The 57,671-nt window shown below is 69.4% G+C and carries 48 protein-coding genes and 1 pseudogene (1 of these 49 cut by a window edge); 16 read left to right on the forward strand and 33 right to left on the reverse strand.

What is annotated here, in order from left to right; all coding sequences use genetic code 11:
* From AC0T5L_RS12255 to mnmA, 5 genes are all read right to left on the reverse strand, one after another.
* Positions 1–1,318, reverse strand: partial view of a putative bifunctional diguanylate cyclase/phosphodiesterase gene (locus tag AC0T5L_RS12255; RefSeq protein ID WP_476165553.1) — the 5' portion only. Its footprint begins 731 nt before the window's first position; 1,318 of the gene's 2,049 nt are visible here — the first part of the coding sequence; it begins with the start codon at positions 1,316–1,318; its stop codon lies off the left edge, out of view.
* Between the two features lie 466 nt (positions 1,319–1,784).
* Positions 1,785–4,079 (reverse strand): NAD-dependent DNA ligase LigA, encoded by a 2,295-nt coding sequence (gene ligA / locus AC0T5L_RS12260; protein ID WP_476165554.1) that lies wholly within the window; start codon positions 4,077–4,079, stop codon positions 1,785–1,787.
* A 77-nt stretch (positions 4,080–4,156) separates the two neighbouring features.
* Positions 4,157–5,200, reverse strand: a complete 1,044-nt coding sequence (locus tag AC0T5L_RS12265; RefSeq protein WP_476165555.1) for a methionine synthase — start codon at positions 5,198–5,200, stop codon at positions 4,157–4,159.
* A 208-nt stretch (positions 5,201–5,408) separates the two neighbouring features.
* A complete protein-coding gene (locus AC0T5L_RS12270) occupies positions 5,409–5,909 on the reverse strand; it encodes a DedA family protein (RefSeq protein WP_476165556.1) in 501 nt (166 codons plus the stop codon).
* Positions 5,910–6,020: 111 nt separating this feature from the next.
* Entirely contained in the window at positions 6,021–7,109 is a 1,089-nt protein-coding gene (mnmA, locus tag AC0T5L_RS12275) for a tRNA 2-thiouridine(34) synthase MnmA (protein ID WP_476165557.1), read from the reverse strand.
* 108 nt (positions 7,110–7,217) lie between these two features.
* On the opposite strand from mnmA, the gene AC0T5L_RS12280 reads away from it, so the two are divergent.
* Positions 7,218–8,384 carry a DUF695 domain-containing protein gene (locus tag AC0T5L_RS12280; protein WP_476165558.1) on the forward strand — a complete coding sequence of 389 codons (1,167 nt, stop codon included), beginning with the start codon at positions 7,218–7,220 and terminating at the stop codon, positions 8,382–8,384.
* Positions 8,385–8,647: 263 nt separating this feature from the next.
* On the forward strand, positions 8,648–9,592 hold the full coding sequence (locus tag AC0T5L_RS12285) for a hypothetical protein (RefSeq protein ID WP_476165559.1): 945 nt from the start codon (positions 8,648–8,650) through the stop codon (positions 9,590–9,592).
* 149 nt (positions 9,593–9,741) lie between these two features.
* On the opposite strand, the gene AC0T5L_RS12290 is transcribed toward AC0T5L_RS12285, so the two are convergent.
* The 7 genes from AC0T5L_RS12290 to AC0T5L_RS12320 all read right to left on the reverse strand — a co-directional run bounded on the left by AC0T5L_RS12290 (position 9,742) and on the right by AC0T5L_RS12320 (position 16,915).
* The gene (locus AC0T5L_RS12290) at positions 9,742–11,052 is read right to left on the reverse strand and encodes an outer membrane protein assembly factor BamB family protein (RefSeq protein ID WP_476165560.1); all 1,311 of its coding nucleotides are present in this window, start codon (positions 11,050–11,052) and stop codon (positions 9,742–9,744) included.
* A 29-nt stretch (positions 11,053–11,081) separates the two neighbouring features.
* Complete coding sequence (locus AC0T5L_RS12295) at positions 11,082–11,423, reverse strand: hypothetical protein (RefSeq protein ID WP_476165561.1); 342 nt, start codon at positions 11,421–11,423, stop codon at positions 11,082–11,084.
* 245 nt (positions 11,424–11,668) lie between these two features.
* A complete protein-coding gene (locus tag AC0T5L_RS12300; protein WP_476165562.1) occupies positions 11,669–14,329 on the reverse strand; it encodes a TPR repeat domain-containing protein in 2,661 nt (886 codons plus the stop codon).
* Positions 14,330–14,392: 63 nt separating this feature from the next.
* Positions 14,393–14,713 (reverse strand): hypothetical protein, encoded by a 321-nt coding sequence (locus AC0T5L_RS12305; protein ID WP_476165563.1) that lies wholly within the window; start codon positions 14,711–14,713, stop codon positions 14,393–14,395.
* 377 nt (positions 14,714–15,090) lie between these two features.
* Positions 15,091–15,321, reverse strand: coding sequence for a hypothetical protein (locus AC0T5L_RS12310; protein WP_476165564.1), 231 nt, complete (start codon positions 15,319–15,321; stop codon positions 15,091–15,093).
* A gap of 432 nt (positions 15,322–15,753) precedes the next feature.
* Entirely contained in the window at positions 15,754–16,245 is a 492-nt protein-coding gene (locus tag AC0T5L_RS12315) for a hypothetical protein (RefSeq protein WP_476165565.1), read from the reverse strand.
* Positions 16,246–16,363: 118 nt separating this feature from the next.
* Positions 16,364–16,915: an ATP-binding protein gene (locus tag AC0T5L_RS12320; protein ID WP_476165566.1), complete on the reverse strand. Its 552-nt coding sequence runs from the start codon at positions 16,913–16,915 to the stop codon at positions 16,364–16,366.
* Positions 16,916–17,140: 225 nt separating this feature from the next.
* Here AC0T5L_RS12320 and AC0T5L_RS12325 point away from each other — a divergent pair, with 225 nt between their 5' ends.
* Entirely contained in the window at positions 17,141–18,001 is an 861-nt protein-coding gene (locus AC0T5L_RS12325; RefSeq protein ID WP_476165567.1) for a helix-turn-helix domain-containing protein, read from the forward strand.
* Positions 17,998–18,246, forward strand: coding sequence for a DUF397 domain-containing protein (locus tag AC0T5L_RS12330; RefSeq protein ID WP_476165568.1), 249 nt, complete (start codon positions 17,998–18,000; stop codon positions 18,244–18,246). Before AC0T5L_RS12325 ends, AC0T5L_RS12330 begins: the two co-directional genes overlap by 4 nt.
* Positions 18,247–18,370: 124 nt before the next feature.
* Here the strand turns inward: AC0T5L_RS12330 and AC0T5L_RS12335 are convergent.
* A pseudogene (locus AC0T5L_RS12335) lies at positions 18,371–18,760 on the reverse strand (ion transporter); the annotation flags it as partial.
* A 693-nt stretch (positions 18,761–19,453) separates the two neighbouring features.
* Here AC0T5L_RS12335 and AC0T5L_RS12340 point away from each other — a divergent pair.
* Positions 19,454–20,581 (forward strand): hypothetical protein, encoded by a 1,128-nt coding sequence (locus AC0T5L_RS12340; protein ID WP_476165569.1) that lies wholly within the window; start codon positions 19,454–19,456, stop codon positions 20,579–20,581.
* Positions 20,582–21,132: 551 nt separating this feature from the next.
* Positions 21,133–21,684 (forward strand): thymidine kinase, encoded by a 552-nt coding sequence (locus AC0T5L_RS12345; RefSeq protein ID WP_476165570.1) that lies wholly within the window; start codon positions 21,133–21,135, stop codon positions 21,682–21,684.
* A 24-nt stretch (positions 21,685–21,708) separates the two neighbouring features.
* Here the strand turns inward: AC0T5L_RS12345 and AC0T5L_RS12350 are convergent, their stop codons facing one another.
* Genes AC0T5L_RS12350 through AC0T5L_RS12365 form a run of 4 tightly spaced genes read right to left on the reverse strand, consistent with a single transcriptional unit; the run spans position 21,709 to position 26,695 of the window.
* Positions 21,709–22,470 carry a hypothetical protein gene (locus tag AC0T5L_RS12350; protein ID WP_476165571.1) on the reverse strand — a complete coding sequence of 254 codons (762 nt, stop codon included), beginning with the start codon at positions 22,468–22,470 and terminating at the stop codon, positions 21,709–21,711.
* A complete protein-coding gene (locus AC0T5L_RS12355) occupies positions 22,463–23,641 on the reverse strand; it encodes a C40 family peptidase (RefSeq protein ID WP_476165572.1) in 1,179 nt (392 codons plus the stop codon). Before AC0T5L_RS12355 ends, AC0T5L_RS12350 begins: the two co-directional genes overlap by 8 nt.
* Positions 23,642–23,646: 5 nt before the next feature.
* Positions 23,647–24,324: a hypothetical protein gene (locus tag AC0T5L_RS12360; protein WP_476165573.1), complete on the reverse strand. Its 678-nt coding sequence runs from the start codon at positions 24,322–24,324 to the stop codon at positions 23,647–23,649.
* A 19-nt stretch (positions 24,325–24,343) separates the two neighbouring features.
* Positions 24,344–26,695, reverse strand: a complete 2,352-nt coding sequence (locus AC0T5L_RS12365; RefSeq protein ID WP_476165574.1) for a TrbL/VirB6 family protein — start codon at positions 26,693–26,695, stop codon at positions 24,344–24,346.
* A 582-nt stretch (positions 26,696–27,277) separates the two neighbouring features.
* Between AC0T5L_RS12365 and AC0T5L_RS12370 the strand changes: the two genes are divergently transcribed.
* From AC0T5L_RS12370 to AC0T5L_RS12380, 3 genes are all read left to right on the forward strand, one after another.
* The gene (locus AC0T5L_RS12370) at positions 27,278–28,159 is read left to right on the forward strand and encodes a hypothetical protein (RefSeq protein WP_476165575.1); all 882 of its coding nucleotides are present in this window, start codon (positions 27,278–27,280) and stop codon (positions 28,157–28,159) included.
* Positions 28,156–28,338: a hypothetical protein gene (locus AC0T5L_RS12375; RefSeq protein WP_476165576.1), complete on the forward strand. Its 183-nt coding sequence runs from the start codon at positions 28,156–28,158 to the stop codon at positions 28,336–28,338. Before AC0T5L_RS12370 ends, AC0T5L_RS12375 begins: the two co-directional genes overlap by 4 nt.
* Before the next feature lie 167 nt (positions 28,339–28,505).
* Positions 28,506–28,811 carry a hypothetical protein gene (locus tag AC0T5L_RS12380; RefSeq protein ID WP_476165577.1) on the forward strand — a complete coding sequence of 102 codons (306 nt, stop codon included), beginning with the start codon at positions 28,506–28,508 and terminating at the stop codon, positions 28,809–28,811.
* Between the two features lie 15 nt (positions 28,812–28,826).
* Here the strand turns inward: AC0T5L_RS12380 and AC0T5L_RS12385 are convergent, their stop codons facing one another.
* From AC0T5L_RS12385 to AC0T5L_RS12405, 5 genes are all read right to left on the reverse strand, one after another.
* Positions 28,827–30,125, reverse strand: a complete 1,299-nt coding sequence (locus tag AC0T5L_RS12385) for a DUF6891 domain-containing protein (protein ID WP_476165578.1) — start codon at positions 30,123–30,125, stop codon at positions 28,827–28,829.
* An 87-nt stretch (positions 30,126–30,212) separates the two neighbouring features.
* On the reverse strand, positions 30,213–30,575 hold the full coding sequence (locus tag AC0T5L_RS12390) for a hypothetical protein (RefSeq protein ID WP_476165579.1): 363 nt from the start codon (positions 30,573–30,575) through the stop codon (positions 30,213–30,215).
* Entirely contained in the window at positions 30,572–31,654 is a 1,083-nt protein-coding gene (locus AC0T5L_RS12395; protein WP_476165580.1) for a hypothetical protein, read from the reverse strand. Before AC0T5L_RS12395 ends, AC0T5L_RS12390 begins: the two co-directional genes overlap by 4 nt.
* Positions 31,655–31,829: 175 nt before the next feature.
* Complete coding sequence (locus tag AC0T5L_RS12400; RefSeq protein WP_476165581.1) at positions 31,830–34,304, reverse strand: ATP-binding protein; 2,475 nt, start codon at positions 34,302–34,304, stop codon at positions 31,830–31,832.
* A gap of 257 nt (positions 34,305–34,561) precedes the next feature.
* Positions 34,562–35,209, reverse strand: a complete 648-nt coding sequence (locus AC0T5L_RS12405; protein WP_476165582.1) for a GmrSD restriction endonuclease domain-containing protein — start codon at positions 35,207–35,209, stop codon at positions 34,562–34,564.
* A 511-nt stretch (positions 35,210–35,720) separates the two neighbouring features.
* Between AC0T5L_RS12405 and thpD the strand changes: the two genes are divergently transcribed.
* Positions 35,721–36,629 carry an ectoine hydroxylase gene (thpD, locus tag AC0T5L_RS12410; protein WP_476165583.1) on the forward strand — a complete coding sequence of 303 codons (909 nt, stop codon included), beginning with the start codon at positions 35,721–35,723 and terminating at the stop codon, positions 36,627–36,629.
* A 96-nt stretch (positions 36,630–36,725) separates the two neighbouring features.
* Here thpD and AC0T5L_RS12415 read toward each other — a convergent pair whose 3' ends face one another.
* The 4 genes from AC0T5L_RS12415 to ychF all read right to left on the reverse strand — a co-directional run bounded on the left by AC0T5L_RS12415 (position 36,726) and on the right by ychF (position 43,558).
* Complete coding sequence (locus tag AC0T5L_RS12415) at positions 36,726–40,631, reverse strand: TcpE family conjugal transfer membrane protein (protein ID WP_476165584.1); 3,906 nt, start codon at positions 40,629–40,631, stop codon at positions 36,726–36,728.
* 18 nt (positions 40,632–40,649) lie between these two features.
* A complete protein-coding gene (locus AC0T5L_RS12420; protein WP_476165585.1) occupies positions 40,650–40,967 on the reverse strand; it encodes a hypothetical protein in 318 nt (105 codons plus the stop codon).
* Between the two features lie 72 nt (positions 40,968–41,039).
* Positions 41,040–41,990, reverse strand: coding sequence for a conjugal transfer protein (locus AC0T5L_RS12425; protein WP_476165586.1), 951 nt, complete (start codon positions 41,988–41,990; stop codon positions 41,040–41,042).
* Positions 41,991–42,472: 482 nt separating this feature from the next.
* On the reverse strand, positions 42,473–43,558 hold the full coding sequence (gene ychF / locus AC0T5L_RS12430; RefSeq protein ID WP_476165587.1) for a redox-regulated ATPase YchF: 1,086 nt from the start codon (positions 43,556–43,558) through the stop codon (positions 42,473–42,475).
* A gap of 374 nt (positions 43,559–43,932) precedes the next feature.
* Here ychF and AC0T5L_RS12435 point away from each other — a divergent pair, with 374 nt between their 5' ends.
* On the forward strand, positions 43,933–44,922 hold the full coding sequence (locus tag AC0T5L_RS12435) for an FkbM family methyltransferase (protein ID WP_476165588.1): 990 nt from the start codon (positions 43,933–43,935) through the stop codon (positions 44,920–44,922).
* Positions 44,923–45,028: 106 nt separating this feature from the next.
* Here the strand turns inward: AC0T5L_RS12435 and AC0T5L_RS12440 are convergent, their stop codons facing one another.
* Positions 45,029–45,727, reverse strand: a complete 699-nt coding sequence (locus AC0T5L_RS12440) for an alpha/beta fold hydrolase (RefSeq protein ID WP_476165589.1) — start codon at positions 45,725–45,727, stop codon at positions 45,029–45,031.
* A 254-nt stretch (positions 45,728–45,981) separates the two neighbouring features.
* A complete protein-coding gene (locus tag AC0T5L_RS12445) occupies positions 45,982–48,471 on the reverse strand; it encodes a glycoside hydrolase family 3 protein (protein WP_476165590.1) in 2,490 nt (829 codons plus the stop codon).
* A 139-nt stretch (positions 48,472–48,610) separates the two neighbouring features.
* Here AC0T5L_RS12445 and AC0T5L_RS12450 point away from each other — a divergent pair, with 139 nt between their 5' ends.
* The 3 genes from AC0T5L_RS12450 to AC0T5L_RS12460 all read left to right on the forward strand — a co-directional run bounded on the left by AC0T5L_RS12450 (position 48,611) and on the right by AC0T5L_RS12460 (position 51,351).
* Positions 48,611–49,234, forward strand: coding sequence for a TetR/AcrR family transcriptional regulator (locus tag AC0T5L_RS12450; protein ID WP_476165591.1), 624 nt, complete (start codon positions 48,611–48,613; stop codon positions 49,232–49,234).
* Positions 49,235–49,248: 14 nt separating this feature from the next.
* Positions 49,249–50,580: a DNA recombination protein RmuC gene (locus AC0T5L_RS12455; RefSeq protein ID WP_476165592.1), complete on the forward strand. Its 1,332-nt coding sequence runs from the start codon at positions 49,249–49,251 to the stop codon at positions 50,578–50,580.
* Between the two features lie 231 nt (positions 50,581–50,811).
* Positions 50,812–51,351, forward strand: a complete 540-nt coding sequence (locus AC0T5L_RS12460) for a DUF6542 domain-containing protein (RefSeq protein WP_476165593.1) — start codon at positions 50,812–50,814, stop codon at positions 51,349–51,351.
* Between the two features lie 18 nt (positions 51,352–51,369).
* Here the strand turns inward: AC0T5L_RS12460 and AC0T5L_RS12465 are convergent, their stop codons facing one another.
* From AC0T5L_RS12465 to AC0T5L_RS12475, 3 genes are all read right to left on the reverse strand, one after another.
* A complete protein-coding gene (locus AC0T5L_RS12465) occupies positions 51,370–51,636 on the reverse strand; it encodes an exodeoxyribonuclease VII small subunit (RefSeq protein WP_476165594.1) in 267 nt (88 codons plus the stop codon).
* Between the two features lie 2 nt (positions 51,637–51,638).
* Positions 51,639–52,871 (reverse strand): exodeoxyribonuclease VII large subunit, encoded by a 1,233-nt coding sequence (xseA, locus tag AC0T5L_RS12470; RefSeq protein WP_476165595.1) that lies wholly within the window; start codon positions 52,869–52,871, stop codon positions 51,639–51,641.
* A gap of 182 nt (positions 52,872–53,053) precedes the next feature.
* Positions 53,054–53,815, reverse strand: coding sequence for a DUF8129 domain-containing protein (locus AC0T5L_RS12475; protein WP_476165596.1), 762 nt, complete (start codon positions 53,813–53,815; stop codon positions 53,054–53,056).
* 296 nt (positions 53,816–54,111) lie between these two features.
* Between AC0T5L_RS12475 and AC0T5L_RS12480 the strand changes: the two genes are divergently transcribed.
* Complete coding sequence (locus tag AC0T5L_RS12480; protein WP_476165597.1) at positions 54,112–55,083, forward strand: 4-hydroxy-3-methylbut-2-enyl diphosphate reductase; 972 nt, start codon at positions 54,112–54,114, stop codon at positions 55,081–55,083.
* Positions 55,084–55,197: 114 nt separating this feature from the next.
* Here AC0T5L_RS12480 and AC0T5L_RS12485 read toward each other — a convergent pair whose 3' ends face one another.
* Complete coding sequence (locus AC0T5L_RS12485) at positions 55,198–55,716, reverse strand: DUF4245 domain-containing protein (RefSeq protein ID WP_476165598.1); 519 nt, start codon at positions 55,714–55,716, stop codon at positions 55,198–55,200.
* 85 nt (positions 55,717–55,801) lie between these two features.
* Positions 55,802–56,416 (reverse strand): TetR/AcrR family transcriptional regulator, encoded by a 615-nt coding sequence (locus AC0T5L_RS12490; RefSeq protein WP_476165599.1) that lies wholly within the window; start codon positions 56,414–56,416, stop codon positions 55,802–55,804.
* A 164-nt stretch (positions 56,417–56,580) separates the two neighbouring features.
* Here AC0T5L_RS12490 and glpX point away from each other — a divergent pair, with 164 nt between their 5' ends.
* Positions 56,581–57,618: a class II fructose-bisphosphatase gene (glpX, locus tag AC0T5L_RS12495; RefSeq protein WP_476165600.1), complete on the forward strand. Its 1,038-nt coding sequence runs from the start codon at positions 56,581–56,583 to the stop codon at positions 57,616–57,618.
* Positions 57,619–57,671: the final 53 nt, after the last annotated feature.

Here is a 57,671-nt window from a genome sequence, read left to right on the forward strand (position 1 = left end):
GGTAGTGCATCTCCAGTGCGCCCTCGGACAGGCCACGGCGCAGTTCGCTGTACAGGCTCAGCCTGGCGGTGGAGTTGCGGTCCTTGCCGGGGTCGTAGGACTCCACGCCCGTGCGGTCGGCCTTGGCGACGTACATGGCCACGTCGGCGCGCTGCATGAGGAGCGAGAAGTCGGAGGCGTCGTGGGGAAAGAGCGCTATGCCGATGCTGGCCTGTAGGTCGAAGTCCATGCCGTCCAGGCGGACGGGTTCGATGAGGGCGCCCCTGAGCCGGTAGGCGACCTCGCTGGCGGCGGCGGTGTCGCGGATCTGGGGCAGCAGGACGGCGAACTCGTCGCCGCCGAGCCTGGCCACGAGGTCGCCGGGGCGGACGCTGTGCGTGAGCCTGCGGGCGACGGTTTGGAGGAGGCGGTCGCCGATGGGGTGGCCGAGGGTGTCGTTGACCTCCTTGAACCGGTCCAGGTCGAGCAGGAGCAGGCCGACGACACCGCCGCGCTGCTCGGCGTGGGCGATCTCCTGGCGGGCGCGGACGGTGAGGAGCTTGCGGTTGGCCAGCGCGGTGAGCTCGTCGTGGTTGGCCTGGTGGTCGCGCTTGACCGAGAGCATGGCGCTTGTGTAGAGCGCGCCGAGGGGGGCGGCGAACAGCGGGACGTAGAGCACCGAGTGGTTCACGGCCACGACCACGAGCGGGGCGAGGCCGAGCAGGACCCCGCTGATGTAGGCCTGCTGGCCCAGGCCCTTGGACATGACCTGCCTGAAGGGGACGCGTTCGTGCATGGCCACGGCGCAGAGGACCAGCACACGGTTGGTCACGAAGTAGGCGGTCCCGGCCAGGGCGACGGCGAGGAGCTCCCCCGCGGCGGGGAACCGTGCGCCTTGGACCACGACGGGCACCAGGAGGCGCAGGACGGCGTCGGCGACGCCGAGGGAGAGGGTGTACTGGGCGGCGTTGAACGCGGTGCGGTGGGGTGCGTGGCCGCGCGCGAACCCGGCGACGACGGTGGCCACGACCTGGACTAGGGCGGCCACGGGCAGCCCGTGCAGGATGACGAGCGCGAAGGAGAAGGGCAGTGAGGTGGGCACCCCGCTGCCGGAGGGCTGCCCGGGGACGGAGATGGGCCGCAGCTCGCCGAGGACGATCATGCAGAGCAGGACCCAGGTGAGCGGCTGGAGGGCGAGCGTGCTCAACCTGTCCACGGACAGGTTGAGGCCGGAGAGGGCGAGCAGGCCCGCCCCGGCGGCCGTGGCGCCCAGCATGTACAGCCAGAGCGGAGTTCCGACCCGGGGACCGATGTCCCTTGTGCTGATGGGATCCTTCATGCCTGGTCCTCGTGAGGGGGCCGCGGAGCGGGACGGCGCTGGCAGCGCCGACGCTCCTGATTACTCAGGGCTTCCAGGATCCAGCCACCCCTCATGACCGAATCCTGGTTTTGGATGCGCCCAAATCCCAGGCTTACTCCGTCCACCTTACGCGGTTTCGTTACCAACTGTCGCGCATCAGGAACTATCAGTTAACCAAGGTGAAGGCAGTGCGTGGTGAGGAACCATGGAAAAGGTACGCGGACCCGACACGGCTGCGAGCCCGGAACGGCCGGGGTTCCACGGCCGGGCAGGGGTATCGGCCCCTTCCCGACCGGGAACCTCCACGCCGGTAAACGCTGCGCACCGACCGAAAGATTCATCCGGGTTCCGGACCTGGAACACCCCGGACAGGCTCCCGGTGGGACCGCTGTGGGCTCGCGGTGCCTTCCGCCTCCCTCCGGCGGCGGGTGGCGGTCACCGGATCTCAGGCACCGGTACCGTCGGCCTCCCCGTCCTTGTCACCCTTCGGGCTCCCAGGGGTTCCGGTCCCGTTCTCCTCGGATTCGGCCCCCTCCTCCTCGGGCTCGGGGTTGATCCGCATGGCGGCCGCCGCGTCCGGACCGGCCTCCAGCAGCACCCGGAAGCCCTCCTCGTCCAGGACCGGCACTCCCAGCTTGACCGCCTTGTCGTACTTGGAGCCGGGGCTGTCGCCGACCACCACGAAACCGGTCTTCTTGGACACCGACGACGTGGCCCGGCCGCCGCGCTCGGCGATCGCCTCCTTGGCGCCGTCGCGTGTGAAGTGCTCCAGGGAACCGGTCACCACGGCGGTGACCCCCTCCAGGTGGCGCGGCCGGGAGCCGTCGTCCTCGTCCTCCATGCGCACCCCGGCGTCGGCCCACTTGCGCACGATCTCGGTGTGCCAGTCCACGGCGAACCACTCCTGGATCGAGGCCGCGATCGCCGGACCGACACCGTCCACCGCCGCCAGATCCTCCTCGCTGGCCGCGCGGATGGCGTCCATGGAGCGGAAGTGGCGGGCCAGGTCCTCGGCCGCGCGCGGGCCCACGTGCCTGATGGACAGCGCCACCAGCACCCGCCACAGCGGCTTGGACTTGGCCTCCTCCAGCTGCTCGAACAGCTTCTCGACCGTCTTCTTGGGTTCGCCCTGCTTGTTGGCGAAGAAGGACACCACCTTGGGCTCGCCCGTCTTGGGGTCGGTCTTGGGCTCGGTGGTGTCGGGATCGAGCACGTGGGTGCGGATGGGCAGCAGCTTGTCGACGGTGAGGTCGAACAGGTCGCCCTCGTCGCGCAGCGGCGGTTCGGCGGGCTCCAGCGGCTGGGTGAGGGCGGTGGCGGCCACGTAGCCCAGCGCCTCGATGTCCAGGGCCTTGCGGCTGGCCACGAAGGACAGGCGCTCGCGCAGCTGGCCGGGGCAGGACCGGGTGTTGGGGCAGCGCAGGTCGACGTCGCCCTCCTTCTGCTGGCCGAGCCTGGTACCGCACTCGGGGCAGAACTCGGGCATGGTGAAGGCGCGCTCGGTGCCGTCGCGGCGGTCGACCACCGGGGCGACGATCTCGGGGATGACGTCACCCGCCTTGCGCAGCACGACGGTGTCGCCGATGAGCACGCCCTTGCGCTCGACCTCACGGGCGTTGTGCAGGGTGGCGAACTCGACCTCGGACCCGGCCACGACCACCGGCTCCATGACGCCGTAGGGGGTGACGCGCCCGGTGCGGCCCACACCCACCTTGATGTCGAGCAGGCGGGTGGTGACCTCCTCGGGCGGGTACTTGTAGGCGATCGCCCAGCGCGGGATGCGGCTGGTGGAGCCCAGGCGGCGCTGGAGGGCGAAGTCGTCGACCTTGATGACGATGCCGTCGATCTCGTAGGCGGGCTCGTGGCGGTTGGCCGAGTAGTGGGAGACGTACTCGCGGACCTCGTCCATGGTCCCGACGACCCGGTAGAGGTCGCTGACCGGCAGGCCCCACTCCCCCAGCAGGCGGTAGGCCTGCGACTGGCTGGTGAAGGCCACGTCATCGCCGCCGTCCCGCGCCGGTGAGTACGCGCCGACCCCGTGCACGATCATCGACAGCGGCCGGGTGGCGGTGACGCGGGGGTCCTTCTGCCGCAGCGACCCGGCGGCGGCGTTGCGCGGGTTGGCGAAGGGGGTGTGCTCCCCCGATGCGGTGATGCGCTCGTTGAGCCTGCCGAAGTCCTCCACCGGCAGGAAGACCTCGCCCCGTACCTCCAGCAGCTCCGGGGCGGGGCGCACGCTCTCGTCCAGCCGCTCGGGGATGGTGTCGATGGTGCGCACGTTGAGTGTGATGTCCTCGCCGACCCGGCCGTCGCCGCGGGTGGCCGCGCGCACGAGGCGCCCCTTCTCGTACACCAGGTCCACGGCCAGGCCGTCGATCTTGAGCTCGCACAGGTAGCCGTTGACGGGCACCTCCGCGCTGGCGCGGTCGGCCCAGGCGTTGAGCTCGTCGACGTCGAAGGCGTTACCCAGACTCTCCATCCGCACCAGGTGCTCGACCGCGGCGAAGTCGACGCTGATGGGCGCGCCGACCTTCTGGGTGGGCGAGTCCTGGGTGACCAGGGCGGGGTAGGACTCCTCGATACCGCGCAGCTCGCCCATGAGGGTGTCGTACTCGGCGTCGGAGACGACAGGCCTGCCCAGGTAGTACCGGTAACTGTGGTCGTCCAGTTCCTGGCACAGCTCCGTGTGCCGGGCGCGTACCCCGTCGGGGATGTCGGTGGTGGTGTCGGGAGCGCTCACTCGCTACCTTTCTGCTCTCGTGCTCGCCTGCTGCGGTCGCGGACTCCCGGCGCCTGTACGCGGGGCTCGTCCCGCAGTTACACGCGGGGCTCGTCCCGCAGCACCCGGGCACCGGCGCGGGCGACGGTCAGTGCCTCCCGCGCGTGCTTGGGCGAGGCGCCTGCGAGCCCGCACGTGGGCGTGGTGACCACCGCGCGGGAGAGCAGGTCAGGGGAGAATCCCAGCCGGTTCCACAACTCGCGAACAGGATTGACAGTAGCGGCGGGGTCGGACATTCGGGCGGGCTGGCCGAGGTCGCCCCCGTCGGTGGACGGGACCACTCCCAGCAGGAGTCCGGTGCCCGCCTCCACGGAGGTGCCGACCGTCTCGTCGTGGTCGCGGGTCAGGAGGCCGGCGTCGAGGCTGAGCACCTGTGCGCCGCTGCGCCGCAGGAGGTCGATGGGCGCGCCGGGGGCGCAGCAGTGCGCGGCGGGGACGGCCCCGGCGTCGGCGATCGCGGCGAAGAGGGCGCGCAGGACGGCCTCGACGCGGACCCGGTCGACCGCGGGCAGGCGGCCGTAGCCGCTGGCTGTGGGCAGGGATCCGAGCAGGACCGCTGGCAGGGAGGGCTCGTCGACCTGGACGAGGATCCGTGCACCGGGAACCCGCTTGCGGACCTCGGCGATGTGGGCGAGGACGCCCTCCAGGTGGGACTCGGCCAGGTCGCGGCAGGCGCCGGGGTCGGACGCCAGGCGCTGGCCGCTCCGCAGCTCGATCGACGCCGCCAGGGTCCACGGCCCGGCGACCTGCGCCTTGAGGGTGCCGGCGAAGTCGTGGGCGTGCTCGGTGAGGGCGTCGAGGTCGTAGGACAGGAGGCTGGCCGCGCGGCCGAGGTCGCGTCCGGGGCTGTCGACGACCCGCCATCCGCTGGGTTGGACCTCGATGGGGAACTCCACCAGGAGGCCTCCGGTGCGGCCGACCATGTCGGCGCCGACACCGCGTTCGGGGAGTTCGGGCAGGTGTGGCAGGTCGGGGAGCTCGCCGAGGATGGTGCGTACGGCCTCGTCGGGGTCCTCGCCGGGCCAGGACCCGATCCCGGTCGAGGAGGCTTCGGGCCAGGGGTAGAGGTGCTGTTGACTCACATTGCCCAAGGTTAGGGCAACGCGACCCGGAGGGGCGCTAGGGCGACACGGGCCGGAGGGGCGCTGTCGGTGGACCGCGCCGGCGTGGAGCAGGAGGTTCCACACCCGTTGATCTTGTACTTATAGCGAGGTTGGACCGCCGAGCCGCGCTATAAGTACAAGATCAACGCCGGACAGGGCCGGTCCGGCACACCTTTACGGTCACGCTCTACGTCGGCTCCTTGGAGTGGGGCGCCGCTGCGGGCTCCGCGGAGCGGACGCGCAGGACCAGTAGGGCCACGACCCCCGCGGCGAGCACGAGCGCGCCGAGCGCCGTCCACGGCGAGTGCAGGAACATGGACCACCAGGTGCCCACCAGACCGCCGATGACCACGCCCCACATGCCCGCCCAGATCAGTGAGCCGACGAACATCGCGGCGAGGTAGCGCGGGAAGCGCATGCGCATGGCCCCGGCGGCCAGGTTGACGGCTGTCTGTACGCCGACGGTGCAAAAGCTCAGGGTGACCACGGGGGCGCCGTAGCGGTCGATGCGCCGCCGGGCGGCGTCCAGCCGGGGGTCGAGCCTGGCGCCCACGCGGCTGCGCTCCACCCCGGCGCCCAGTCCGCGGCCGATCCAGTACGTGGCCTGGGCACGGCACAGGATCACGCCGAGAAGCGTGAAGTAGACGATCCAGAACGGCTGGCCGTCGAGAAAACCGAACTCCGGCATGGGCAGGCTCCCTTACCTCGCCCCGCAACTATGCTATGCCTTACCTAACTTCGGCAAGAGGTCGTGAGCTCCGGGGCGGGGTGGCCCTCCCCACTTCCGCGCCGTACGCCCTCAGACGGAGGCCGCCGCCCTGGACGTCGCGGAGATCGTGGCCGACCCCAGCACCGCGTCCCCCTCGTAGACCACCACGGCCTGGCCCGCGGCCACACCCGTGGCGGCCTCGGCCAGCCGGACCGTCAGCTCGGGGCCGTCCTCGCCCTCGTGCTGCCACACGGTGGCCGGGTAGACCTCCCCGTGTGCGCGCAGCTGCACTCGGCACTCGGTGGGCTCGGTCAGGGGCTCGGACCCGCTCCAGACCGGGCGCACCCCGGTGATGGAGTCCACCCGCAGTGAGGCGCGCGGCCCCACCGTGACGGTGTTGTCGACCGGCTCGATGGACAGCACGTATCGGGGATGGGGCGCCCCGCCCAGGCCCAGGCCCTTGCGCTGGCCCACGGTGAAGGTGTGCGAGCCGTTGTGCGAACCCACCACGTTGCCGTCCTCGTCCTGGATCGGCCCGGGCTTCTCGCCGATGCGCCGGTTGAGGAAGCCCGCGGTGTCGCCGTCGGCGATGAAGCAGATGTCGTGGCTGTCGGGCTTGTCCGCCACCGACAGGCCGCGCCGCTCAGCCTCCGCGCGCACCTCCTCCTTGGTGCAGTCGCCCAGCGGGAAGATCGCGTGCTCCAGCTGCTCGGCGGTGAGCACGCCCAGTACGTAGGACTGGTCCTTGGCCTCGTCCACGCTGCGCACCAGGCGGCCGTCGATCTTGCGGACGTGGTGGCCGGTGGCCACGGCGTCGAAGCCCAGTGCCACGGCCCGGTCCAGGACTGCCTCGAACTTGATCTTCTCGTTGCAGCGCAGGCACGGGTTGGGCGTGTTGCCCGCCTCGTACTCGGCGACGAAGTCCTGCACGACCTCGCGGTCGAACTCCTCCGACATGTCCCACACGTAGAAGGGGAGGCCGATGACGTCGGCGGCCCGGCGGGCGTCGTGGGAGTCCTCCACGGTGCAGCAACCGCGCGCACCCGTGCGATAGGACTGTGGGTTCTTGGACAGCGCCAGGTGAACGCCGGTGACGTCGTGGCCCGCCTCGGCCACCCGGGCCGCGGCAACCGCGGAATCGACTCCGCCGGACATGGCGGCCAGTACACGCAAAGTCATAGTGCGTCCAGCGTATGCGCCCGCCGGAGGTAGCTGCCACGCCCGGGCGGAGACGCTCCCGGGCCGAAAACGGCGAGGGTGGTCATCCGGTTCTGCCAAAATCAGGACATGGCTCTGTTCCGTCGTCGCCGCTCCGCCGACTCCACCACCGCCTTCACCGATTTCTGGGACGCCTGGCCCTCCGTACGCGAGGCGCTCGCCAGCGCGGTCGAATCGGACCAGCCCGTAACCACCGAGGTCGCCGAACGCGTCACCGCCCTGGTCCACGCGGTCCACCCCGACATGGACTGGGAGGTGGGCGCCGCGCCGAAACCCGGTGGCGGTGGTCTGGAGGACCTGGACCTGTCAACGGATGTCGACCCCAACAAGCTCCTGGAGCAGTTGGCGGCGATGGACGATCCCTCGAGGCTCGAGGGCCCCGCCTACGCCCTGACCCTGCGCCCGGGTGCCTCGGAGGAGGCCCGCGTCCAGTCCGAGCGCTGGGCCCGCTCCGCGCCCGGGGACGACCAGTGGCTGTTCCAGCCGGTGCGCCCCGCCGACCACGACCAGCTGTCCTCCACCGTCCGCTGGGACGACCAGGAACTGGACCTGTCGCACGCGTCGGTGTCCATGCGGGTCGACCACGCCACCGGCAAGGTCCAGGTGGGCGTGTACCACCCCGACAACATGTTCCTGTCCGAGCAGACGCGCGAGCGCCTGGCCGAGCACGTGACCCTGCTGGCGCTGGGCGAGGACGACCTGGTCAGGTGGATCGGGAAGACGGCACCGCTGGACGAGCCGCCGCTGGACCCGCTGCCGCCCACATCGATGCCCGCCGTGGTGCGGCAGATGGCCGACATGCTCGGCGGCTCCGGCGGGTGGGTGACACTGCACGGCCGCGTCCCGTTGCAGGGCACGGTGGAGATCCTGCTGCGCCACCCGCTGACCCGGCGCGACTTCCCGGCGTTCTCCCTGTTCGTGCAGGTGGTGGTGCCGTACACGCACATGGACGAGGACAAGCTGCCCACCGACACGTCCGCCTCGGCCCTGGACGACCTGGAGGCCCGGATCACCAGCGTGCTGGGAGACAACGGCGCTCTGTTCATGCGCCAGACCGTGGGCGGCAGGCGCGACTACCGCTACTACCTGGACCCGGAGTCGGGCGTGCTGCCCGAGTTCGAGGCCGTGCTGACGGACTGGCCGGAGGGCGAGACCAAGCTGCGCAGCCAGATCGACCCCTCCTGGTCACAGTTCAACGCCGCCCGTAGGCCGTTCCGCCGCCAGCTGGGCGAGTAGGGGCCCTCCCCTTCCGCGGGCGGGTCCCAGCGAGGGACCGCCCCCCCCCGGGACGGCCCCCGGAACACGGTTTCCGGTGGGAGAGCCGTGTCCTGGGACCTCCCGGGGAGGCGACGAACGGGTTTCTCCGGACGGAACACCGGCCGTTGGCCCGAGGCAGATCCCGGGGTGCGGGGTTCAAGGCGAAACCCGTGCCGAGCATCTGGTCCACAAGTCCCGACAGGCGTAACGTGTCATTCCCCCCAGGAGGGTGATGCGGTCTGATGGACGGTGTGCTGCCACGGGTGCCCGCGGGCCGGCCCCGGGTCTCCGCGGTCGGCGCGGTCCTCATCCTGTGCCTGGTGGGTGCTCCGCTGATGTCCCTGTTCCCCGTCGGGGTGTGGGACACCGCCCGCGCGCTGACGATGAGCGGTGCGGGGCAGGGGGTCCTTCTGCTCGCGCCGGTGGTCGCCGGGGCCGTCCTGCTGATGTTCTGGCTCGGTTTCCAGTGGCTGAACAGGTCCGGGGCGGACCACCCCGCCTCGTCGGCCGCCCTGGTGACGGCCACCGCCATGGCCACGCCCGTGGTCGTCACGTTCCTGGCGCCGGAGGCCACACCGCTGCCCGGGGGGACGACCGTCAACACCGCCTTCCTGACCGGGTCGATCACCACGCTGGGCATGGGCGCGGCGGCGCTGGCCCGGAGGCCGCCGGACCGCTGGCAGCCGGGGGTGCTGCCTGCCCTGGTGGTGGTCACCGCCCTGCTCGCGGCGCTGCCCCACGTGTCCGACCAGGTACGCGGGCACGCGGCCGACGAGCGCTCGCGCGCCCAGATCATGTCGTTCCAGCAGACGATCGCGGTGCTGGACCACACGGACTGGTCGCTGACCCACGTGCACGAGGTCCACGGTGGGCTGCGCCTGACCTACCGCAACGCGGACGGTGCTCCGCTGCACGTGCTGACCTGGGACGAGAGGTACTCGGCGGGCCCGGGCGCCCACGCGGAGTGCGGCTTCCCCGGGGTGTGGTGCCGCGACCTGGAGGGGTCGGTGGTCGTGCACCACTCCGACGGCCACCCGAGCGAGCTGCGGGTACACCTGGACGACGGCACGGTGGCGATCCTGCTCCCGCAGCCGGGCACGGCCGCCGACCTGGCCGAGGTGGCCCGGGCCCTGCGCCCCGAACAGCCCGGAGAGCGCACCGCCCTCGTGGAGTCCGTCACCACGTGACCTCGTCGGGACGTATCCCTAACCTGTGCCGCAGTCGACGTAGTCGTCGATGCTCGCCCCGTACTCCTCACCGCTCGCGACCTCCTCACATCACGTGACCTCGTCGGGACGACCTGTACCGAGAACGCGTCCGGCCGGAAAGGGGGCGATCAGGTCAGGCCCAGAAGTACCTGCCGACCCTCGTCCCCCTCCTCCGCGTAGTCGAGGACGACGGCGCCGGGGACGGCGGTGGTGGAGAGATCGGCTTCGGCGTCCTCGATACCGGCTCGGCTCACATCGATCACGACCAGGTCATCTCCGGACCCCCAGCCGTGGAACCAGATCTCCGCGTCCGGCCCGAGGGAGTGCTCACCGTGGTTGACGATGCCCTCCGCCAGGACGATCGAGTCGTCCGTCCTCAATCCGGTCACCTCGGAGGCGCCTGGTACCGCCTCCGTGGGGTTGGGCAGGGTCTCCAGCGTTGTTCCCGCAGAATCCTCGCGTCGGTACTCGCCGTCCTGGGCGTACCAGACCACGACGGACCCGTCCTCCAGCGCTCCGATGACCGCGCCCTCCCGCTCTCCGACGACCTCACCCGTTGACGTGTCGAAGACGACGTTGGGGGAGTTCAGCGTCCTCATCACCAGGTGCCGGTCGGAGAGAGGCTGGAGAAGCCGGTCGTCGATGGACTGGAAGGCGGCGACGCCGAGGTCCTCCTCGAAGCGCCACAGCTCCCCACCCGTTCGCAGATCGCGGCCGACCAGGCCGGAGATGACGACGTCGCCCTCCTCCCGGGTGTAGGTGAAGTCGCGTACCACGCTCGGTGCGCAGGTGAACGCCTCCACGACCACGTCGTCGAGGACGACCGCGTCGTCGGTGCTGCTGTTCAGACCGTCGGCGGTGGTGCACTCGGCCGGCTCCTCGCGGGTCCACACCGGGTCGCCCGTCTCCAGGGAGAGCGCCGTCAGCGCGGGTCCTTCGGAGGAGCGGACGACCATGGTCCCCTCGTCCACGGCCCGGTGGAAGGACCCGGTGTCGATTCCGGCGCCGTCACCGTCCACCGCATCGCGGGCCGACTCCTGCACGACTTCGCCCGTGGACGGGTCGAACGCGAGCAGCACAGGACCGCTCTCGGGTTCGTCGACCTCCAGCGCCAGGTAGTCGCCGTCATGCGAGGCGTACGCCGCCAGGGCGGTCTCCTGGGCGCGGTACCGCCACAGCTCCTCACCGGTGTCCCCGGCGAGCACGACGTAGCCGTCATCGAGTACGACGGCCACCCCCGTGGGCACGGGAACGGTACCGACGACCCGGGCGCCCTCCGGCGGCCGCCACTCCCAGCCGACCTGCTCGACCCGCTCCGGGTAGGCCAACTCCTGGACCTCGTCGCTGGTGGTGTGACCGGAGCCGGAGGAGAGCCCGCACCCGGCCAGCGGCAGGAACGCGGCCGCGCAGACCGCGGCCAGCGGGGAAGCTGTTCTCACACTCCGTATACGCACTGCCTGTCGGTCTCCTACAGCTCGCCGGTACCGCAGTCGACGTAGTCGGCGATGCTCTCCTCATACTTCTCAAGAGTGTCGAAGGCCCCCTGGAACTCATCGGTGTAGGCCTCGACGAACTCCTCACCATTCACGGTCTCCTCGCACCACGTGACCTCATTAAGGTAAAAGGAATTATATAGCGATTGGTCGAGTTGGTTAATGCTTGGCGCGGCACCGGTTCGCCACTCATCCTCGTCCAGTTCAACATAGTATCCTTCCCCCCTCTGACGAATAATCCTGGCGTCTACCAGCATCTCTCTTGAATCGTCGTCAATATTTTCCATAACTTCTACTGGACCGCTCTCAGTGAACATACGATCCAGCGTCGCCACCATCAACTGGCGTTCAACCCAGATGAAACTGACGTATTCCCCACTCGACGCACCTGTTTCCTCATGAGAAGGAATACCGTCAGCCCCCTCGGTCGAGCACGAGACCAATAGCAGAGCGGCGGCCAGTACAGGAGGAAGGAGAGCGGGCATCCGAAACCGACACAGAGAGGATTTCAGACAATCACCACGAGGCACCGTGGAAATTAAAATATCGATGACGTTTTTCATTATTCGCCATCCTCCGCATTTCTCTGCTCCCTTTGCTCTTCGAAGAAGTTATTTGTGTCGTTATATGTACTTGTGAAGGTCCCAGTGAAATCATCCACCCTTTCCCCTCCGGGCTTAGTTCGCCCATCACTCGTCGTTATTTCGATGTCGTCCATAATATTTCCGAGAGCGTCATCCATATCGTGCAGCCCATCCCCGGACCGCGCGTCACTCACCCAGTTGCCCAAATCTTTCTCCACTGTCAAACTCGTGGAGGAGTCCAGAACGAATTCCTCATCAATGTCCTCAGTGGTGAGTACCTTTCCGTCTCTTTCAATGGTGAGGGCACCGCCTTCCACCAGAGTACTGAACTCATCTGGGCGGATAACATTGTTGAGCTCTTCAGCGTTTTGCTTGGATACGTAATCCAATGCCTCAAGCTGGAAGTTCTGCTCGATATACTCGGTACTGGTGTAGGTGGGATTACGGGAAGACACGTCGAACTCACCATCGATGATCGCGTCCACGATACTGTCCGATGCCAACCCCATGCCCTCGGACAGAGCCGTACCGATAACTGGAACCTTACCCGCCAAGTTTCCGGCCTCATCGACCACGAACCCAGCGATTGCCTTATCCCGATCCACTTGCTCACCAAGATCAGCGTATCGGTCCTCTGCGTCCAGTTTGAGTGCTTCCTCCAACAGCCCTTGAATGGTGCCTGCCCCACGAGCCGTACCCTTTTCCTGGCCAGTTTCCATAAAGGCAGCAGACTCGATCTGTTGATATACATCGACAGAACTGACGACGTGCCCCGCCGTTTCGTCATTTCCCATCAAGTACTGCATGAACATCGCACGTTCCTGCGGACCCATCTCAACCATCCTGGTATCAGGTTCGTAATCACCGACTCCTCCTATGGGTGCGCCCTCGGCTCCCCACACACTTCCTTCGGCGAAGCTGTGGATGTGTGCGTCGAAGATGCCCGCGAGGCCGTTCGCCAACTCGGTGTTGAAGTGGGTGAAGGACGCGTTCTCGTACTCGTACTCGCCCTCGGTGACGTGGACCCCCGTGTTGATGAGCGACTCGTGCATGTCGGGATCGGTCATCATCTCCATGAAGGCAGCGAAACCCTCCCCAGCCTTTTCGACCTCCTCGGGATCATCGCTGCTCATGTCCTCGGCCAACCAGTCGATCAGCCCGGAGGCGGCCTCCCCGTCGTCGTGCCACTCGTAGGTGAACAGGCCCTCGACCACGTTCGTCCGCTCTTCCTCGGTGTAGTTCACGCCCAGGTCGGTGTAGTCCACGCCCGATCCGGAACCGTCCGTGCCCAACGCGGGGTGGTCCGCGTACGGGTCGGTGTCTGGATGCTCGCCGGTGAGTACGTAGTAGTTGGCGTCCTCGTTGCGGGCAGCCACATCGACCAAGGGAGTCATATCCTCCGAGGCCAGCAAGTCGCTGTCGCCGATGCGGTGCGCGTAGGTGCCCGAGGACATGGACAGGTTGACCGACATTTCGTAGCCGCCCTGGATGTCTTCGTTGGTGTGCCGCAGCATCTCGGACAGGGCCGGTGCGTCATTCGCGTAGAGAGGCCAGGAGTAGGGCACCTCGTCTTCCCCGGGCTCGTAGAACTGCGGGCCCTCGACCGCCCGGCGCACGCTTCTCGGCAGGTCCTCGTAGCTTCCACCGAGACTCTCGTCGGACAGGGCGAGCAGACCGTCGCCCAGCATGCCGAGCGCGTGCTCGCGCTCCTCGTCGGTGAGGTGGTCGCCCTCCATCTGCTCGGGGATGCCCAGCACACCCATGCTGTTGGGGTCGTCTCCCTCCAGGGTGTCGTAGAACTCCTGGAGGAAGTCCATCTCCTCGGACCGGTAGGACGTACCGCCCTGCTGGGCCTGCATTGCGTTGCTGCCGATCATGCTCATCATGAGCATCAGCTCGTGGTAGCGCTCGTCGATGGGCTTGTCACCGGACCAGTAGGAGGAGAGCTCGTCGGCCCACTCCTCGGCGTTCTCCTGGGTCAGCTCCTGGCCGTCCACGAGCATCGTGTAGCGGCTCGGGTCGAGGTTGTAGAAGGCCCAGGAGTTGATGCCCGCGTCGATGAGCTCCTGCACGTTGGCCTTGGTCGGGCCCTCCCGCAGCTTGTCGGCGACCTCCTCGGCGTGGTCCTCGAAGTTCTTGTAGTTGGTGCGCTCTCGTTCCTCGAGGTCCGCCAGCTTGGAGGCGACCTCGTCGTAGAGGTCGCGGCACTTGCTGGCGTCGCTGATACCGAACAGTCCGCCGCGCTCGGGGTGGGTGGCGGTGATGGTCTGCCCCTGGAAGTCGGCCGGGACCTCGTCTTCCTTGGCGGTACGGAAGTCGAACCACTCGGAGTTCTGGTCCGAGCGCTCCTCCTTGAAGTCCTCCACGTACTGCGCCCACAGTTCGACCATGGAGGAGGCGTAGGTGATCGCCACACCGGCGTCCCGCCAATACTGGTAGTCCTCCTCGGTCAGCCCCTTGATGTTCCAGCCGATGAGGTCGGTGAACTGTGTGGCGGCGGAACCGAACTGTCCGGTCAGATCGTCGGCTCTTCCCAGCAGCCGGGCTTGGAGGACGTCCAGTTCCTCCATACGCGCTCTGATCGTCTCGGGGTTGGCCGTGGTGGTACGCGCTTGGAAGGTGAGGTCGAAAGTAGCCATGGCTCACTTGAGAGAGAGGGAGGGAAGGAAGGGGAGGAGGGGGAGAAGGGGTGGGCGAGGGGGTCAGAAGTTGACGTCGAGGTCCCAGGGGGTGTCGTACTCCTCAGCCGCCTCCAGGTCGTTCTGGGCCGTCTCGGAGGCACCGGCCTGGATGTTGGTGGCCAACTGCAAGCCGTGCTGCTGCGCCGCGACGATGGCCGGGGAGTACTCCTCCTTGTAGGCGCGCAGGGCCGATTCGACCTCGTCGCGCTGGGCGACGGTCTCGGCGTCCTCCATGACCAGGTCGAACATGTCGGCCAGTCCCGCCATGGCCTCGGCGAGGGTTTCGGCGAGCTCACCGCCCTCAAGGGCCTCGATCGGGTTGGCGCCGGCCTCGCCTGACATGTGGCACTCCTTCGAGCATGAATGGGGGTCTATGAGCGGGGATACTCTGTAAATTAGCAGTTCCGCACGATGACGATCACCCCGCCCTCAGACGACAAACACGCTGAAAGCGCCGGTCAGATGTGGTATCTGCCGGTTTCTGATCTTCTGGAGGCAGTGACCGATTTCGGTCGCGGGGGCGCAGTCCCGGTGCGCAGACGCCAATGCCTTGGCCTGGGGCCGCTCCCCGCGCGCACAGGGAGCGGCTGGAAAGCAGAAAGGCGCCCCCGGTCGAACCGGGAGCGCCTTTTCGTCTCCGAGGGCAGGCGGTGTCGGCAGCACCGTCCGGAGCGGGAGGACGGGCCGGGCCGACTAGGGCCTGCCCGGAAGGCCGTGCTTCAGCCGTTCTCCTTCTGGATGCGCTGAACGAGCATCTGCTTGCCCTGGTCACCGGCCTTCTTGTTGTTCTCCTGAATCTGGCGGAACCACCGGGCGAGCTCCTCGTCGCCCTGGCGCTCCGCGTCCTGGATGTAGGTCTCCAGCTTCCAGACGTTCTCCAACGACTGGTGAACCGCCCAGACCAGGTTGTAGTTCTTGTCCTTCAGCGGGCTCTCCGGCTCCGAAGCCATGACAACCTCCTTGGTGTCGTGCTTTCTGCTGCCGCGAACCCCCTGCCCGAACTGGCCTGGGGGTACACACCGCTACGGGCGATGACGTTCAGTCCTTGCCGACTCTTGGCCCAAGCCGGGGCGGGAGCCCGTGCACGGGTGCGCGTGAGGGCGCCTCGTCCGGTGCGTCGACCGGCGCGGAGCCCCCTCTGGGGAGCGGGCTCTTGGCGGTGGTGTGCTCGGCGGTGTCGCGGCGCTCCTGAGCAGCAGTGGATGCGGTCAGACGCTGGGCGCCGCCGGGCTACTCGGCCGCCGCGGTGTAGTAGCGGGGCGCATCACTCCAGGAATGGTAGGAGGGCTCCAACCGGTCGGAAATGCCGTGGCTGTTTCCCCCGCGCCTGGCGACGCTCAGGGGAAACAGCCACGGCGTGCGGTGCTGGTGCCGATGCTGGGTCAGACGGCAACGGAAAAGCGCGTGCCCCTGCCCGTATCGGTGGTGGTGGCCGGACGTACCCCGGGGCGAACGCCGATCCGCTGAGCCCACGGGCGGGCGGCGGGCGGGTCGGTGTGCGACCACAGGAGCACCAGGAGTGCGTCAAGGTCGGGGGCTTCCTCCAGGCCTGCGGGTGTGGCGATCCAGAACGACTGGGTGGCCTCGCCCCACCAGACGATCAGGTGGCGGTGACGGGCCTGGATGGCGGCGGCCTGGGCGTGCTCGACGGCGAACTCGGACCGGTGGCCGCCCAGGCGGGGCAGGCGCTGGGCGCGGCGGGTTCGGCAGGAGGGGTGGTCACACGAGGGAAGGGACTGCGCCGCAGGCGTCCGCTGGGGGTGGTGGAGGGCGTCGGGCGGGCAGACCGGGCCGACGAGCGGCCTCCGGCGCGGCAGCATCGGGAAGGAATGGAAGTCGTCGGAGCGGCGGGACGAGGGGATAGGCTGACGCATCAGATCCTCTTTTCCTTACATATGCACGTGTTGGGTGTTGGGGATTCAGGGCCCAGGGCAAGCGTTGGCGCGCTTTCCTGGGCCCGTCTCATGTCTTCGACATGTCAGAGCGCGAAGCTCAGTTGATGGCGGGGATGTTCCACCGGCTTCCGGCCAGGTCATAGGCCAGGTAGAACCACACGGTGCGGAACTCCGCGTTGCCGTTGTCGCCCCACTCGGAGGCGAAGGCGTCCACCATCGCCAGGCCACGCCCGGACTCGGCGTCCAGGTCCAGCCCGTTCTTCTTCGGCTTCAGGTGGGCGTCGTGCTTCCTCATCCCTCCCAGATCGCGGCAGGCCAGGTGCAGGCCGGTGCGGTGGCGGTGGACCAGGAGGGTGTAGCTGCCGCCGGGCTGGCCGGACAGCGAGTGCCGGATGGAGTTGTTGGCGAGCTCGCTGCCCAGCAGCGTGAACAGGTACCGGTAGTCGGTGGACCTGGCGGCGGCGCAGGTGTCCAGGAACGCCCGGACCAGAGGCATCACGGCAGGGGTTCCGGCGAAGTCGTAGCGGCGCAGGCGGTAGTGGGGGCGCTCGGGGCAGCGGGTGAAGTAGTGGCGGTGCACCGGCCGGATGAGGCTGGCCAGCGGAACCGTGGCCTCTCCCAGCGCGGACATTGGGGCGTTTGCAGGCATAACGAACACACTCCTTGGCATGGCAGGACACATGAGCAGGGGTTGCGTGGGCCCGTTGGAGGAGTCTCACGGATGCCGTGATGCGCGGAACGGGCAAGGCTTAGCCTGACCAGAAAGAACCCTGAGTTACCTCCTGATCACTGGCTATGCTCCATCTTGGAATCTTGGAATCTCAAAAGTCAAGCGAAACTTAAGATTCCCTTGAACTCTTGCTAGGCTAACCCCATGAAACACGGCTTCAGCCCCACAATTCGCCGACGGCGTCTTGCTCGCATACTCCGCGACTTTCGTGAAGAATCCGGACATACGCTAGATACAGCATCAAAAGAGTCAGGTGTTCCCAGAAGTACCATTGGAAGACTCGAAGGCCCCGAGGGCAAACGCATCCAGACAACCCACCTTGACGCGCTGGCCCGGCTCTACAACATGGGTGAAGAGTCCTGGAGGAGCCTTCACCAACTGGCCAAGGATGCAAGCGAGCGAGGCTGGTGGTCCAAGTACAAGGACGTCTTCAGCTCCAGTGGCCTACCGTCCTTCGAGGTTGAGGCCTCATGCATTCGGACCTACCAAGCCCAGGTGATCCCTGGTCTCCTCCAAACCGCCGCCTACACACGAGCAGTCTTCACGGGCACCAACACGTTTCAGGAAGAGCAGATCCAGCGCCATGTCGACGGCCGGATGAAGCGGCAGGAGATCCTCGAACGCCTCTACCCACCGGAGTACGTAGCGATCATTGACGAAGCCGCGCTACGCCGGTTCGCAGGAGGAGCGGATGTGATGAGAGAGCAACTGGACCACCTCACGACCATGGCACAGCGCCCCAGGATCTCCCTTCACGTCCTGTCCTTCTCCGCAGGGATGCACGCAGCACACCTCGGAAGCTTCCAGATCTTGGAGTTCCCGGAAACAACAGATCCCACCATTGGTTACATGGACACACCAACCTGTAAAATCTTCTCAGAAGAGGATGAAGAGATACGTCGCTATGAGGCCATGTGGCGCGAAGCCCACAATGCTGCACTCACCGCAGCTCAGAGCGTGAGCTTCATCAGGGACATGATTGCATCGCTGGAAGGCACTACATGACCGTTCTCAACTTCAAGAAGAGCAGCTACAGCGGCGCCAGCGAAGACTGCGTAGAGGTCGCCCACATCCCCACAAGCTTCCGCAAGAGCACCTACAGCGGCCAGGGCGTCGACTGCGTGGAGGTAGGCGACCTCCCCTGCGGGGCCGCCATCCGCGACTCCAAGCACCCCGGCGCCGGACACCTCCCCTTCCCCGCCTCCGAGTGGACCACCCTCCTCGACGCCGCTCGCGGCCGGAAGCTCTAGCAGCCCACTACCTCTTCCCGCCCCTCCCCTCCGTCCCTGACCCGGGACGCGCATAACGCATGACACCCGGAAAGTCCCCCTCCTCCAGGGCCTCCGGGTGCTCTGCTGTGTCCGCTGCGTCCTCCTAGTTGGGGGAACCCGACGGCGGCTGGGCGGTATCCCCGCTCCCCTCCCCCGTGCGTTCGACGGCCGGGACGGCCTCCGGGACACCGGCGCCATGCGTGACAAGGGCGGCGTCACGCTCCCGCAGCATCCGCTCCAGGCGCTCGACCTGCTGCCCCAGCTCCACCAGCCGGGTCATGACCGCCTCGTACTGGACCTCCTCCACCTCCTGGCCCTCGGCCCAGCGGAACTCGCTGAGCTCCTGCTCCAGGGAGGTCACGATCACCGCGATGACCAGGTTCAGCATGATGAACGCCGTCAGCACGATGTACAGCACGAAGAAGATCCAGGCCATCGGATGCTGCTCCATCACGGCATCCGAGATGTCCGTCCAGCCCTCCATCAGTAGCCGCAAGACCGGAAACGCTGCGCCCGCGCCATCCGCGCCCACGGACGAGCCCAGCCCCGTACCGTCACAAGGCCATCACTCTGGCTGGTGAAACGGACTTCCCGCACGCACACCAGGCAGTGCGGGTGCGTCGCCACATCATCGATCCGCGCACAGGAAACGCACCGTGGGCCTGCGCGTATGCGGTGACCTCGCTCGACGTCGGCCAGGCCGATGCTGCTCAGGTCGGTGCGCTACTTCGGGGACCTTGGACTACCGAGGCCTGGCACCACGCAAGGACGTTTCGCCGGGCGAGGACGCGTGCAAGGTGCGCTCTGACCATGAGCCGGACGACCTCGCCGCGCTACGAGCAGTCGCCGTCGTGCTGTTGTCCGGCCTGGGAGGCAGGACACCCTGCCCGACGCGATCCGGTGGATGTCGTATGAGGCTTTCAGTCGCCCAATTGGTGTGATCGGGGTGCTGTGACCAGCACGAACATCACCGCTCACCAAGAATGCAACAGCCCTGTTCAACGTCGAGTTCCGTTCACCGCGCCCGACGTACGCGTGAGAACGCAAGGTGAACTCGAACTCATGAGCCAACCCCTCCTGACTGATCCCACGCACGCTATGATAAAAACAAAGAGTGGAGGCAAAACTCTGCTTCATAATGTTGGCGGCATCAGGCACAGATACGAGCCAGTCGCCTTCTTCTCTCATGAAGCAGGGCACTCAAGCACCCTGGACCGGCAGGGTGGACCACACATGTCGTACCCCCCGCCGCGGCAATCCCCGAGAGCAGCGCAGAAAGGAAACGCGCCCCAAGCGCGAACGCCACATGAAAACCAGCAAGAAGATTCTTACCCCGATAGGCTTGCTTTCCGCCGCAGGACTCACCCTGACCGGGTGCAGTTTCGGGCCGGACAGCGTGTATGACTTCACTCAGACCAACTACACGGAACCCGCTACCGAAGTAGCGATCCAGATTCCCGATGACCTTCGCGAAGCTGCCGGAGCTGATGCCGAGGGTCTGTTGGTCACCTCCGCCATCGCGAAGTCTCGTGACCTTGACAGCACACAGTACTGCGTTATCGACCTTGACGTGTCCTACACCGACGGCGCGGTCGAACTGCTGACGGCACCCGCTTACTCTGAGGCGGATGCGGAAGCAGAGGTGCAGGAGCAGCTTGACTTTCTGGCGAGACATCTCGATCTGGAGACATCTGACGGCCTGAAAGAGGCTCTCATGGAGCAGATCCGGGAGGATATTCAGTACGAGATCGACGTTTTGCATAATGACACTGCCGGCGACCTGAGCATCGAAGAATATATCGAGCAGGAGTCCGGTTTCCAATCCGTTGAGAAGGTAGCGATCCATGACATCTGGACGTGGTACACAGAGCGGCTGAGAGAGTGGGACAAACCGTTCCATTTGGCATCCCCGGACACGTTCGATGAGGCTGAGCAGAAGATGAATGAGGGGATCGAGGAGTTCTACGCCGAGAAGGTGGATGAATCGGCACAGGTGCCCGCCTGGGAGAACATTTCCTCTCCACTCGGTGTCGGGTCGTCGTTCTCAATGGACGACTTTGACGAAGCCGATCCTGAACCGGGAGCATACTTCTCGGACGAATTCGAGAACGTGACACTTGTGCGCGACTGTGCGAAGTCTTCGACCGATGAGGACGCGGCATCCAGCTTCCGTTTCCCCGCCGAGACGGAGGACGGGGTCAACACCTTCGCCGAGGTCGATCTCACCGTGATGAAGAACGGTGAGGTCACGGTCGCCAGCAGCGAGGTGGACGGCTACATGGTCGACGCCAACGGCGACTGGATCACAGAGTAAACCGCAGCAGAAGCAGGACTGTCTCAAAGCCAGGGGTGTGAGGCATCAGCACTGACCACAGACCTGTAGCGATCCGGTAGAGGCCCGCACCAACAAGCAACGGAGCCCGCTGGAAGACCAGGGGCTCTCACATCTCTGGCTTCCAAGGGGCTCCGTGACTACTCCTACGCGGACGTGGCTCAGATCGTTGTGGCTGAAACCGGCGAGGCTGACACTCCGGGCGGAGAGGGCCATGTCCTGTGGTCGAACGCTGACGGTTCACTCCAAGGTGCGGTCGTCGTGACGTACACCTGCCGTACCAACAGCGAAGCCTGGTCCGGTGTCCTCGGGCTGCGTTAGAGGTATCAGAGGGCAGCCCCGATGAGCATGGACGGGGCAGCATACCCCCTCCATCACTTCCGTAGTGGTACCGGCCGGAACTAGGCGCTCGGTACTGTTCGGGAGGTCAGACCGTCACTGGTATGTTCTCTGCTGGCCACGGCAGGAAGCCCGAGCCGTCGACAGCGCCAACGTCAGTGCCCCCGACCCCCACCTCCGAGCTAGGAAGAGACATGGCGGAGCTGAAGTACTTCACCGGGGCGATGAACTCGGGCAAGAGCACCATGGCCCTCCAGGAGCACCACTCACGCGGTGGGGAAGGCGTGCTGTACACGAGGCAGGACCGCGCGGGCGAGGGCATCATCTCGTCCAGGCTCGGCCTGAAGTCCCCCGCCGTCGAAGTGACCGACGGCCTGGACCTGTACGACGACGTCGCCGACCGCAAAGCGCCCTACGTCATATGCGACGAGGCCCAGTTCCTCTCCTTCAAGCAGGTGGGCCAGCTCGCGGGCGTCGTGGACGGGATGAAGATCGACGTGTACTGCTACGGGATCCTCACCGACTTCCAGGGGCAGCTGTTCCCCGGCTCCCAGCGCCTGGTGGAGCTCGCCGACAAGATCGAGGTCCTGCCCGTGTCCGCGCGCTGCTGGTGCGGAGGCCGCGCCACCCACAACGCCCGGGTGGTCGACGGCGTGATGGTCTACGTGGGCGAGCAGGTGCACATCGGCGGCAACGAGTCGTACGCGACCCTGTGCCGCCACCACTTCATGGCCGGAGTCGCCTGACTCACTTGGGTTATTCACCGGACCTCAACCAGGTCCGATTATCCCCAATCTCACCTCAATGTAGTCAACGAGCGCGTCCCGCTCATGTTCAAATAAATCAGCAGGGACCAGTTCGCCACTGGGAAAACTTCGATCAGTTTCAAATTCCATCTTGTAAACGGTGTCACCAGACCGTGCAACTACCGCATAGACAGTTGTTCCGTCTTCGGTGAGTCCATGGATATAGTGAGACACATCAGCAACACTCGCCGAACCTTCGGACCTGGATTCCAAGTCAAGGCTGTCCAAGCGAGATACGCTCTCATCGAACTGGTCAGAAGCCTGATCACTCGCTTCATCCCCTCCCTCATTAGCAACGAAAGCTTCGTAGGAAAATTCGAGGTTCCATACTGAAGACCTGGCGCCAGATGGAATGACATCCCACGCGCATTCGTCAACAACAGAGCGGGGCACCTCACCCTCCCCAGGGTCGCTGTAATTACCCCCAGAGTCGGTTCGAGTAGCGCTAACTTCCTGCACTTGAGGGATCGTACGACCGCATAGATCCAGAGACTCTGTGGGCATACTATCTCGTGGTTTAATCGTCTGCTCAGGAACGACTTCTGAAGAAGGAGAATCTTCTTCGGACGCCAACCCTGAAGACACCGTGTTAAAGAACAGGCTGATCACTCCCACGAGCACCCCGAAGACACCGAAGGCTGCCAGAGTCCCACAGCCGAAGACCGCTGCGGCGGCCTTCCACCCGTATAGTCCCTGCTTCTTGGGTGGTGCCTTCTCCTTAACCACGGTTGTCCTGCGCCTCCAACTGGGCCTTCACTTCCGGGTGCTCAAGCGGACGGGTGAACCCCACGATGTCCGAACGACTGGGGTCATCGTACTCGCGCACCGCGATCGGTCCACAGTTGGTGCACCAGGCCTCGACCATCAGCCCGTCACCGATCACCATGCCCATATGCCCGGGCCCCGTTGGCTCATCTGCACGCGTCACGTCGAAGAACACCAGGTCACCGGGTTGCTCCTCTCCGCTGGGAACCTCGGGGCCGAATTTCCACTGGTTCTGGGAAATACGCGGGATGGTGACACCGATGCTCTGGTAGGCCTTCATCGTCAGACCTGAGCAGTCAAAGCCGTTGGGGCCGACGCCACCCCAGACATACGGCTTTCCGCGCTGGTCCAGAGCCCAGTCGACCACTGCCTGGGTGAGGTCGTCGGGAGCGCGCCCGATCAGCGCTCCGTCCTCGTCCAGCTGGCAAAGGACCGCGGTCCGGACGGAGCCCGACGTGTCGTAGTTCCCACCCGCGTACTCCTCCGCCCATCCCATGACGTCGTCCACGTACCACCAGGCGTGGTTGTAGCCGTAGATGGCCTGTCGGACGTCGTCCTCCAGGCCGTGGGCGATCAGGTAGTCGGCTGCGGCGGGGATGGCGTCGGCGGGGTCGTAGACATTGACGATCCCGTCGCCGTTGCCGTCGACGCCGTAGCCGTTCTCCGGCCGGTCCTCGACGGCCTGGATCGGTTCACCACCCCAGCTGTTGCCCGCGGCGGAGTCGTCGAGGGCACCGAACTGCATCGGCCCGGCCGCGCCCCAGTCGTTGTGCCCCTCGGTGATCCCCGGGCCCTCCCAGCGTCCGTGGTGGGACTCCACCTGGCCGACCCCCGCCAGGATGTTCCACGGGATCCCGCGGTCCTCCCCGGCTTCGATGTACAGGTCCAGGTAGTTCTCCGGGATGGAGTCCATCGCGTACCCGCTCGCGTCCGGCTGCTCCGCGTCGGCGTTCGGGGCACAGACGAGGCCGTTCGCCACCAGGGAGCTGATCTGCTGGGTGGTGTTGCTGATCACGGGGATCACGAACAACGCCGCCATGATCATCAGGGAGATCGCGATGGTGACGGCGGCGCCGATCCAGAGGCCTACCGCGCCTCGGTCGGAGGATGTGGGGGCGAAGAGAGAGATCAATCGGGTTACTCCTCCCCGAACTGTCCGGCGTCGGCGGGCTGGAAACCGAAGACCCGCCAGGAGCCGCCGCCGCGCTCGACGGTGATGGCGAAATCTCCGAGTTCCTCGTCGAACTCCGCGTTCCCGGTCTCGGTGATGGACTGCGCGGTCACGACGAAGGTGATCGAGTCGTCCCCGAAGGTCCGCACCGATTCGACCTCCGCCCGTCCCTCGGCTACGGCCTCGGCCTCGGACATCTCGTTCCAGAAGGCTCCGACCCTGCTCGTCTCCGAGAGGACCTCCGCGAAATCCTCGGTGGCCAGGGCCTCCATCGATGCGTAGTAGGTCTCGGGGGACTGGGTGTAGTCGATGGTTCCGTACGCCTCGGCGAAAGCACGCGCTGTCGCCCCGGCCTCCTGGAACTCCCCCTCGGAATAGGGGAACCAGTCGAGGACGTCGACGTCCTCGGCGGCGGTCGTCGGGATCGGGCTCGGTTCGTCGGTGGACAGCCCGCTCGGGCCGCCGGAGCCCTCCGCCTCCGCCTGGGAGCTCTCAGGCTCCGAGGGGGCCGCTGCGAGGCCCTCCTCCTCCGCGTCGTCCTGCCCGAAGCCGCCGAAGCTCAGGTACAGCCCGAACACGACCAGCACGATGATCAGTCCGATGAAGACAGTCCGCTGGGCGCGTTCGGGGAGGGGGTTGGGCATCGCTTCGGGCCTTTGTTCGTCAGTCGTCGTTCAACCAGAAGGGAACGTCGCGCTTCCGGTCCCTGGTGGGAGAGGAGTTGCTCTCCCCCCAGAAGGGGGTGATGGGCGCGTTTTCCCCGCGCTTGCTGGAGCCTGTCAGCCAGCCGCCGTCGCCGTCACCCCGGCCGCGGCTCTCCCCGGATGGCGTCGGCCGGGCCGGGCGCTGCGGCGCGGGACGTTCGCGCCTCTCCTTGGGGGCTCCCCAGCGTGAACCTCGGGCGTTGGTGTTCCCCCGGGACGGGGTCTCCTCACGCCCGTTGAAGATGCCCCGCCCGCTGCTGGGTTCGGGGCGCTCCGAACTAGCCGCACGGCCGCTCCCGGCGGGGGCGCCCCCGCCGAACATGGAACCGCCGCCACCGCCGCCGTCGCGCCGGTCAGAACCGCCACGGCTTCCGGAGCTGGTACCGAACACCGAGCCCCAGCCGCTGTCCCCGGTACCGGTGTAGCCACCGCTGGGACGAGGCGGAATGGACCCCGCGCCCGCTCCGCTACCGGAAAGGCTCGGAGCCTGGTCACCGCTGCGGCTGGGTGTGCCCCCGCTCCGGGGGCCGCCGCCATCGCCGCTGTCCGCAGGAGCGCTCCTGGTGACGTTGAGGGGAGGAGCGGAGTTGTTCCGCACCCTGCCGTAGCCGGCGGTCCCGCGTGCCCGTGCTCCCTCCGCGCGGACCGGCCCGCCCTCGGTCGGGACGTCCTCTCCGGGGACGCCGCCGTCGGTTCCGGCGGTCGGCGCTCCACCGCCCGCCGGAACCCCTGCGGCCGCCCCGGCGATCTGCGGGCCCCTGCGGAGGCCCCACGCCTGGGTCTTCATGTTGGCGATCGGAGGCAGGACCACCGCACTCCTGCTGAGCGCCTGGCTCTGGGCGGCGTCGCTGACGATGCGCGAGGTGAAGGTGTTCGCGTTGACCGAGGTGAAGAGGTAGGCGAAGGGCTTGCGGTAGACGAACAGGGCCACGGTGAAGAGTGCCAACAGGATCATCTGCAAACCCCAGCCGAGGCTGGTGGACATGACCATGCCGTAGCACATGACCAGGAGAGAGATCAGGAGCACGATGAAGATCTGTTTGAGCAGGAAGCCGATCATCAGCTCCACCCAACGCAGCAGGACCGTGCGCCCGTAGCCCGGGTGGATACCGATGAGCAGAAAGATCGGCGAGAGGAGGAAGAGAAGGAGGAAGGCGATCTTCAGCACGATGAGTGCTACGGAACCTGCGAGGATCAGACCGCCGGCGAAGACGGAGGCAAAGAGCGCGAGTGTGGCCACTCCCAGACGACTGTCTTGGTCCTCTCCAGAAAAGAGCGGGTAGACGCTTGGGTAAAACTCCTGAACATCAGTCGCGATGGCTTCATAGGAGCTTTGCTTTTCCTCGATCAATTCGTTGGCGTCAAGATCGCCGTCCCTGATCTGCTGCTGCTCGATCCGACTCACGCCTTGAGCTGACATTAGATCTACTGCATGATCTTCAACGGCGCTGCTCGCAAAAGGACCACTTCCGAACTGACCAGCGATCCAGGGCTGACAGATCAGGCTGGACCACAGCATGTCCGCGTTGCGCCTGACCTGGAAGTCCGACTCCGACTCCCATTCGGCTCGCTCCGGTGCTTCAGCGCCCGCAGGGCAGGTCCCCGAACCTCCCCCGTAGGGCACCTGCCCTACGGCACTGGTCACCAACTGGCTGCCGGAGTTCACCAGGCTGCTGGCCATACCCATGATCTGCGCCGGATTGACCATGATCCACAAGCCGAGCGCCGTCGCGGCGACCATCCAGATGCTGGACTCGATCGTGAGCGTCATCCTTTTACGGATGAGTCCGAACCAGCCGAGCCACAGCGCACCGAGAATGACGACGGTGGGAATCAGCGGCCGCCAGATCCCCTCCCTGAGCGTGACCACGACGTTCTCGACCAGTTCATTGAAACTGGCGAGGAGGCCGTCGGAGGTGGCGGCCTGGTAAACCGTGATCGTCGACTGGTTGATGGTCTTGGAGAGGTCCCAGGCCGTGTTGGCGAGGGTCGCCTGCGCGCCGTTGCTGATTCCGTCGACGCAGGACTCGGTGATCATGTGCCACTGCTGACCGGCGGTACCGTACTGGCCGTACATACTGGCGTCGGGAGGCAGCCCGTCCGTGGACCCCTCGATGGAGGACTGCGACTGCGGCGGCACCAGCAGGCCGTCCGAACCGCTTCCCGCCGACTCCGGCAGGGGCGCGGGCTCCCCCGGGCACAGCGGAGCCGCCTGTGCGCCGGTGAGCGGCAACACGATGAACCCCGTCAGCAGCAGGAACGTCATCAGGAGTTGTCGCCATCCGCGCCGTCGGGCGTGCTGATGCGTCATCTGCTGGCTCCTGCGTCGTGGTTCGGCCGAGGGGGACGTTCGCAGACGTCGGGCTCCGCTGACCGCTTCTCACGCGCGCACATCGCACGCGCTTCCGTCCGCGGCCGCAAAGCCCCCGCATGTCTTTACCCCATCCTCTATGGTGCGTCATCACCCGTCGGAGAGATGGGTGCAACGCGACTGGTTTTCTGCTTCCTGCCGTCCGCACCACCAGAACCTGGTAGACAAAGCCGACTCTTACTAATGTTTGCGCAGGTAGCAGGCACGAACGGCCTTCCGAAACACCCAAAAACAGCAAGGCCACAATTCCCTGCCCACCCCTGCACTATGAGGGGCATCACACTCAGTTTCATGTCCAAAAATGGACATCACGTCACCAACCGGACCGACACCCCGTACCAGTACCGCCTTCGGTGGAGTCCCGAGTCCCCATTGGCGTAGGACCGAAACCTGACGTAGGACCACAGCCACACCACCTGCGCCTCTTGCGCCCCAAACGGGCCCCGTCCCGACCGCACGCGGGATTCCTGGGCATCACAGGGGAAGGACCACCCGCACCGCCCGCGACCGGAGGCACTCGCCATGGCCGCTGAACCCACTCCCCCGCACGGCCCGTCCGATCCGCACGGCCCGCACGGCCAGTCCGGCCAACACGGCCCGTTCTCCGGCTCCCCGCCGGCCGCCCGCCAGCGCCCGTCAGCCGGAAGCACCGTCACGCTCATCGTGAGCGCCGTCCTGTATCCGCTGCTGGCCTCGGGCGTCCTCCTCCTGGCCGGGGCCCTCCTGCTGTTCGCTCTCCCCGGCGGACTCACCGGTCTCGCCGTCGGCTCCGCGCTCGTCCTGTGCGTGCTGCTCCCGGGCGCGCACCTGCTCCTGCTGCTGCTCCTGCGCCGGGTCCGCGTACCCCGCCCGGGGGCCACCTCCGCCCTGCTGGCGGTACCGGTCGTGCTGGCGTTCGCCCAGATGGCGTTCCTGGACCTCGTCTTCGACACCGGCTGGTTCGGGCACGTACCGCTCGTCGCGGCCTTCCAGGGAACCGCCGCCGCCACCGTGCTGGCCGTGAGCCGCGGCCGCGCGCTCGGCTGGGCCTGTGCGGCGGTGTGCGCGGCGGCGGTGGTGCTCTCGTCGGTCTTCGTGGGCGGGGACGCCTTCGCCGGCCGCCAGGAGGCCCAGCGGACGCGGGAGGCGATCACCGCCCACCCGTACGAGGTCGCCGTGCTGGACGCCCCCGGCTGGGAACCCGTGTCGGTCGACACCGGCCACGGGGACTCGCGCATGGTCGTCGCCTACGAGAACGCCGCCGGGGAGGGGGCCCTGCTCACGACCTGGGGCAGCTGCGCGCCGCAGGGCGGGCAGGAGGAGCCGCTGTGGGGCCGCTGCGAGAACTACGCGAACGAGTGCGCGCAGGACGGGGAGGCCGTCCTGCGCGAGGGCCGGTCGGGGCGCGCGAGCCCGACGAGGTGAGGCTGGAGGCGGCGCCCGGACGCGTGGCCGTCCTGGAGCAGCGCAAGGAGGGGATTCCCGGGCAGCTCCGGGGACACACGCTCCCCGACGTCGACCTGGACGACCTCCACGAGCTCTCCGAGCACGTACGGCGGGCCCGGGAGGGCGAGCTCCAGGAGATCGCCGCGCGGACCGGGTGAGACGGGCCGCCCGGAGGCCCGGGCGGTGTGGTCGGCGTCGGAGTGTGCCGGGGCGTGCCCGTCCGAGGGGCCCCGCACGCCACGCCCGGCGGCCCTTCTCCCCGAACTCGGGGGCCTCCGGACGCGTCACGCCCGGTAGCCCCTCCCCCCGCTTCTGCGAGGCTCACGTGAGTACCGTTCCCGATCCGCCGCCCGGTGCCGGGGCGGCTCCCGCCCCCGGCCCTTCCTCCGCCCTCCCCGAGGGCACAGTCCGCACGATGGTGGTGCTCACCCTCGTGTACGGGGCCGTGGTGCTCGTACAGATCGCGGCGTCGATGGTGTTGGTGCTCAGCATGTTCTCGGTGTTCGTCTACACACCCGAGCGGCTGGTGACCTACGTGCTGATGCTGGTGTTCAACCTGCTGATCGCCGGACTGATGCTGGTCCCGGAGAGGACGCGGGCGTTCTTCGGGTTCGGGACGGGCCCCGGTTGAGGTCGGGCGCCCCCTTCACCAGGAGGTGATCCGCAGCTCGCCCAGGTCCGCCAGGGCGGCACGGCCCTCCTCGGCCAGGACGCGCACCATCTCCTCGGCCTCGGGCAGGGAGACGTGGCGGCCCCGGGACATGCCCTCGGCGGGCGAGGGGCTCTCCATCCACAGCAGTGGGCCGCTCTCCCACATCATCTGGACGACCTCGCCGTTGGCGGCGGTGAACACCGCGAACGTGCCCTTGGTGGGGGTGAGCTGGTAGACGACGTGGCGGGCGGCGGCCGTCTCCAGGGGTTCGGCGTAGTCCATGAACCCGATGCCCTCCTCCGAAGCGTCGGCGTAGCTGACCTCCAGCAGGCCGGCGTGGGTGGAGCGGGCCTCCTCGCGGGGCCAGACGGCGCCGACCGCCCAGCGGCTGAGCGGCTCCTCGACGCGCTCGCGCGAGAGCGCGGGCCCGTGGTGTACGCACAGGAGGTCGAAGTCGCGCTCCAGGGCGATGGTCTGGCCGTGGCCGCTGCTCAGGGTGGCCACGAAGAAGCGCGGCAGCCAGGGCAGGACCATCCTGGACAGCTCGCGAACGCTCACGCGGCCCTCGTAGTGGGAGATCCACTCGGGGACGTCGTAGGGACCGGGGTCGTTGAAGGCGACCCGGACCATGGGTTCGTCGTCCGCGTCGGGCCCGGGGAAGGCCGCCCCGCGGCCGAAGCGGCGGCGGTTCCAGTCCATGAGCACGTACAGCCCGCGGTCGGGGTCACCGTCCCAGTCGACGGTGAGCCCGTGGGCGCGCAGGGCCTCGGCGGCCTCCTCGCCGACGGCCGCGCGGCGCAGCGGGTGGCTGGCCCCGAAGCCGATGGCCAGCGGGCCGCCTCCGACCGCGTGCACGGCGGTCTGGCGGTGGTAGAACACGTAACCGCGCGTCGCCTGCCCGGCGGGGACCGAGTTGCGGGCGGCGAGCTCGTCGTCCAGGGCGGCCCTGGCGCAGCCGTCGCAGCAGGTGAACTCCTCGCGGGCTATGACACCGGCCTCGTCCAGGGCGCGGAAGGCGCGGGTGAGGCGTTCACCGTCGGTGCGGACGGGCCACCGGCGCTGCCGGTGGGCGTGGTCGGCCAGGGCCCGGTCCACATGGTCATGCAGCTGGGAGAGGGCCTCGCCCGCCTCGGGGCCGTCCGGGTCGTCGCCTTCCTCCAGCGCGTCGACCAGGTCCTGTCGGGCGTGCCGGAGGATTTCGACGAACCCGTCCCTGCCCGAGGCGACCCGTACGGCCACGCTCTCCACGGCGGCGGTGAGGAGGTGGCGGGGGCTCTCACAGACTTCGCTCATTCGCCCAATGTGTCAGAAGCCGGAGGTGTTTTGGGCAGATCGCCGGGGGCCTCGCTGTCCGCAACCGGACAACTACCGCCCCACTGGTCACCGCGGGTGTCCCGGCCGTGGCCGCGGTGATCTGCGTCTCCCCGTCCACCGCGCCGGCCTCCCCGGCCCGTCGCCCTCCGAGGCGGTGACCAGGCCGATCGGCCAGGCGAGTGCGATGACCGCTGCGAGCACACCGCCGAGGAGGCCCCAGGGAACGAGTGCGGGCCACGTGCCCCAGGCCCGGACCACCAGGAACATCACCGCGGCGCCGGCGAGGGTTCCGTAGAGGGCGGACGGCAGGACGAGGGCCGCCATGCGCGCCCCGGACGTGGCACGGAGGAACCGCGGCCGGGCGCCGACCGCGGAGAGGACGCGGTCGTCGTCGGCGTTCTCCGTCGTGGCCAGGGCCGTGCCCATCACGGTGGAAACGCCGCGGTGGGCGGTCCGGCGCCCTCCGGCACGGTGGACCCGGCCAGGCGGCCGCCGGCCAGGAGCACGCGTTCGACGCGCTCGTCGCGGACCCGGCGGGCGAGCACGGCGGTGGCGGCGAGATCGGAGACCTCCTCGGAGCGGGGGGCGAGGAAGGACGCCGAAGCCAGGTGGTCGGCGTACTCGGCCGTGGACTCCACCGCCTCCTGGCACTGCTCCCACTCCCGGTGCGCCGCCACGGCCTCCTCGACCAGGCGCCCGTACCCGGTGATCTGGTCGACGCGTGCGCGCACCGCCTTCTCCACGGCGTGCAGGTGCTCCCGCTGGGGTTTGAGCGCCTCCCTGACCCGTGACGAGGCGGCGCGCTGCCAGCGGCGCAGGTGGGCGCGGCGCAGCTCGCGCTGGCGGGCCAGGATCGAGGCGATGCGCCACTCCTGGTCGCGCAGGACGACCAGCGCCCGGTCGGTGTCCAGGGCCTCGCTCCCGCCGAGGTCGCCGCGGGCCCCGTCCACGAGGTCGATCGTGCGCTGCACCTCCAGGAGAAGGGCGTGGCCGCCCCCGTTGAGGTCGTCGGGCAGCACCACGTGCTCATGGCAGCGCTCCTCGGCGGGTCGCCGCGCCCGTGGGCCGAGGGCGTCGGCGGCGACCATCGCGGTGAGCAGGCCGAACAGCGTCCAGGGCAGGCCCGTGGACGGGTCCCCGGGTGCGGCGCCCAGCAACCAGGCCGGAGCGGAGGCCACCGTGCCGACGCCCACGAGGGCGCCCGTGGCGCGCACGGCGGGGTGGGCGTCCCGGCGGCAGGCCAGGGCGGTGACGTAGGCGACCAGGCTGATACTGACGATCACCATGCCCAGGTACCAGCCCGCGGTGATCAGGGCCAGGGCCGTCGTGAACCCGACCCCGAACAGCTGGATTCCGCCCTCGCGCGCACGCGCCAGACGGGTGAGGACCTCCCCGCCGCGCCCGGGGAAGGGAGGCGCGGGACACACCTCCCGAAGCACCTCCTCCCGCTGGTCCTCGGGCAGGTCGGGGTCTACGACGGGGCGCGGCCGGATGGCGTCCTCACTCATGGGCGGTCCCTCGTGAGCGCTGGGTCGGTCGGGGGGTGCGGGGACGGAGAACGGGGCGGGGCCGGGCACCCGGGGAGGAACCCGACAAGGTAGGAGATGCCCACCCGGGACGCGCCCCGAACCTGGCGACCAGCACGCCTTCGCCGCGCGCTGGGTGGCTCGGGTACGGCCGCCCCTACGCCTGTTCGTCGCGCCCGCCGGTGAACACCAGGCCCTCGTCCTCCTCGCCCGGGCGCTGGCGGGTGGGGTTGGTGTCCAGCCAGCGTTGCAGGTTCTCCGAGACCAGGTCGACGCCGATCCGCCCGGACCTGCCGTCCAGGTCCCGGAACAGGCACTCGCCGTTGCCGAGGTTGCGCAGTACGGCCAGGTGGTCCTCGGTGGGATCGACACCCAGCAGGGACATGACGCTCTCCACCTCGAAGCGCTCGCTGGAGCGGAACGCGAACACCGAGGACAGGCAGTTGGTGACCTGCTCGTTGAGGAGGTCGCCCGCGTTCTGGGAGACGAGGATGAGCGCGGTGTTGCGGGAGCGGCCCATGCGCGAGACCTCGGGGACGAGTTTGGCGCCCTCGGGGGTGGAGGTGACCGCCCAGGCCTCGTCCAGGAAGATCGCCTTGGGCAGGTGCCGGTCCAGGCCGTTCATGAGTCGGCGGGCGAACTGCGACACCAGGTAGAGCAGGGCCACGGACAGGCGCTGCTCGTAGGAGTAGTCGTCGCGCCCCACGCCGGAGTCGGGCAGGGTGAGCCCGCCCAGCGTGAACACGGTGGTCCAGCCCTCGGTGTCGATCTGGGCGTCGCCCTGGGGGTCGAAGCACAGGCTGGCCAGCCGCATGTCGGACATGGACTGAAGGACGGCGCCCAGGTTGCGCGAGGCCGCCCCGGTGGAGGAGACCAGGTGGTCCACGACCTTGGCCAGGGAGGGCTGGGGCTGGTTGGCGACGGCGGCGACCGCCTGGATCATGGCGGACTCGCGCTCCTCGCTCATGCGGGGCAGGAGCAGACGCAGGGTCTCGGTGGCCATGGTCTTCTTGGCGGGCAGGTCGTCGCCGAAGGCGAAGGGGTCGAGCAGGCCGGGCTGGGCCGATCCCAGGGACATGATGCGGGCCTTGCGGCCGCGCCGCTGGAGGAGTTCCACCAGGGACTCGGCGTCGCCCTTGGGGTCGATGGCGGCCACGGTGACCCCGCGCAGGGCGAGCTGGTAGATCATCAGCAGCGCCAGCGTGGTCTTACCGCCACCGGGCTCGCCGGTGACGGCGATGGCGGTGGGCCGGTTACGGGCCGCGGCGACCATGGGGTCGAAGTGGACGATGGAGCGGGCGCGGCCGAGGGTCTCGCCGATGTAGGGGCCGACCCAGCCGCCGCCGGTGTGGTCGACGCGGTCGCCGACGTCGACGGTGGCGGTGGGCATACCGCCCGCGATGGTGCGCAGCGGCTGGCGCTGGGCGTAGGCGTTGAGCCGGATGCGGTCGCCGGGCAGCGATTCGTTGAACAGGGAGAACTGGTCCCCGGTGGAGTTGATGACGTCGATGCCGATGTCGCGGTAGTGCTCCACGACCGCTTCGACCTGCTGGACGAGGAGGCGCTCGGTGGGCGCGGACACCATGAGGCGGTGCCAGCCGTAGACGAAGGGCAGGCGCTCCTTGGTGATGCCGTGCTCCAGCATGCGGGCGGCGTCGATCTGCTCGGCGAGCGCGATGGGCGCCTCCACCCCGGCCTCGCGGATGTGGGCGTCCATGTCTCGGGCGTGGGCGAGCTTGCGGCCGACGTCCTTGGAGGCCTTGGCGGGCGGGATGAGCTTCATACGCAGGGACATCTCGACCGGGAACGGGAGCGCGTCGGCGTGGTGCATCCACGGCTCGCCGTCCGGGAAGGGCATCAGGTCCGGGAAGCGCGCGAAGGACAGGAACGCGACGTGGGTGGACCCGGCGGGCTGTTCGAGGCGGAGCATGGAGCGGCCGTTGTGCACGACGCCGTCGACGAGCGCCTCGATCTCGCCGCGTCCCCACGTGCGCCTGCCCGCGGCCGAGGGGCGGATCTCCTCGGCGGTGCCGCTGACGGCGTGCCGGATGAGCCAGGCGATCTCGTCGGAGGTGGCGTGGCGGGCGTGCAGGGAGCTGGCCGCCAGGGCGCGGCCGAGCCGTTCGGACTGGTCGGTCCAGCGGGCGATCTCCTTGTCGTCCACGGCGTCGTCGTTGATGCCCAGGGCCTGCTCGGTGCGCTGGTAGACGCCGAAGAGCTGGGAGAACAGTCCGAGCCCGGCGCCGGGGTTGCGCTGGCCGAGCCGGACGCCGAGGTAGACCTCCTTGGTCCAGAAGTCCTTGGCCCACACGTGCCGGTACATCTCGTCGAGGTAGTCGTACCAGCCGGGGCCGGAGTCGGAGGTGCCGTCGAGCCGGGTCGCCCAGTCGGCGGCCGGGTAGGTGCGGTGGGCGACGCGCAGGTGGACCTCGGCGTCGTTCATGCGGATGGCGGCGAGGGCGATGGTGACGTTGGTGGCGAGCGCCTGGCGCTCATCGGGGGTGGTGAACTCGTAGGAGACCGTCGGCAGGCGGAAGTAGGCCCAGGCCTCGCTGTCGCTGAACAGCACGCGGTCGTCGAAGTAGCGAACCGCGAGGCGGGTCGCTCCGCGGGTCCCCCTGGTGCCGGTCATCTGGTAGCCCTTCTGTCGCGTCGCGTGGCGGGGCGCTCCGGGTCCGGGGTGCCCGGTGGGGGCCGGGTGCTCCGGAGGGACACGACCCGCGGGGCGCGCCCGGCCCGGCGCCTGCGCCACTCCCCATAGTGGAGCATCGTGCCGGAGCCGTAGAAGCGGACGGGGTTACGGCGCGCCAGAACCTCCGCGGAAGGTGCCGGGGCAGGGGGCGGCGGGCCCGTCCCCCGGGGAGGGGACGGGCCCGCCTACCGGAGAGCTCAGCAGGCGCTGCTGATGGTGCTCCGGATGGAGGACTTCTCCGTCGGGGTGACGGTGAGGTCGTACCTGTACTTCACGTTGACCCAGGACTTGACGTAGTCGCAGTGGACGGCGCCGTTGCCCGGCATCCACTGGGACGGGTCCTTGTCGCCCTTGGAGCTGTTGCTGCTGACGGTGACCGCCCACAGCTGGGGGGAGTCGACGCTGTTGGCGAAGTCGCGGCGGCGGTCGGTCGTCCAGTCGGCGGCACCGGTCTTCCACGCCTCGCTGAGCGGGACCATGTGGTCGACGCTGACCTGGGAGACGTCGCCGCCCCACCAGACGTTGTCGAATGCGCTGTACCACCGTCCCGAGGTCGGTTGGCAGTTGCTGTCGGTCACCACGCTGTGTCCGTCGCGGACCAGCACGTACTGGCGGGCGGTGCAGGGGCTGTCGACGACGTTCCAGTGCGGGAAGAGGCTGCGGTCGTAACCGGTCTGCGGCCCCTTGGCCTGGACGGTGAGGGAGTTGAGCTGGCTCTGGGCGGCGGAGGTGCTGGGGATGCCCGGAGGCAGGACGTGGTCCGCGGCGGCCGGGGAGGCCCAGCCGAGGACGGCGGCGAGAACGGCCGCGGATACGGCCGCGAGTACGCGGGGGAAGGGGGGCACGTTTTCTCCTCTTCGAGCGGGCGGAGGAAACAAGGATCCCACTACTGTGCGATGACCCGACCTTTCGCGCCATCCCTTCGCGGGAAACTCCTCCCGAAGCCGGGATGACGGCCCGGAGACCCCCTCGGAGATTATGAACCATCCCCTGAACCATATCCGTGTGAGTTAGCGCACAGCAAAAGTGCTCTCTGTAATGGGGTTCGCCGAGGATGAAAGCCGCAACTGGACGACCTGCGAAGATGCACATGCCGACCCGCCATCGATCACCCCGGGTGAAACAATGCAGGTAGGCGGTCGTATTCAACAGAAAAGAGGTTGGCAAAGCATGAAAAAACCCAAGCCAGAAAGAATGTTTTGCCCCATATAGTATAACTGTCATACCCAGAAAAGGAGCTGCTAAACAAGGCGCTCGGGAGGCGGCGCATGAGGAATGCCTAGCCTTTGTTAAGTTCGCGTGTCGTAGGAAAAACCGTCGACCTCAGAGAGGATGAGCCCCGTAAGGGGATCGACCATGACTCTGCAGATGGATCTTCCGACATCGACCGCGGACGAGTACCCGACCCGAAAGAGCTCCGAACCCGCCCTGCTGTACCGCCGAGACCCCGCCGTCTGGGGAACCGGCGACGGCCCCTTCTCCTCCGACGAGCTTGAGGGATACGACAGCCGCGGCTACACGCAGGTCCCCTCCCTCGCCACCGCCGAGGAGGTCAGGACCTACCGCGCCGAACTGGAGCGGCTCAGCTCCGACCGCGAGCTGCGCAGTGACGAGCGCGTGATCGTCGAGCCCACCTCCGACGAGGTGCGCTCGGTGTTCGAGGTACACAAGATCAGCAAGGTCTTCTCCGACCTGGTGAACGACCCGCGCCTGGTCGAGCGCGCCCGTCAGATCCTCGGCTCGGACGTGTACGTGCACCAGAGCCGGGTCAACTACAAACCGGGATTCGGCGGCGGCTCGTTCTACTGGCACTCGGACTTCGAGACCTGGCACGCCGAGGACGGCATGCCGAGGATGCGTGCGGTCAGCTTCTCCGTCGCCCTGACGGAGAACTACGAGCACAACGGCGCCCTGATGATCATGCCGGGCTCGCACAAGACGTTCGTGTCGTGCGTGGGCGAGACCCCGGAGGACCACTACCGGTCCTCGCTGAAGAGCCAGCACGTGGGCACGCCCGACCAGAGCTCCCTGTCCTTCCTGGCCGACCAGCACGGTATCGACGTGCTCACCGGCCCCGCGGGCGGAGTGACCGTGTTCGACTCCAACTGCATGCACGGCTCGGGCGGCAACATCACGCCGTACCCGCGGTCGAACGTCTTCATCGTGTTCAACAGCGTCGAGAACGCCTGCGAGAAGCCGTTCAGCGCTCCCAGCCCGCGTCCGGAGTTCCTCTCCGCGCGCGAATTCACCCCTGTGGGTCGCTGACCCGGCAACCCCGAGCCCCCGTTCGGGACGGGCACCGGCCCGCCCCGAACGGGGGCTACGCTCTGTCAGCCCGTCGTGCCCCCGGCACCGACCCGGCTACTGCTGCGTGAGGGAGTTGACCAGGACCCCGCCCAGGGCACCGTGGGCCCGCTTGGTGGCCGGACGCAGGGCGCCGACGTCGATCTTGGTGTAGGACGAGCCCAGGTGGTCGTCCCACGGGATGCGGACGATGGCGCGGCAGCGGCCGCGGGCCACCCGCTCGGCGGCGTCCACGTCCTGGAGGCTGCGCTTGCTGACCCCGTTGACCACGAGCACGGACCTGGCGCGCAGGGAGCCGTAGCCGTTGCCGTCCAGCCAGTCGAAGGTCATGGAGACCGCGCGCTCGGCGTCGGCGTTGGCCGGGGCCACCAGCACCAGCCCGTCGGCGACCGGCAGGGCGCGCGCCACACCCGTGGCCGCCGGATCCAGCAGCGTGATGCCGTAGAAGCCGCCGAGCAGTGAGGCCAGCTGGCCGTAGTCGCGGTCGTCGAGGGTCTGCACGTAGGGGTCGTCGAGGGTCTGCACGACCTCCAGGCCGGTTCCGGTCCGGCTGGTGTAGCCGCCCATCTGGGCGTAGTCCCGGACGGCCCCGGCGTTGGCGAGCAGACCGGTGAGTGTCTCGGGGGTCTGGGCGCCGATCCGTCGGGAGAGCCCGTTGGGACCGGGGTTGACGTCGACGGCGACGACGTGGTCGTCGCGGTGCGCGGCCAGGGTGTGGCCGACCATCAGCGCGGTGACGGTCTGCCCGGCGCCGCCGGTACAGCCCAGTACGACCATGCTGCGTGGCCCGTCCAGGGGGGCGCGCAGGCGCTCGATGTCGCTGGCGGGCAGGTCGGAGCGGACCGGGGCCGCGCCACCGGTGACCACCTTGGCCAGGCGCCGCCAGCCGCGGGTACCGCCGGAGTCGCCGGCGGGTTCCTCGCTCCTTCGGGCCCCGGACGGTTCGGAGGTCTCTGGGGGGACGCCGTCGGGGGTCTCGCCCAGGCTCTCCTGCTCGCCGGTGCCGTGGTCGAGTTCCAGTTCGGGCCTGGGCTCGTGCCCGACCGGCTCGGGCTCCTCGCCGGGCGCGGGCTGGCCGAAGAGCTGGCCGAGCCTGCGGGCGTTCTGCGCGACCCGGTGGAAGACGCCGTCGTGGGCGTCACCGGTCTCGTGCGGGTCCCAGACCTCGCCCTCGTCCTCGGACCGCGCGGGTCGGCTCGGGGCGCCGTCGTCCCGCGTGCTCTGGTCCTGCGGCCGTGGGACGTCGGAGGATGCCCGGCCGAGGGCCCGTTTCGCTGCCAGGGCGTCGGCCATGCTGGGGTTGGCCCGGGGGTCGCGGACGGAGCCGCCGCCGCTCCGGGACGCGGACAGCCACGGATCGTCGGAGGCGTCGGCGCCCCGCTCCCGACGGGTGGTGCCGGTGGTGTCAGTGGTGTCGGCGGTCTCCCGGTCCCGGCGAGTGGTGCCGGCGGGGTCGGCGGCACGCATGCTCTGCTGGGCCCTGGGGGGTTCGCCGCCACGGGGGCCCTCGGAAGCGCCGGGGGCCGAGGCTTCGGGCCGGGAGGCGGCGCGGGCAGCCTCGCGGCGGCGTGCCAGGGCGGCGGCCTCAGCCGCCTCCAGGTCGGAGGCGGTACGGCGGGCCGGCACGGTGCCGGGGTCCGCCCGGACGTCGTCGTCACCGCGCCCGTGGTCGTCCCGCACCTCCGTGAAGCTGACGAGCTCGCCGGTCCCGTGGTCGAGCTGGGTGGGCGGCTTGGGCTCCTCGGCGGGTCCGGAAGCGTCCGCCGACGGCTCGGTGGGCGCTTCCTCCGTGTCGGAGGCCTCCTCCGGGCCCGGGGTGACGACGTCTTCCTCGCGCAGCTCGCTGGCGGGGATGACGGGGTTGCCGCGGTCTCCCACCTTGGGCTGGTCCGGATGGCGCTTCTTGCCGTCCTCGAACCACTCCGAGGGGTCCTTGATCTCGCCGTCCTGCCCGCGCTCGGGCACGGCGTCGGCGAATTTGGGGCGCGGCGGTGCCGGGGTGTCCGCGGTGCTGAGGTGCTGGTCGAGCACGGACATGTGCTCGCTCCACTCCGGGCCGCGGTCCTCGGGCTCCTCCCGCGGCCGCGGGGGCATGGCGTCCTGCTCACCGGTGCCGTGGTCCAGTTCCAGCGCGGGCTTGTCCTTGGCGGTCTCAGCCGCCGACCGCCCACGGGATCCGGTGTCGGGGGTGTCAGCGCCCGCGCGCTCGTCGGCCCCGCTGCCGGGGACGGCCTCCCCCGCGGCTCGCTCCCTGCTGACGGAGGTACCGGCCTCATCGCGCTCGGCGGTGTCCCAGAGTGCCCCCGGGGACTTGGGCTTCGGGGACTTCAGCTTCCCGGGGCGGTCCGCGGCGGTCCCGTCCGGACGCTCTCCGGAGTCCGGACGCTCTCCGGAGTCCGGACGCGCTTCCTCCTCTGGAGCGGCGGAGGCGGGAGGCAGCCAGGGCGCGGCGTCAGCCTCGGCTGCGGGGCGGCCGGTGGCGGCCGCGTAACGGGCCGCGTAGTCCGACAGGTCGGCGTAGCCCTCGGGCCCCGCCTTCCTCCCCGACTCCCCCAGCTCCCAAGGGGCGGCGTGGGGACGGCCCCGGCGCCGGGACCTCTCCGGAGCAGCACCGGTGTCCGGGAGCCCCTGGCCCCGGGCACGGACGGTCGGCTGCTCCTTCGGGCCGCGCTCGCGCACCCTCTCGGACCGGCGCTCCTCCAGGTCCTTGGTGACCCGGATGCCCTGCGTCCGCCCGCGCAGGCGCCGGGCGGCGGTCGTCTCCTCCTCGGTTTCGGAGGCGGAAGCACGCGCCACCTCCTCGGCACGGACGCGTTCCTGTGAGCGCTGCCGCTCGACCACCGCGTCGGCCAGCTCGTCACGGTTCATGGCGGTGGTGTCGCCGACGCTGTAGGCGCTTTTGGCGGTCAGGCCGACGGGGGTCTCGCCGGAGGAGGCGCGCAGGCGTGCGAACCACGCGTCGCTGTCGCGCTGCTCCTCGCCCTCGGTCCCGTAGACCGCCTCCCCGTCGAAGCCGTCGGAGTCCTCGGGGCCGTCCTGTTCGTCCGTCCTGGGACGACGGGGCTCTTCCGGTGGCTGGTGCGCCCCCGGTTCGACGCCGAAACCGAAGTAGTCGAGCATGCGGCGGCCGACCCCGCGCCGGGGCGGCTGTCCATGCGCACCACCGGTACCGCCGCCGGAAGTGCCGTGCGCGCCGGGTTCCTCCTCGGGCGCCGGGGTCTGCCGCTCCTCGGGGTCCGGACGTGCGGCGACGGCCACGGGAGCCCGTTCCACGGGGGCGCGCTCCGGCGCGGACGGAGCCCTCCGGGCGGCGGCCGAGACGGCGAACGTCCCCGCTGCCCGTTTCGGTGCCCTCACCCTCTCGGGCGCTCCCGCCGGCACCCTCTCAGCCCCGGCCCGGGCGGAGGCCGGTTCCTCCTCGGCCACCGGCTCGTGGCCTGCGGACGCGCTCACGCCCCGCAGCGGGGGCGCCTCGGAACGGGAGGGGCTGGCGGGGGCGTCCTGGACGAGAGGCTCGGCGGCCTCGGGTTCGACCGCCTCACGCTCGGCGCGCCGCCGCCCCGCCGGGGGCAGCGGACCGGCTTCGGGGGCGCGGTGCCACACGCGTACCGTCACGCGGGCCTCGGCGGGCTCGTACTCGGGCGCCAGACGGTTGTACACACGCGCCTCGGCGAGGAAGCGCGCCTGCGAGATGAGCAGCTCGGTGAGGCGCTTGCCCTCGACCACCGGCCGCGTGGCCAGCACCGTGATCACCCCGGGCGGGACCACCCACAGGACCAGGTGCCAGCCGTTGCCGAACACGAACGGCGCGTTGAGGAGGCTGAGCAGGACCACCCAGAGCGCGAACACGCCCAGGGCGACCCCGAAGGTGCCCACCGGAAGCGGCATGGGCAGCCGGAAATCGTAGAGCTTGTACAGCCGCTTCTCGATACGCCAGATATTGGTGTACGTGGGCAGATCCACGTTCCCGGCCTCCCTCGCCTATTCCGTCGATACGCCCATCGCTCGGGCGAGCGCCACCGCGATGACCTCGATGATGCCGGGGACGTAGAAGACGATCCCGATGAAGATCGCCAGGATGATGAACTGCGCGAACCGCGTGATCTCCCGCGTGAACAGGAAGAACACCGCCACGATGGACACGATGACCAGGAAGAGCGGTCCGAAGAACCCGCGCAGGAAATCGGCGAGGCCACCGGTGTCGGGGGCGTCCTGGGTGGTCTCCGTCGCGAGGAAGAGCAGGTCGGCGCCTCCGGCGGCGTGGAACACGTCCGGTGTGGAGGACATCAGGGGGAGCATGTCAGGCCTCACCCCCCGGTGTCGTTACTGGTGTGCGCATGGTCCTTCTCTTCTCCTTGCCTACAGGCCCCGTCATCCGCCGAACGAGTGCGGGGCGCCCTGGATGTCACGCACGTGCCACTCGCTGCCGGAGTTCACGACGGTGACCAGGTAGTTCTGCGTCAGCTGTCCGGCTTCGGCCTCGTCGGAGGCCGGGAGGTCCCACCGGACGGTCGTCGCCACCTGCCGTACGTCATCATTCCCGTTCGAGGCTTGGGATGGCACCGTAATATCGGACAGTTCAGCGAATTCCAGACTGTTCTCCGGAAGCGGGGCGACAGCGGCGCCCGGTTCCAGATAGCGCTCCAGGTGCGCCGGTTCCCCCGCGTAGGCCTCGAAGAAACCGGACAGCACCTCCTTGAGCTGTTCCTCCGCCTGCGGATCGGTCTCGAAGGAGGAGCCCTCGGGCGGGGACGCCTGGGTGGGCGCGGCCAGCAGCGCGGGGCTCCCGGACACCGCCAAGGCGTCGTCGTCGGCGTAGACGGGCACGTCCAGGCGCATGGGCTCGCCGTTGACGTCGGCCCGCACGACGACGAGGGCGTTGTGGTCGTCTTCCACGTTCACGGCGACGACCGTGAGGTTCTCGCCGGTGAGGCTGTCGGCGGGAACGTCGAGTGCGGCGGCCTCCCCCTCAGGGACGAACGCCGCCAGCTCGGACAGGCGGGCCTCGGGGTCCTCGGTGTTGAGGTAGGCGTCGGCGAAGCGGAGGCCGAAGGCCGCGGCGGCGGTCTCCGGGTAGGTGACGGTGTCGCCGCTCTCAGGCTCTTCGGACGTACTGGGCAGGGCGAAACCGCCGCGCAGGGGGAACCAGATGCCGTTGAAGACGACGACGATGATGAACGCCCACAGGACGGCGCGTCCCACGCCGACCCACCAGCGCCCGCCCGCTCCGGCCCGCAGCCGTCGGGCGCGGGGGGCGTCGAGCTCCATGTCGCCGTCCTCCCGGTCACGCGCGGCGGTACCGCGCCGTGACGCATTCGCCATCCCCGCCTCCTGCACACAGTTCCGTACCGCTCGCTTCGAACGGCGTATCCGCCATGCCTTGTCTACCCCATCCCTATAGTGAGGCATTGTGCGGGTTGGGAGCGTCCTTGGTGACTCCGCGTTTCCCCCTCAACCGCACATTGCGTGCATCGGCTGAACCTCTCAAAAGGTGCACAATACGGCAATAGTCCAGCTAACTCACTCTGTGGCCGTGTACTTCACCGCAATTATGGTCGGACCGGAAAGGGATTAGTTTCCTGGCGGAGAGCAAGGTGTGTCCCCGGCGGTCAGGGAGCCGCCGACCGAACGACGAGGGAACGGGAAGGGGCACGGCGCCCCGGCCCCGAAGGCGCGCCCCGCCGGCTCCAGCGGTGGTGACGGTCGGGGAGCAGGTCCCGGGCGGGCCCCGGACACGGGGCACGAAAAAGCCGCGGGCCACGCGCTCGGCGCGGCTCCGCGGCCCCCGTCGGCTCACGGGCGGGTCACACGTTGAAGCGGAACTCCACCACGTCGCCGTCGGCCATCACGTACTCCTTGCCCTCGATGCGGACCTTGCCCGCGGAGCGGGCGCCCTGCATGTCGCCCGCCTCGACCAGGTCGTCGAAGGAGACCACCTCGGCCTTGATGAAGCCGCGCTGGAAGTCGGTGTGGATGACACCGGCCGCCTCGGGGGCGGTGGCGCCCTTCCTGATCGTCCAGGCGCGGGCCTCCTTGGGCCCGGCGGTCAGATAGGTCTGTAGGCCCAGGGTGGCGAAGCCGACCCGGGCCAGCTGCACCAGGCCCGACTCGGTCTGGCCCATGGACTCCAGCAGCTCCTGCGCCTCGTCCTCGTCCAGTTCGGCCAGCTCGGCCTCGATCTTGGCGTCCAGGAAGATCGCCTCGGCCGGGGAGACGAGCTCCTGGAGCTTGGTGCGCAGAGCCTCGTCGGCCAGCTCGTCGGTGTCGAGGTTGAACACGTAGATGAACGGCTTGACCGTGAGCAGGCTCAGCTCGCGCAGGCGGTCCAGGTCAACGTCTCGGGCCACGGACAGCGAGGTGCCCTCGTTGAGGACCTCCTGGGCGGCGCGGGCAGCCTGGAGCAGCTCCTGGGCGTCCTTGTCCTTGGCGTTGCGCTTGGCGTCCTTCTCCAGGCGCGGGATCGCCTTCTCCAGGGTCTGGAGGTCCGCGAGGATCAGCTCGGTGTTGATCGTCTCGATGTCGCGGGAGGGCTCGATGTCACCGTCGACGTGCGTGACGTCGGGGTCGTCGAAGGCCCGGATCACCTGGCAGATGGCGTCGCTCTCGCGGATGTTGGCGAGGAACTTGTTGCCCAGGCCCTCACCGGTGGAGGCGCCGCGCACGATGCCCGCGATGTCGACGAAGTCCACCGTCGCGGGGAGGATCTTCGCCGAGCCGAAGATCTCGGCCAGCTTTCCGAGCCGGGCATCGGGCACGCCCACGACTCCGACGTTGGGCTCGATGGTCGCGAACGGGTAGTTCGCGGACAGAGCGTCGTTTTTGGTCAGCGCGTTGAAAAGGGTGGACTTGCCGACGTTGGGCAGGCCGACGATACCGATAGACAGACTCACAAGGTCAGAGTCTATGCGGCTCCACGGGTGGGACGATCCGTCGCGGGTGGTCAGGCTCGGACGGAAAGCAGGGCCAATCACCGAAACACTGTGCACCGGGGCCACTACTCACAGTAGGTTCGACGAACACTGCCGGGGACCGGGGGCGAAAGCCGTTCGGTGCGCACGGGCCACTCGTCGCACACCCCGCCCCGGCCCTGGACCGCACAACGGCCGCTGGCACGGGGAGTACGCCGCACCGGTACCGAAGGACCCCGCGGGGCGTCACGGAGCCGGAGCGCAAGGGGAGAGCGAAACGTCGGTGTGCTCCGTCGCCGCGGGCGACGGACGACCGTCCGTTCCCGTCGCGGCCCCGTTCCTGGGGGGAGACAACTGTGGTCACCGACCAACTGAGGGCGCTTGTTCGTCGCTACCCGCTCATCCGCTTCGCGACCCGCAAGCTCCGGGGCCGCCTGCCCAAACGGCTGGGCGGGCTGGATCCCGAGCGGGTCCCGCCGTGGAGCCGCAGGGTGGCCTTCTCCCTGCCCCGGCTGGAGTCGGACACGCGCCGGCTCGGCCCGGACGGCCTCACCCTGCAACTGCCGGGCGGCCTCACCGTGCCCCGGCGGCTGGCCGCGTTCGGTCTGGCCAGGCATGAGCCGGACAGCCTGGCCTGCTTCATGGCGATGCTTCAGCACACCCGGCCCGGCGCGGTGTTCGACGTGGGATCGGGGGTGGGTGTGTACTCCCTGCTGGCCGCCGCGCGCACGCGCCGCCCGGTGTTCGCGTTCGAGCCGACCCCGGAGCTCGCCTCGGCGGCCCGGGCGGTGTCCTCCTCGGCGAACCTGGGTTTCACCGTGGTGGAACTGGCGTTGAGCAACCACACCGGCACCGCCCAGCTGCGCAGGTCCCGACACAATGACATGTGCAACACCCTGGCGCGCTCGACCCGCACCGACCTGTCACACGCCGCTGTGCGGGTGACCACCCTGGCGCGGTGGAACGAGGAGGCGGCGGCCTTCCCCACGGTGCTCAAGATCGACACGGCCGGAACCGAGCCGGACGTGGTCGCCGGAGGGCTGGAGGTCCTGCGGAGGTACCGGCCGTGGATGCTGGTGAAGGTCCGCCCGGGCCGGGGCGTGGAGGAGCGGCTCATGGCCCTGCTCGAACCGCTGGAGTACACCTGGTACCCGGTGGGCGGGCCGCCGCCCTACGAGCCGCTCCCGGAGATCTCGGGGCATGCCTCTCCGGCCTGGGAGCGGACGTGGATGTTCACCCCCGAGCCCCTGCCCGAGGAGTTCTGGCCCTCGGTGCACGAATGGAGCAGCGCCCTCAGGAGCTGCGTCCCGAGCCCTGCGGGGGCTCCCGACGCTAGGGGCTCCTGACAGGGCGCGGCGCCCGAGAGCGATGGTCTTGCCCGTACCGGCGACCTCGACCGCCGACACCTCCAGTACGGGCAAGACCATCCGGTGAACGCTCCCGGTCACCGCACTACAACCATTCCTCCAGGGCGGCGAGGAAGCCGGGAAGGTCGTCGCGGTGGACGCAGTGCCCGGCACCCTTCGCGACCTTGACCGCGAAGCCGCGCCCGGCCAGTTCGCGAGCGGCCTGCGAGGTGACGGTGACGCTGTTCTCGGCGCGCAGGACGAGGGAGGGGACGACCGGCTTCTCCGGGAGGAAGTCTCCCCCGGCGACCTCGGCCGCGACGAAGTCGAAGAACTCCGGGTCGAAGGCGGCGAAACCCCTGACCTCCCTCTCGACGTCGGCGTCGCTCCACCTGGGGTTGCGCTGGCGCACGTGGTCGGCGTCGGCGGTGGCACAGAGCTGACGCATGCGCTCACAGGCGTCGCCGTACGCGGGGGGCGTACGGAAGGCCGGGTCGACGTAGACCGCGCGGGCCGGGCGCAGCCGTTCCACGGCCAGGGAGAGCGCCACCCCGCCCATGGAGTGGCCGACCGCGACGTCGGCGCCGGCCGGCAGGGAGTCCGCCAGGTCGTCCCCGAGCGCCTCCACGGAGTAGTCCCCGCACGGGCTGTTTCCGTGGCCGCGCATGTCGACGCTGACCACGCGGAGGCCGCGCCGGACGAGGTCGGCCTCGACGGCGTGCCAGGTCTCGTGGCTGGACATGGAGCCGTGGACGAGGAGGGCGGTGCGGTCGCCGGTGCCGCTGGTATAGGTCTCCAGTCGCATGGGAGAGGGCCTCCTGGGCGGTGAGGTATGCGGGGAGCGGGGACGGTGAGGGGCCGACCGTCACATGAACGGAGCTTCCAGGGTCTCGAAAACTTTTGCACAAGGAAAGTGGATGACCGGAAGCGGCCGCTTTCCCCGAACCCTCCCTCCTCTGCCGCATCCCCCTGCTAAACAGCCCCGGCAGCCCCGGCCCTCCGACCGGGCGGGGGCTCCCGCTCCACGGGCCCGGGCCCGTGGAGCGGTCACCGCTCCGCCTATCCCGCCTCGATCCGGGCGGACAGGCGCGTGTCGTCGTGGGAGCGGCCCACGAGCAGGTCGTAGCCGCCCGCGACGTACTCCCACCCGTGGGCGTTGGAGTCCCACACGCGGATCGCCTCGCGCGGGACGGTGACGTCCGCCTCCACGGCCTCCCCCGCCGCCGCGGCCACCGTGGCGAACCCGGCCAGGACACGGGTGGGGCGGTCGCCGGGCTCGTGCGGTGCGAGGTAGACCTGCACGACCTCGCGGCCCTCCCGGTCCCCCTCGTTGGTCAGGTGCACGCGGACCCGGGCCAGCACGTCCCCACCGCCGGCGTCCGCGTGGTCGTCGGCCCCCTCCTCCGGGAGGAGCTCGACCGCGTCGTAGCGCCACCGGGTGTAGGACAGCCCGTGCCCGAAGCAGAAGGCCGGAACCGCTCCGGCGCGGTCCCAGGCGCGGTAGCCGACGAACACGCCCTCGGAGTAGTCCAGCACGCCGTCCACGGGGACCACCTGGCTGACCGGGCTCTCCGGCAGCGCGACCGGCCAGGTGGTGGGCAGGCGCCCGGAGGGGTCGCGGTCACCGAGCAGCACGTCGGCGAGCGCCCCGCCGAGTTCCTGGCCGCCGAACCAGGTCAACAGGACGGCCGCTACGTCGTTCCGCCAGGGCATCTCCACCGGCGCACCGGCGTTGACCACGACCACCGTGCGGTCGTTGACCTCGGCGATCCGCGAGACCAGCTCGTCCTGGCGTCCGGGCAGCGTGAGCGATTCGCGGTCGAAGCCCTCCGACTCCACCTCGGCGGTGGTGGCCACCACGACGACGGCCACGTCGGCCTCCCGTGCGGCCCCGACGGCCTCCTCGATGAGGGTGTCGTCGTCGGCCATGGGCTCGCGGTGGGTGAGGGCGAAACCGATGAAGGCGAAGTCGCCCATGCCCAGGTCCTGGTGGGACTTGGTGACGCTCACCCGCACCGGCTCACCGGCGGTCAGGGCCACGGGCACGGAGGCGGCGGGCGGGTCGAACATGGCGACGGCCGGGTCGCCGCTCTCGGAGCGCAGCTCCTCGTCCAGGACCGCCCGGCCGTCGACGGCGAGGACGTGGTGCCCGGTGCCGGAGACCCCGAACAGGTGCTCGCCGTCGACGGCCGGGGTGTAGGTCCCGCCCACCTCCACGCTGTCGAGCTCGGCGTTGGTCACGCCTTCGGGCAGTTCGCCGATCCAGCGGGCGGTGCCGTCGGGCAAGCCTTCGGTGGCCAGTACGCGCCCGTCCGCGGCGCGGAAGGTGGCCGTGAGCGGGACGGCCACGGCGGGCATGCTCACGCGGGGGTCGACGCCGACGGAGTAGGTCAGGTCCACGCCCCCGGGCAGGGCGGCACGCAGCCCTTCCAGCGGGGTGACGGTGCGCTCGGCGAAGACGCTGGCGCTGCCGCCGCCGCTGGTGCGGGCCTCGGAGGCGGCCAGGCCGGCGAGCGCGAACCGGCGCACGCGCGCCGGTTCGACGGGCAGTGCGGCGCCCTCGTTGCGCAGCAGCACGAAGGAGCGGGCGGCCACCTCGCGGGCGACGGCGCGCCCGTCCAGGGCGGCGGGGCGGTCGGCCGGGGCGACGACGGGCTCGGCCCCCTCCAGCAGGCCCACCCGGGCGGCGAGCAGCAGCACCCGGCGGGCGAGGGCCGTCACCGCCTCCTCCGGGACCCGGCCGTCGCGGACGGCGTCGAGCAGGTGCTGGCCGTAGACGGTGCCGGGGCCGGGCATGGCCACGTCGAGCCCGGCCAGGGCGTCGCGGACGGTGTCGCGGGCGGCGGTCCAGTCCGAGACGACGAAGCCGTCGAAGCCCCATTCCTCCCGCAGCACGGCGTTGAGTTCGGCGTGCTCGGTCATGGTGGTGCCGTTGACCTTGTTGTAGGCGGCCATCACGCCCCAGGGGCGCGCCCCGGCCACGATGCGCTCGAAGGGCGCCAGGTAGATCTCGCGCAGGGTGCGCTCGTCGGCGCGCACGTCAACGGTGAAGCGGTCGGTCTCGGAGTCGTTGGCCACGAAGTGCTTGACGGTGGTGGCCACTCCCCCGTCCTGGACTCCCAGGACGTAGGCGGTGCCGATCTCCCCGGTGAGGTGGGGGTCCTCGGAGTAGGTCTCGAAGTGGCGCCCGCCCAGTGGTGAGCGGTGCATGTTGACGGCGGGCGCGAGCAGCACGTGCACGCCCTTGCGGTGGGCCTCCTGGGCGAGCAGGTGTCCCGCGGTGCGCACGAGGCCGCGGTCCCAGGTGGCGGCGACGGCGGTGGGACTGGGCAGCTGGACCGAGGGGTCGTTGGGGGTCCAGTGCTCGCCGCGCACGCCGACGGGGCCGTCGGACATCACCAGTCGGCCGAGGCCGATACCGGGGTTGGCGGCGACCGCCCACGTGGACTCGCCCGAGAGCAGGCGGACCCTGCCCTCCAGGTCGAGTGCGGCCAGGGCCTGTTCCACCCGCTGCGCGCGGGCGGAGTCGGCGTCTGTCGGTGTGCTCATGTCGAAACTCCCGGAGCTGCGCGCGAACATGTGGGACGAATTTACCTACTGAGTACTCGGAAAAATAGTTCCCCGGGGTGAACGGCCGCCCCCAGCCCGCGCGGTGCCCGGCTCCGCGCCCGGATACCCTGGGGCTCTGATGACCGAGCAGACACCTTCCCCGGCAGTCCGCGTCCGGCGCGGTCGCGGACGTCCGCCCGCGACCGGGCGGCGCGAGCAGATCGTGTCCGCGGCGCTGGAGGAGTTCGCCGAGAACGGGTTCCGGGGCAGCTCACTGGCGGCGGTGGCCGAGAGGGCCGGACTCAGTCAGCAGGGCCTGCTGCACCACTTCCCCAGCAAGGACGCGCTGCTGGTGGCGGTACTCGCCCGCCGCGACGAGGCGGACGCCGCCGAGTTCGGCGGGGAGGCCGAGCTGTCCCACCTGGCGCGGGTCGCCGCGCTCAACACCGGGCGCCCCGGACTCGTACGGCTGTACTCCCTGCTGTCCGCCGAGGCCGTCACCGACGGCCACCCCGCCGGGGACTACTTCAGGGGGCGCTACGCCCGGCTGCGGGAGCGGGTCGCGGAGACCGTGCGCGTCCGCCACGGCGACCGGCTCGCGGGCGGCGCCACACCCGAACAGGCAGCGGCCCTGGTCGTGGCCGCCATGGACGGCCTCCAGTTGCAGTGGCTACACGACCCCGAGGCGGTGGACATGCCGGACTTGGTAGGTCTGCTCACCGATGTACTGCGTGGCGAGGAACCCCGCCCCGACACGGGCTGACACCATAGGTCGCCATGGACGGCTTCGCATTCGTACTCGTGCTCCTGATCGGCCTGGCGGTCGGCACCGCCGTGGGCTGGGCCCTGGCCCGCGGCCGGGACGCCGAGGCCCGGGCCGACGCGCGCGCCGCCCGGGAGCGCGCCGCCTACGTGGAGGAGCAGCTCGCCGACCGGTTCCGCACCCTGTCCGCGCAGGCCCTGGACCAGACCAACCAGCGCTTCCTGGAACTGGCGGAGGGACGGCTGCGCGCGGTCAACGCGGAGGCCGGCGGCGACCTGGACGAGCGGCGACGAGCCGTGGAGCGCATGGTCGAGCCGCTGACCGAGACCCTGAACCGGGTGGAGCGCCAGCTGCGGGAGACGGACGCGGGACGGGCCGCCGCGCACGCGGAGCTGGCCAAACAGGTCGAGTACGTGCGGGAGGGCTCGGAACGGCTGCGCGAGCAGACGCAGTCACTGGTGACGGCGCTGCGGCGGCCCGAGGCGCGCGGCCGGTGGGGCGAGCTACAGCTGCGCCGGGTGGCGGAGCTGGCGGGGATGGGCCCGCACTGCGACTTCGAGGAGCAGGCCGCGACACGGGACGGCGCGCTGCGGCCGGACATGGTGGTGCGTCTGGCGGGCGGCAAGAACATCGTCGTGGACTCCAAGGTCCCGTTGGCCGCCTACCTGGACGCCGTGGAGGCGGGCCAGGAGGAGGCCGCCCGGCACCTGCGCGTCCACGCCCGGCACCTGCGCACGCATGTGGACCAGCTGGCGTCGAAGTCGTACTGGACGGCGTTCACCCCGGCTCCGGAGTTCGTGGTGCTGTTCATCCCCGGTGAGGCCTTCCTGGCCCCGGCGTTGGAGTACGACCCGGAGCTGCTGGAACACGCGATGGCGCGACGGGTGCACATCGCGACGCCGACGACGCTGATCTCTCTTCTGCGGACCGCGCAGTACGCGTGGCAGCAGGAGGCACTGAGTGAGAACGCGCGGGCGGTGTTCGACCTGGGCAAGCAGCTGCACGAACGGCTGGGCAGGCTGGGCGGACACGTGGAGGGACTGGGCCGGGCGCTGACCCGGACGGTGAGCGCCTACAACCAGACCGTGGGATCGCTGGAAAGCCGGGTGCTGGTGGCCGCGCGCCGCTTCGGTGAGCTGGGGCTGGTGGACGGCGAGCTGGACCGGCCGGCGGGGGTGGAGGAGCGGCCGCGCACGGTGACCGCGCCCGAGCTGTCCGGGCAGGACGGCCGGGATCCGGACACGGGCCGCGGGGTGAACCCCGGCTGGGACGGAATCCGGCGTGTGGGCGACGGGGAGGCGGGTCCGTCCCCGAGGGAGCGGGGCGAGAGCGTCCACGGCCCCTGAACCCTGGAGCCGTACGGGTCCGGCCGCGAGGGACAGGCCACTCGGACGTGCTCCCACGAAACACCAGAACCGGGACGACCCCTCCCGGGGTCCAACAGGAGGAAGGCGTGTTCGCCGCGGATGGGGGCAAGTCCGTGGAAGGACAACACGATCCCCGGAAAAGGCTACCGGCCATTAACATGAAGTGACACACTGATCACGCTGAGCAATAAGCTTGGGAGGCGAAAGGCTATGCCCCCACGGAAGGCGGACGGTCCGGATTCCGGGCACGCACCATATTTCGTGCGGTCCAACGGTCACGGCCGGGACGTACCTCGCGCCGGGAAACGGGAACGCCCCGCCCCGGAACCGGAGGCGGACGCGCCGCGGCGCACGCCCCGCCTGACCGGGCGCGGCGGCGTCCTGGCCATCGCCGTGTTCAGCTTCGCCGGGACCATGGTCGCGCACGGGGCGGGCATCCCCACCGCCCCGGGCATCGCCTTCACCCTCGCCTGCCTGCTCAGCGCGTTCCTGGTACGGCCGAGCGACCTGCTGTCACTGTCAGTGAGTCCGCCCATCGCGTTCTTCGCGGCCGTGGTCGCCGCGGAGAGCGTGCTCGCCCTCGGGAGTGAGGGGTTCGCGCGGGTGCTGGCCCTGGGCCTGGCCTCGCGACTGGCCGAGGTCGCGCCCTGGCTGTTCCTGGGCACGGCGCTGGTACTGGTGATCGGCGTGTTCCGAGGCCTGCCCGGCAACATCCGCGACCTGGGCAACGAGCTCAACGGCCGCAGGTAGGCCGGGCCGGCCAGAGGATCAGAAGGGCGTGTCCTCGTTCCCCGGGGAGTCGTCCCGGCGCTCGTCCATGGCGGCGGCCAGCTTGGCACGGGCGCCCTCCAGCCACTGCTCGCACACGCGGGCGAGCTCCTCGCCGCGCTCCCACAGGGCCAGGGACTCCTTCAGGCTGAGCCCGCCGGACTCCAGCTGACGCACGACGGTGTTGAGCTCCTCCCGGCTCTCCTCGTAGCTCAGCTCCGGCTCGGCGGTGCCCTCGTCCTGTGCCCTGGCTTCCTTGGCGGCCATCTCTACTCCCCCTCGGCGGTGTCTTCGGTGTGGACTGACTCCACGGTGGCGGTCAGGCTGTCCTCGGCGAAGCGCACCCGCAGGGCCTCCCCGGTGTCCGGCTCCCCGGCGGAGCGCACCACCGACCCGTCCTCGCGCTGCACGATCGCGTACCCGCGCGCCAGCGTGGTGGCCGGGGACAACGCGTGCAGGCGCGCCCGGGTGTGTCCGAGGCCGTCGGCGGACCGGTCCAGCGACACGGTCAGGCTCCGGCGGGCCCGGTCGCGCAGGTCCGCGACCTGCTCCGTGAGCCGGTCGATCTCACGCACCGGGCTGGCCAGTACAGGACGGGACCGCATGCCCTCCAGCCAGGAGAGCTCACGCTCCACCGCGCCCTTGAGCACGCGTCGGCCCCGGTCGCGGAGTTGGCGGACGATCTCCAGCTGCTCACCGACGTCGGGAATGGCCCTCTTGGCCGCGTCGGTGGGGGTGGAGGCACGCACGTCCGCGGCGTAGTCGAGCAGCGGGGCGTCCTGCTCGTGCCCGATCGCGCTCACCACGGGGGTGCCCGCGGAGGCGACGGCGCGCACGAGGGCCTCGTCGGAGAAGGGCAGCAGGTCCTCCAGGGAGCCGCCGCCCCGGGCGATGACGATGACGTCGACCTCCGGGCGCGAGTCCAGCTCCTTGAGCGCCTCCAGCACCTCGCGGACGGCGCGGTCGCCCTGGACCGCGACCGGGCGCACCTCGAAGCGCACGGCGGGCCAGCGGCGGCGTCCGTTCTCCAGCACGTCGCGCTCCGCGGCGGAGTCCCGGCCGCAGACGAGCCCGACGGTGTTGGGCAGGAAGGGCAGGAGGCGCTTGCGCTCGGCGTCGAAGAGCCCCTCGGCGCCCAGTGTGCGGCGCAGCTGCTCCAGCCGGGCCAGGAGTTCGCCCAGGCCGACGTGGCGGATCTCCAGGGCGCGCAGCGAGAAGATGCCGCGGACCTCGTAGAAGTCGGGTTTGGCGTGCACGACGACGCGCGCCCCGGCCTCGGGGGGCGGGCTCTGCGCGTCCAGCACCGAGGTCTGGCAGACCACGCGCACCGACACGTTGGCGACGGGGTCGCGCAGCGTGATGTAGGCCATACGGCCGCGTCGGTTCAGCTCGGCGATCTGGCCCTCGACCCAGATCCGGCCCAGGCGACCGATCCACTGGCCGACGGCGTTGAGGACGACACGCACCGGCTGCGGCGCCTCGGCGGAACTCTCCATGCCCATGCCAACCGAGCCTAGAGGAGGGCGGGGACGGTTCGGGGCAGGCCCGCCACACCGCACGGGCCGCGCGGTCAGCCGATCGCGTCCTCCCCGGCGGCGGAGCGCCCGGGCTGGCCCCTCAGGACGGCGGGAGCCGTCGGCCACGTGCCGACGGCCCTTCCGTCATCTCAGGCCGTACGCGCACGTCAGGCCCCGGACTCCAGCTTGTTGATGCGGTTGTCGTACATCTTGATGAACTCGGGGCGCCCCTGGTGGGCGACCTCGTAGGCGCGCAGGTCGCGGACCTGTTCGATGGTGAGCTTGCGCAGGCGGGCGCGGACCGAGGGCAGGGTGAGATCGTCATAGGTGGGAACGGCGAGGTCCTCAACCGCGGGGGCTGCGCCCTTGCGGACCTTCTCCAGGACGTCGTCACTGGAGACCGTGGTGTGCGCCTCGGCGGCCTCCAGCTCCTCGGCGATGGCCGGGCCCTCCTCGGGGACGTCCGCGGTGGCCGGGGCGGCGGGCTCAGCGCGAGCCTCCCGGTCCTCCTTCGCCTCCTCAGGCTCGGCGGGCCCGTCGGGCTTTTCCTCCGCGGGCTCTGCCTCGGTCCCTCCGGCCTTCGGCTCGGCGGGCTTTTCCTCCGCGGGCGCCTCGGCCTCGGGCTCGGCCTCGGGCTCCGCAGCCTTGCCAGCCTCGGGACCGGTCCCGGCCTTCTCCGCCTTCGGCTCGGCGGACCCGTCCTCGGCGGGCCTCTCGGCCTCGGGACCGGCCTCCTCCGGCTTCTCGGCCTTGGCGGCGGGGGTTTCCTCTGGGGTCTTCGCGGCCTCGTCCTGGGTCTTGGCGGCGGGGGCCGCGGTGGTCTCGGCCGTCTTCTGGTCCGCGGTCTCGGACTCGGTGACGGCTTCCTTGCGCCCGAAGATCCCCTTGACCAGGGTGACCAGCTTCGTGGCGAGTGTCGGATTCGACATAGGACGGGGGCTCCTGATGCTGTCGGCGGGTGGGGTGAGCGGCTCGCGTCCAGCAAACCAGCAGGGCCGAGTTGAGGGCGGACCGCCTGTAACAGATGCGATGGTGAACCAGGATAGAGGAGGGGGGAACACCATGAGCAGGGGATAAGTGAACGATTTCGCCACTTCGAAGCCCAACTGGATGCACCACGTTACGGTACCGTCACTTTGGGCCCTGTTCTGCATCAGTTCGACCACGACGGTGCCTTATCCCACACTCGGGTCGTACACCGCTCAAGCCACCTAGGATGTGACGCATGACTGCGATGACGACTGCCACGAACCAACGGCGTGTGCTCCTCGCCAATCCCAGGGGTTACTGCGCCGGTGTCGACCGCGCTGTCATCACCGTCGAGAAGGCCCTGGAGCAGTACGGCGCACCGATCTACGTGCGCAAGCAGATCGTGCACAACACCCACGTGGTGCGCACGTTGGAGGAGCGTGGCGCGGTCTTCGTGGAGGAGACCGAGGAGGTGCCCGAGGGCGCCATCGTCGTCTTCTCCGCGCACGGTGTCGCCCCGGCCGTCCACGAGGAGGCGGAGAAGCGCAGCCTGAAGACCATCGACGCCACCTGCCCGCTCGTCACCAAGGTCCACAAGGAGGCCAAGCGCTTCGCGGCCGAGGACCGGGACATCGTCCTCATCGGCCACATCGGCCATGAAGAGGTCGAGGGCACCAGCGGTGAGGCACCCGAGCACATCCAGATCGTGGAGAGCCCGGACGAGGTCGACAAGGTCCAGGTCCGCAACCCGGACAACGTGTCGTGGCTGTCGCAGACCACCCTGTCGGTGGACGAGACCACGCAGACGGTGGACGCCCTGCGCGAGAAGTTCCCGAACCTGCTCGACCCGCCCAGCGACGACATCTGCTACGCGACCTCCAACCGCCAGGACTCGGTCAAGGCGATGGCTCCCGAGTGCGAACTCGTCATCGTGGTCGGTTCCGACAACTCGTCGAACTCGGTCCGCCTGGTGGAGGTCGCGCTGGAGGCCGGCGCCAACGCCGCCCACCTGATCGACAACGCCTCGCTGATGGACGACTCCTGGCTGGAGGGCGTGACCACCGTCGGCGTGACCAGCGGCGCGTCCGTGCCCGACATCCTCGTGCACGAGCTGCTCGACGAGCTGGCCGGCCACGGGTACGGCACGGTCACCCCGGTGACGACCGCCGACGAGACCCTGACCTTCTCCCTGCCCAAGGAGCTGCGCCGCGACCTGCGCGCCGACTAGGACGTGTCCGCCCTGGTTCGTGCCGTGCCCGCGGCCCCAGGCTGACCGTCTCCCAGGACATACGAAGCGCCCGGCCGGTCGCGGCCGGGCGCTTCGCCGTGTCCGGACCGCCGGTCAGCTCTCCAGGCTCCCGGCCAGGTGTGCCAGCTCGTCCAGGTCGGCGGGTCCGGAGACGACCAGGGTCACGCCCTCCTCGCGCCGGACCAGGGCGCCCCAGTCCTCGGAGTCGTGGTGTTCCCACTCGCGGTCGCCGGCGGTGACCGTGCCGACCCTCTCCGCGCCCCTGGCCCGTTCCCCGACGACACCGTCCGGGTCGGCGTCGCTCTGGGTGAACATGGCGTGGCTGTCCTGCGCGGTGGCGAAGCCCACGCTCCACTCGACCGGCCCGGTCACCTCCAGCGTGGAGCTGGTGGGCGTCCACCCGTCCTCCGCCAGATCGGCGGAGGGCACCGTCACGGGGTAGTCCGCCGACTCCCGCAGGACGCTGGCGTCCGGCCGGTAGTCCACCGACGGGATGTTCTCGCCCGAGCGAGTGGAGACCACCAACGCCAGGACCAGGACGATGCCGACGATGATCCCGAGGGAGATGGCGTAGTTCTTGAAGGTCGCGCTGGACCGGCTGTGCTCACTCATGACACAGTCCAGCTTGCCGCAGGTCCGGGACCCCGCCGACCCGGGGTGCGCTTAGCCCCCTCCCCACGGGGCGGACGGGGACCGCTCAGCGGGGAGGTTCGAGCCGGGTGAGCAGCCGGGTGATGTCGTCGGCGAGCTTGTGCGCCTCGGCGTCATCGCGCCGCACCACCTCGGCCACGGCCAGGAGCATGGCCCCGCTCACCACGATGAGCAGCGCCTCGTCCACGGGCTCGTCCGCCTTGCGGAACAGCGCCACGTTGCGGTCGGTCCACTGGGTGAGCCGGGACCGCAGCTGGTAGTCGAACCCGGGCGGGCCGTCACCGCTGAAGAACAGCCGTGTGGTCTCCCTCTCCTCGATGCATCCGAGCAGGTAGGCACGGGCGGCGATGTTCATCAGCCGTGTGGGGTCGTTCTCCCCTCCGACGCGCGCCTCCACGACCGCCTGGTGGGTGCGCTCCTGCTGGCGCTGCTGGAACTCCTCGTACAGGGCGAGATAGAGGTCGGCCTTGCCGGTGAAGTGGTGGTACAGGCTGCCGACACTGGCCCCGGCCACGGACACGACCTCGCTCACACCGGCCCGTGCGAAGCCCACCGTGCGAAACACCTGGGCGGCCGCGTTGAGCAGAGCACTGCGGGTGGCCGCGCCGCGCGGGGAGAGCCGTGCGGGTTTCGCGGGCTTGTCCGTTTTGTCCACTGTCACGCCCTCACTCCAGTACGGCCGGTCCGGCCAGAGTAGACCTTCCCCGCCGCCCGGTGACGGGGCCGGGCGGCGCTGGGGCACCCGTGGCCGCTCGGGAATCACATCGGGTGACTACCCTAAGACCTGCAACCCCGCTCTGTTCCCTGACGGAAGGTGTCACGTCCATGTCGCAGCCCAGCAACCCGTCCGAGCAGTCGGCGGCACCCGACCGCAACCTCGCTCTGGAACTGGTCCGCGTCACCGAGACCGCAGCGCTGGCCGCGGCCCGCTGGGTCGGCAAGGGTGACAAGATCGGTGCGGACGGCGCGGCGGTACGCGGTATGCGGCACATGATCAGCACCGTGTCGATGAACGGCACCGTGGTGATCGGCGAGGGTGAGAAGGACAACGCTCCGATGCTCTACAACGGCGAGCACGTGGGCGACGGAGGAGGCCACGAATGGGACGTGGCCGTCGACCCGGTCGACGGCACCACCCTGACCGCCATGGGCATGCCCAACGCCGTCGCGGTGATCTCGATGAGCCCGCGCAACACCATGTTCGACCCGTCCGCGGTGTTCTACATGGAAAAGCTCGCCACGGGTCCCGAGGCCGCTGACGTCGTCGACATCGCCGCTCCGGTGGCCGACAACATCCGCGCCGTGGCCCGCGCCAAGGGCAAGTCACCGCAGGACGTGACGGTCGTCATCCTGGACCGCCCCCGCCACAAGCAGATCGTGCAGGACGTGCGCGACACGGGCGCACGTATCAAGTTCATCAGCGACGGCGACGTGGCCGGTGCCATCATGGCCGCCCGCGCCGGTACCGGTGTGGATCTGCTTCTGGGCATCGGCGGCACCCCTGAGGGGATCATCACCGCGTGCGCCATGAAGTGCCTCGGCGGCGTCATCCAGGGCCGGCTGTGGCCCAAGGACGAGGAGGAGCGCCAGCAGGCGGTCGACGCCGGGCACGACCTGGACCGCGTGCTGCACACCAACGACCTGGTCTGCTCCGACGACGTGTTCTTCGCCGCGACCGGTATCACCGACGGCGAACTGGTCGGCGGCGTCCGGTACGAGTCGTCGCGGGTCATCACCGACTCCCTGGTGATGCGCGGGCGCAGCGGCACCGTCCGCCAGGTGCTCAGCGAGCACCGCCTGAGCAAGCTGGCCGCCTACAGCGGCGTGGACCTCACCTCCGCCCCCCGCCGCGGAGGAGAGTAACGGCGCGGCACGGGTGCCCCGTCACAGCCGGTACGGGGCGCCCGGACACACAT

This window comes from Nocardiopsis sp. TRM 82005, from assembly GCF_056312425.1.

Coding starts and splice junctions, on each gene's coding strand:
- AC0T5L_RS12270 (WP_476165556.1), bottom strand. CDS start 5,909: ATGCCGGAGTTCGGTTTTCTCGACGGCCAGCCGTTCTGGATCGTCTAC.
- mnmA (WP_476165557.1), bottom strand. CDS start 7,109: ATGACTTTGCGTGTACTGGCCGCCATGTCCGGCGGAGTCGATTCCGCG.
- AC0T5L_RS12280 (WP_476165558.1), top strand. CDS start 7,218: ATGGCTCTGTTCCGTCGTCGCCGCTCCGCCGACTCCACCACCGCCTTC.
- AC0T5L_RS12285 (WP_476165559.1), top strand. CDS start 8,648: ATGGACGGTGTGCTGCCACGGGTGCCCGCGGGCCGGCCCCGGGTCTCC.
- AC0T5L_RS12295 (WP_476165561.1), bottom strand. CDS start 11,423: ATGTTCACTGAGAGCGGTCCAGTAGAAGTTATGGAAAATATTGACGAC.
- AC0T5L_RS12300 (WP_476165562.1), bottom strand. CDS start 14,329: ATGGCTACTTTCGACCTCACCTTCCAAGCGCGTACCACCACGGCCAAC.
- AC0T5L_RS12305 (WP_476165563.1), bottom strand. CDS start 14,713: ATGTCAGGCGAGGCCGGCGCCAACCCGATCGAGGCCCTTGAGGGCGGT.
- AC0T5L_RS12310 (WP_476165564.1), bottom strand. CDS start 15,321: ATGGCTTCGGAGCCGGAGAGCCCGCTGAAGGACAAGAACTACAACCTG.
- AC0T5L_RS12315 (WP_476165565.1), bottom strand. CDS start 16,245: ATGCGTCAGCCTATCCCCTCGTCCCGCCGCTCCGACGACTTCCATTCC.
- AC0T5L_RS12320 (WP_476165566.1), bottom strand. CDS start 16,915: ATGCCTGCAAACGCCCCAATGTCCGCGCTGGGAGAGGCCACGGTTCCG.
- AC0T5L_RS12325 (WP_476165567.1), top strand. CDS start 17,141: ATGAAACACGGCTTCAGCCCCACAATTCGCCGACGGCGTCTTGCTCGC.
- AC0T5L_RS12330 (WP_476165568.1), top strand. CDS start 17,998: ATGACCGTTCTCAACTTCAAGAAGAGCAGCTACAGCGGCGCCAGCGAA.
- AC0T5L_RS12340 (WP_476165569.1), top strand. CDS start 19,454: ATGAAGCAGGGCACTCAAGCACCCTGGACCGGCAGGGTGGACCACACA.
- AC0T5L_RS12345 (WP_476165570.1), top strand. CDS start 21,133: ATGGCGGAGCTGAAGTACTTCACCGGGGCGATGAACTCGGGCAAGAGC.
- AC0T5L_RS12360 (WP_476165573.1), bottom strand. CDS start 24,324: ATGCCCAACCCCCTCCCCGAACGCGCCCAGCGGACTGTCTTCATCGGA.
- AC0T5L_RS12365 (WP_476165574.1), bottom strand. CDS start 26,695: ATGACGCATCAGCACGCCCGACGGCGCGGATGGCGACAACTCCTGATG.
- AC0T5L_RS12370 (WP_476165575.1), top strand. CDS start 27,278: ATGGCCGCTGAACCCACTCCCCCGCACGGCCCGTCCGATCCGCACGGC.
- AC0T5L_RS12385 (WP_476165578.1), bottom strand. CDS start 30,125: ATGAGCGAAGTCTGTGAGAGCCCCCGCCACCTCCTCACCGCCGCCGTG.
- AC0T5L_RS12395 (WP_476165580.1), bottom strand. CDS start 31,654: ATGAGTGAGGACGCCATCCGGCCGCGCCCCGTCGTAGACCCCGACCTG.
- AC0T5L_RS12400 (WP_476165581.1), bottom strand. CDS start 34,304: ATGACCGGCACCAGGGGGACCCGCGGAGCGACCCGCCTCGCGGTTCGC.
- thpD (WP_476165583.1), top strand. CDS start 35,721: ATGACTCTGCAGATGGATCTTCCGACATCGACCGCGGACGAGTACCCG.
- AC0T5L_RS12420 (WP_476165585.1), bottom strand. CDS start 40,967: ATGCTCCCCCTGATGTCCTCCACACCGGACGTGTTCCACGCCGCCGGA.
- AC0T5L_RS12425 (WP_476165586.1), bottom strand. CDS start 41,990: ATGGCGAATGCGTCACGGCGCGGTACCGCCGCGCGTGACCGGGAGGAC.
- AC0T5L_RS12440 (WP_476165589.1), bottom strand. CDS start 45,727: ATGCGACTGGAGACCTATACCAGCGGCACCGGCGACCGCACCGCCCTC.
- AC0T5L_RS12445 (WP_476165590.1), bottom strand. CDS start 48,471: ATGAGCACACCGACAGACGCCGACTCCGCCCGCGCGCAGCGGGTGGAA.
- AC0T5L_RS12450 (WP_476165591.1), top strand. CDS start 48,611: ATGACCGAGCAGACACCTTCCCCGGCAGTCCGCGTCCGGCGCGGTCGC.
- AC0T5L_RS12455 (WP_476165592.1), top strand. CDS start 49,249: ATGGACGGCTTCGCATTCGTACTCGTGCTCCTGATCGGCCTGGCGGTC.
- AC0T5L_RS12460 (WP_476165593.1), top strand. CDS start 50,812: ATGCCCCCACGGAAGGCGGACGGTCCGGATTCCGGGCACGCACCATAT.
- AC0T5L_RS12465 (WP_476165594.1), bottom strand. CDS start 51,636: ATGGCCGCCAAGGAAGCCAGGGCACAGGACGAGGGCACCGCCGAGCCG.
- xseA (WP_476165595.1), bottom strand. CDS start 52,871: ATGGGCATGGAGAGTTCCGCCGAGGCGCCGCAGCCGGTGCGTGTCGTC.
- AC0T5L_RS12475 (WP_476165596.1), bottom strand. CDS start 53,815: ATGTCGAATCCGACACTCGCCACGAAGCTGGTCACCCTGGTCAAGGGG.
- AC0T5L_RS12480 (WP_476165597.1), top strand. CDS start 54,112: ATGACTGCGATGACGACTGCCACGAACCAACGGCGTGTGCTCCTCGCC.
- AC0T5L_RS12485 (WP_476165598.1), bottom strand. CDS start 55,716: ATGAGTGAGCACAGCCGGTCCAGCGCGACCTTCAAGAACTACGCCATC.
- glpX (WP_476165600.1), top strand. CDS start 56,581: ATGTCGCAGCCCAGCAACCCGTCCGAGCAGTCGGCGGCACCCGACCGC.